General features: G+C 32.7%; 56 protein-coding genes and 1 other annotated feature (2 of these 57 cut by a window edge). Of the genes, 50 read left to right on the forward strand and 6 right to left on the reverse strand.

Features of this window, described 5'->3' with window-relative positions; genetic code table 11:
* The 21 genes from GKG00_RS04215 to GKG00_RS04315 form a co-directional block, all read left to right on the forward strand.
* On the forward strand, positions 1–403 hold the final stretch of the coding sequence (locus tag GKG00_RS04215; RefSeq protein ID WP_154254410.1) for a ribonuclease E/G. The gene continues 602 nt to the left of window position 1, outside the view; 403 of the gene's 1,005 nt are visible here — the last part of the coding sequence; its start codon lies beyond the left edge, outside the window; its stop codon occupies positions 401–403.
* Positions 404–423: 20 nt separating this feature from the next.
* Positions 424–496 (forward strand) — a sequence feature (ribosomal protein L21 leader region).
* Between the two features lie 12 nt (positions 497–508).
* On the forward strand, positions 509–817 hold the full coding sequence (rplU, locus tag GKG00_RS04220; RefSeq protein WP_094208313.1) for a 50S ribosomal protein L21: 309 nt from the start codon (positions 509–511) through the stop codon (positions 815–817).
* Complete coding sequence (locus tag GKG00_RS04225; protein ID WP_094205326.1) at positions 817–1,158, forward strand: ribosomal-processing cysteine protease Prp; 342 nt, start codon at positions 817–819, stop codon at positions 1,156–1,158. The genes rplU and GKG00_RS04225 overlap by 1 nt, the downstream gene beginning before the upstream one ends.
* A gap of 2 nt (positions 1,159–1,160) precedes the next feature.
* Positions 1,161–1,445, forward strand: a complete 285-nt coding sequence (rpmA, locus tag GKG00_RS04230) for a 50S ribosomal protein L27 (protein WP_035109683.1) — start codon at positions 1,161–1,163, stop codon at positions 1,443–1,445.
* A 126-nt stretch (positions 1,446–1,571) separates the two neighbouring features.
* The gene (gene obgE / locus GKG00_RS04235; protein WP_154254412.1) at positions 1,572–2,837 is read left to right on the forward strand and encodes a GTPase ObgE; all 1,266 of its coding nucleotides are present in this window, start codon (positions 1,572–1,574) and stop codon (positions 2,835–2,837) included.
* 8 nt (positions 2,838–2,845) lie between these two features.
* A complete protein-coding gene (locus GKG00_RS04240; RefSeq protein WP_154254414.1) occupies positions 2,846–3,136 on the forward strand; it encodes a YhbY family RNA-binding protein in 291 nt (96 codons plus the stop codon).
* On the forward strand, positions 3,129–3,728 hold the full coding sequence (gene nadD / locus GKG00_RS04245) for a nicotinate-nucleotide adenylyltransferase (protein ID WP_154254416.1): 600 nt from the start codon (positions 3,129–3,131) through the stop codon (positions 3,726–3,728). The genes GKG00_RS04240 and nadD overlap by 8 nt, the downstream gene beginning before the upstream one ends.
* Positions 3,718–4,293, forward strand: a complete 576-nt coding sequence (gene yqeK / locus GKG00_RS04250) for a bis(5'-nucleosyl)-tetraphosphatase (symmetrical) YqeK (RefSeq protein ID WP_154254417.1) — start codon at positions 3,718–3,720, stop codon at positions 4,291–4,293. The genes nadD and yqeK overlap by 11 nt, the downstream gene beginning before the upstream one ends.
* A complete protein-coding gene (gene rsfS, locus GKG00_RS04255; RefSeq protein ID WP_154254418.1) occupies positions 4,294–4,596 on the forward strand; it encodes a ribosome silencing factor in 303 nt (100 codons plus the stop codon).
* A gap of 9 nt (positions 4,597–4,605) precedes the next feature.
* The gene (locus GKG00_RS04260; protein ID WP_094223227.1) at positions 4,606–4,974 is read left to right on the forward strand and encodes a Rid family detoxifying hydrolase; all 369 of its coding nucleotides are present in this window, start codon (positions 4,606–4,608) and stop codon (positions 4,972–4,974) included.
* Between the two features lie 165 nt (positions 4,975–5,139).
* Positions 5,140–7,482: a cell wall-binding repeat-containing protein gene (locus GKG00_RS04265; protein WP_154254419.1), complete on the forward strand. Its 2,343-nt coding sequence runs from the start codon at positions 5,140–5,142 to the stop codon at positions 7,480–7,482.
* 96 nt (positions 7,483–7,578) lie between these two features.
* Complete coding sequence (gene ychF, locus GKG00_RS04270; RefSeq protein ID WP_154254420.1) at positions 7,579–8,676, forward strand: redox-regulated ATPase YchF; 1,098 nt, start codon at positions 7,579–7,581, stop codon at positions 8,674–8,676.
* A 355-nt stretch (positions 8,677–9,031) separates the two neighbouring features.
* Entirely contained in the window at positions 9,032–10,801 is a 1,770-nt protein-coding gene (locus GKG00_RS04275) for an aminopeptidase P family protein (protein ID WP_154254421.1), read from the forward strand.
* A gap of 2 nt (positions 10,802–10,803) precedes the next feature.
* Positions 10,804–12,630, forward strand: coding sequence for an excinuclease ABC subunit UvrC (gene uvrC / locus GKG00_RS04280; RefSeq protein ID WP_154254422.1), 1,827 nt, complete (start codon positions 10,804–10,806; stop codon positions 12,628–12,630).
* Positions 12,631–12,702: 72 nt separating this feature from the next.
* Positions 12,703–13,212 (forward strand): energy coupling factor transporter S component ThiW, encoded by a 510-nt coding sequence (gene thiW, locus GKG00_RS04285; protein WP_094203323.1) that lies wholly within the window; start codon positions 12,703–12,705, stop codon positions 13,210–13,212.
* Positions 13,205–14,011, forward strand: a complete 807-nt coding sequence (thiM, locus tag GKG00_RS04290; RefSeq protein ID WP_154254423.1) for a hydroxyethylthiazole kinase — start codon at positions 13,205–13,207, stop codon at positions 14,009–14,011. Before thiW ends, thiM begins: the two co-directional genes overlap by 8 nt.
* Positions 13,989–14,633 carry a thiamine phosphate synthase gene (gene thiE / locus GKG00_RS04295; RefSeq protein WP_154254425.1) on the forward strand — a complete coding sequence of 215 codons (645 nt, stop codon included), beginning with the start codon at positions 13,989–13,991 and terminating at the stop codon, positions 14,631–14,633. Before thiM ends, thiE begins: the two co-directional genes overlap by 23 nt.
* A gap of 2 nt (positions 14,634–14,635) precedes the next feature.
* A complete protein-coding gene (locus GKG00_RS04300) occupies positions 14,636–15,046 on the forward strand; it encodes a DUF5301 domain-containing protein (RefSeq protein WP_154254426.1) in 411 nt (136 codons plus the stop codon).
* A 307-nt stretch (positions 15,047–15,353) separates the two neighbouring features.
* Positions 15,354–15,704, forward strand: coding sequence for a GntR family transcriptional regulator (locus GKG00_RS04305; protein ID WP_012290369.1), 351 nt, complete (start codon positions 15,354–15,356; stop codon positions 15,702–15,704).
* Complete coding sequence (locus tag GKG00_RS04310) at positions 15,701–17,035, forward strand: PH domain-containing protein (protein WP_154254427.1); 1,335 nt, start codon at positions 15,701–15,703, stop codon at positions 17,033–17,035. The genes GKG00_RS04305 and GKG00_RS04310 overlap by 4 nt, the downstream gene beginning before the upstream one ends.
* A gap of 78 nt (positions 17,036–17,113) precedes the next feature.
* Complete coding sequence (locus GKG00_RS04315) at positions 17,114–18,070, forward strand: hypothetical protein (RefSeq protein ID WP_154254428.1); 957 nt, start codon at positions 17,114–17,116, stop codon at positions 18,068–18,070.
* 44 nt (positions 18,071–18,114) lie between these two features.
* On the opposite strand, the gene GKG00_RS04320 is transcribed toward GKG00_RS04315, so the two are convergent.
* Together GKG00_RS04320 and GKG00_RS04325 are read right to left on the reverse strand one after the other, a co-directional pair.
* On the reverse strand, positions 18,115–19,761 hold the full coding sequence (locus GKG00_RS04320; RefSeq protein WP_154254429.1) for a cell wall-binding repeat-containing protein: 1,647 nt from the start codon (positions 19,759–19,761) through the stop codon (positions 18,115–18,117).
* Positions 19,762–20,214: 453 nt separating this feature from the next.
* Entirely contained in the window at positions 20,215–21,942 is a 1,728-nt protein-coding gene (locus GKG00_RS04325) for a cell wall-binding repeat-containing protein (RefSeq protein ID WP_154254430.1), read from the reverse strand.
* Positions 21,943–22,164: 222 nt separating this feature from the next.
* Between GKG00_RS04325 and hprK the strand changes: the two genes are divergently transcribed.
* The 10 genes from hprK (at position 22,165) to udp (ending at position 33,935) form a co-directional block, all read left to right on the forward strand.
* Entirely contained in the window at positions 22,165–23,124 is a 960-nt protein-coding gene (gene hprK, locus GKG00_RS04330) for an HPr(Ser) kinase/phosphatase (RefSeq protein ID WP_154254431.1), read from the forward strand.
* Positions 23,125–23,259: 135 nt separating this feature from the next.
* Entirely contained in the window at positions 23,260–26,940 is a 3,681-nt protein-coding gene (gene nifJ / locus GKG00_RS04335; protein ID WP_154254432.1) for a pyruvate:ferredoxin (flavodoxin) oxidoreductase, read from the forward strand.
* A gap of 294 nt (positions 26,941–27,234) precedes the next feature.
* On the forward strand, positions 27,235–28,362 hold the full coding sequence (locus tag GKG00_RS04340) for an acyl-CoA dehydrogenase family protein (protein WP_154254433.1): 1,128 nt from the start codon (positions 27,235–27,237) through the stop codon (positions 28,360–28,362).
* Positions 28,363–28,370: 8 nt separating this feature from the next.
* On the forward strand, positions 28,371–29,492 hold the full coding sequence (locus GKG00_RS04345) for an acyl-CoA dehydrogenase family protein (RefSeq protein WP_002835498.1): 1,122 nt from the start codon (positions 28,371–28,373) through the stop codon (positions 29,490–29,492).
* A gap of 57 nt (positions 29,493–29,549) precedes the next feature.
* Positions 29,550–29,744 (forward strand): acyl-CoA dehydrogenase family protein, encoded by a 195-nt coding sequence (locus tag GKG00_RS04350; protein WP_257993231.1) that lies wholly within the window; start codon positions 29,550–29,552, stop codon positions 29,742–29,744.
* A 15-nt stretch (positions 29,745–29,759) separates the two neighbouring features.
* On the forward strand, positions 29,760–30,587 hold the full coding sequence (locus tag GKG00_RS04355) for a PhnD/SsuA/transferrin family substrate-binding protein (RefSeq protein ID WP_154254435.1): 828 nt from the start codon (positions 29,760–29,762) through the stop codon (positions 30,585–30,587).
* Complete coding sequence (locus GKG00_RS04360) at positions 30,577–31,752, forward strand: cobalamin-independent methionine synthase II family protein (RefSeq protein WP_094205350.1); 1,176 nt, start codon at positions 30,577–30,579, stop codon at positions 31,750–31,752. The genes GKG00_RS04355 and GKG00_RS04360 overlap by 11 nt, the downstream gene beginning before the upstream one ends.
* Positions 31,745–32,197, forward strand: coding sequence for an OsmC family protein (locus GKG00_RS04365; RefSeq protein ID WP_110057890.1), 453 nt, complete (start codon positions 31,745–31,747; stop codon positions 32,195–32,197). Before GKG00_RS04360 ends, GKG00_RS04365 begins: the two co-directional genes overlap by 8 nt.
* 391 nt (positions 32,198–32,588) lie before the next feature.
* Positions 32,589–33,104: a tryptophan transporter gene (locus GKG00_RS04370; RefSeq protein ID WP_154254437.1), complete on the forward strand. Its 516-nt coding sequence runs from the start codon at positions 32,589–32,591 to the stop codon at positions 33,102–33,104.
* A 57-nt stretch (positions 33,105–33,161) separates the two neighbouring features.
* Positions 33,162–33,935 carry a uridine phosphorylase gene (udp, locus tag GKG00_RS04375; protein ID WP_154254438.1) on the forward strand — a complete coding sequence of 258 codons (774 nt, stop codon included), beginning with the start codon at positions 33,162–33,164 and terminating at the stop codon, positions 33,933–33,935.
* A gap of 133 nt (positions 33,936–34,068) precedes the next feature.
* Here udp and GKG00_RS04380 read toward each other — a convergent pair whose 3' ends face one another.
* Both GKG00_RS04380 and rlmB read right to left on the reverse strand, forming a co-directional pair.
* Positions 34,069–34,602 (reverse strand): NYN domain-containing protein, encoded by a 534-nt coding sequence (locus GKG00_RS04380; protein WP_154254523.1) that lies wholly within the window; start codon positions 34,600–34,602, stop codon positions 34,069–34,071.
* Positions 34,592–35,326, reverse strand: a complete 735-nt coding sequence (gene rlmB, locus GKG00_RS04385; protein WP_094205355.1) for a 23S rRNA (guanosine(2251)-2'-O)-methyltransferase RlmB — start codon at positions 35,324–35,326, stop codon at positions 34,592–34,594. Before rlmB ends, GKG00_RS04380 begins: the two co-directional genes overlap by 11 nt.
* 89 nt (positions 35,327–35,415) lie before the next feature.
* Here rlmB and GKG00_RS04390 point away from each other — a divergent pair, with 89 nt between their 5' ends.
* On the forward strand, positions 35,416–36,861 hold the full coding sequence (locus GKG00_RS04390; protein ID WP_154254440.1) for an alpha-amylase: 1,446 nt from the start codon (positions 35,416–35,418) through the stop codon (positions 36,859–36,861).
* Complete coding sequence (locus GKG00_RS04395; RefSeq protein WP_154254441.1) at positions 36,854–37,462, forward strand: ribonuclease H family protein; 609 nt, start codon at positions 36,854–36,856, stop codon at positions 37,460–37,462. Before GKG00_RS04390 ends, GKG00_RS04395 begins: the two co-directional genes overlap by 8 nt.
* A gap of 270 nt (positions 37,463–37,732) precedes the next feature.
* Here GKG00_RS04395 and GKG00_RS04400 read toward each other — a convergent pair whose 3' ends face one another.
* Positions 37,733–38,977 carry a hemolysin family protein gene (locus GKG00_RS04400; protein ID WP_154254443.1) on the reverse strand — a complete coding sequence of 415 codons (1,245 nt, stop codon included), beginning with the start codon at positions 38,975–38,977 and terminating at the stop codon, positions 37,733–37,735.
* A gap of 184 nt (positions 38,978–39,161) precedes the next feature.
* Between GKG00_RS04400 and GKG00_RS04405 the strand changes: the two genes are divergently transcribed.
* Positions 39,162–39,680, forward strand: coding sequence for an adenine phosphoribosyltransferase (locus GKG00_RS04405; RefSeq protein WP_154254444.1), 519 nt, complete (start codon positions 39,162–39,164; stop codon positions 39,678–39,680).
* A gap of 79 nt (positions 39,681–39,759) precedes the next feature.
* Here GKG00_RS04405 and GKG00_RS04410 read toward each other — a convergent pair whose 3' ends face one another.
* Entirely contained in the window at positions 39,760–41,208 is a 1,449-nt protein-coding gene (locus GKG00_RS04410; RefSeq protein ID WP_154254446.1) for a nicotinate phosphoribosyltransferase, read from the reverse strand.
* 114 nt (positions 41,209–41,322) lie between these two features.
* Between GKG00_RS04410 and GKG00_RS04415 the strand changes: the two genes are divergently transcribed.
* From GKG00_RS04415 to thyX, 16 genes are all read left to right on the forward strand, one after another.
* The gene (locus GKG00_RS04415; RefSeq protein WP_154254447.1) at positions 41,323–43,665 is read left to right on the forward strand and encodes a heavy metal translocating P-type ATPase; all 2,343 of its coding nucleotides are present in this window, start codon (positions 41,323–41,325) and stop codon (positions 43,663–43,665) included.
* Positions 43,665–43,865, forward strand: a complete 201-nt coding sequence (locus tag GKG00_RS04420) for a heavy metal-associated domain-containing protein (RefSeq protein WP_154254448.1) — start codon at positions 43,665–43,667, stop codon at positions 43,863–43,865. The genes GKG00_RS04415 and GKG00_RS04420 overlap by 1 nt, the downstream gene beginning before the upstream one ends.
* Positions 43,865–44,128, forward strand: coding sequence for a metal-sensing transcriptional repressor (locus tag GKG00_RS04425; RefSeq protein WP_002841343.1), 264 nt, complete (start codon positions 43,865–43,867; stop codon positions 44,126–44,128). Before GKG00_RS04420 ends, GKG00_RS04425 begins: the two co-directional genes overlap by 1 nt.
* 155 nt (positions 44,129–44,283) lie before the next feature.
* On the forward strand, positions 44,284–44,823 hold the full coding sequence (gene raiA, locus GKG00_RS04430; RefSeq protein WP_094209488.1) for a ribosome-associated translation inhibitor RaiA: 540 nt from the start codon (positions 44,284–44,286) through the stop codon (positions 44,821–44,823).
* A gap of 155 nt (positions 44,824–44,978) precedes the next feature.
* Entirely contained in the window at positions 44,979–45,683 is a 705-nt protein-coding gene (gene deoD / locus GKG00_RS04435) for a purine-nucleoside phosphorylase (protein WP_002835475.1), read from the forward strand.
* Between the two features lies 1 nt (position 45,684).
* Complete coding sequence (gene deoC, locus GKG00_RS04440) at positions 45,685–46,326, forward strand: deoxyribose-phosphate aldolase (protein ID WP_094208345.1); 642 nt, start codon at positions 45,685–45,687, stop codon at positions 46,324–46,326.
* Positions 46,327–46,377: 51 nt separating this feature from the next.
* Positions 46,378–47,169, forward strand: coding sequence for a PHP domain-containing protein (locus tag GKG00_RS04445; protein WP_154254450.1), 792 nt, complete (start codon positions 46,378–46,380; stop codon positions 47,167–47,169).
* On the forward strand, positions 47,169–48,110 hold the full coding sequence (locus GKG00_RS04450; RefSeq protein ID WP_154254451.1) for a 2-hydroxyacid dehydrogenase family protein: 942 nt from the start codon (positions 47,169–47,171) through the stop codon (positions 48,108–48,110). The genes GKG00_RS04445 and GKG00_RS04450 overlap by 1 nt, the downstream gene beginning before the upstream one ends.
* 59 nt (positions 48,111–48,169) lie before the next feature.
* Complete coding sequence (locus tag GKG00_RS04455; protein WP_154254452.1) at positions 48,170–49,591, forward strand: O-antigen ligase family protein; 1,422 nt, start codon at positions 48,170–48,172, stop codon at positions 49,589–49,591.
* A gap of 83 nt (positions 49,592–49,674) precedes the next feature.
* Positions 49,675–50,328 (forward strand): Crp/Fnr family transcriptional regulator, encoded by a 654-nt coding sequence (locus GKG00_RS04460; protein ID WP_154254453.1) that lies wholly within the window; start codon positions 49,675–49,677, stop codon positions 50,326–50,328.
* An 88-nt stretch (positions 50,329–50,416) separates the two neighbouring features.
* Positions 50,417–52,078, forward strand: coding sequence for a hydroxylamine reductase (hcp, locus tag GKG00_RS04465; RefSeq protein WP_154254454.1), 1,662 nt, complete (start codon positions 50,417–50,419; stop codon positions 52,076–52,078).
* A gap of 132 nt (positions 52,079–52,210) precedes the next feature.
* On the forward strand, positions 52,211–52,756 hold the full coding sequence (locus tag GKG00_RS04470; protein WP_154254455.1) for a GNAT family N-acetyltransferase: 546 nt from the start codon (positions 52,211–52,213) through the stop codon (positions 52,754–52,756).
* Position 52,757: 1 nt separating this feature from the next.
* Positions 52,758–54,155, forward strand: a complete 1,398-nt coding sequence (locus GKG00_RS04475) for an MATE family efflux transporter (RefSeq protein ID WP_154254458.1) — start codon at positions 52,758–52,760, stop codon at positions 54,153–54,155.
* Between the two features lie 85 nt (positions 54,156–54,240).
* Complete coding sequence (gltX, locus tag GKG00_RS04480) at positions 54,241–55,710, forward strand: glutamate--tRNA ligase (protein ID WP_154254459.1); 1,470 nt, start codon at positions 54,241–54,243, stop codon at positions 55,708–55,710.
* A gap of 8 nt (positions 55,711–55,718) precedes the next feature.
* Positions 55,719–57,107: a cysteine--tRNA ligase gene (cysS, locus tag GKG00_RS04485; protein ID WP_154254461.1), complete on the forward strand. Its 1,389-nt coding sequence runs from the start codon at positions 55,719–55,721 to the stop codon at positions 57,105–57,107.
* Positions 57,107–57,671 carry the 5' portion of an FAD-dependent thymidylate synthase gene (gene thyX / locus GKG00_RS04490; protein WP_094205377.1) on the forward strand. The gene runs 197 nt beyond the window's last position, so 565 of the gene's 762 nt are visible here — the first part of the coding sequence; the start codon lies at positions 57,107–57,109; its stop codon lies off the right edge, out of view. Before cysS ends, thyX begins: the two co-directional genes overlap by 1 nt.

A 57,671-nucleotide genomic window follows, 5' to 3' on the forward strand; every position in this document is an offset into this window, starting at 1 on the left:
GGGGATTTTAAATGTAAAATTTGATGAAAATTACGATTATACCTATGATAATTTGATAAGTCGTGATATAATAGATAAAAATTCAGAAATAATAAAACTGGACAATAACGCAGAAATTGTCATCCAGAAAACTGAGGCGATGTGGGTTGTGGATGTGAATTCTTCTCAAATGATAATGAGTGAGGATTATTTTCACGAACTAAACACAAAAGCTTTGAAGAAATTCCATCAGATGATTTATTTGAAGAAAATGGTGGGAATGGTTATTGTGGATTGTGTCAGAGAAGGTGACAACAAAAAGTTATCAGATTTTATTGAAAATGAATTTTGTGAACCGAATATAAATTTTCATGGATTTAGCAATTTAAATCTATTAGAATTCACAGTAAAACTTGACAAATAAATGAAATTACTGTACAATTATTTGGTGTGTAACCGCTCGAATCGGGTTTTCAAACTTCAAAAGTACCTAGATTTGGCGAGTCTTAAAAATGAGGAGGTGCACTAAATGTTCGCAATTATTAAAACTGGTGGAAAACAATACAAAGTTTCTGAAGGAGATGTCATTAAAGTTGAAAAAATCGAAGCTGAAGCAGGCGATAAAATCGAATTTGATCAAGTATTAATGGTAGCTGGAGACGATGTTAAAGTTGGAAGCCCTGTAGTAGAAGGAGCTAAGGTTTCAGCTGAAGTTTTGGATCAAAAGAAAGACAAGAAAATTGTTATTTTCAAGTTCAAAGCTAAGAAAAACTACAGAAAGAAAAAAGGTCACAGACAACCATATACATTAGTTAAAATCGAAAAAATTGATGCTTAATGGTAACTGTCGATATTTTTAGAAAAGACGAAAAATTTGTAAAAGTCAAATCAACTGGTCATGCTGATCATGGATCCTATGGAAATGATGTGGTCTGTAGCGCTATCAGTGTTTATCTGATTAATACTGTTAACACATTTACTGAAATACTTAAGCTTGACTCTGATAAGTTGAAATTTCATTTTGAAAGCGGAGATGCTTTCTTCGAAATAAACTATGACTTACTAAATGAGACTGAAATGATTCAGGTGGATATTTTGATGAAATCATTGGTATTCGCTCTGGAATCAATACGAAACGAAAATATAAAACACTTGAAAATTAACTATCGGGAGGTGTAATGATGATAAAATTAGATTTACAATTATTCTCTAGTAAAAAGGGAGTAAGTTCTACTAAGAACGGTCGTGATTCCGAATCCAAAAGATTAGGAACTAAAAAAGGTGACGGCCAATACGTTCTAGCTGGTAACATATTAGTTAGACAAAGAGGAACAAAAATACATCCAGGCAACAACGTTGGAAAGGGTGGAGACGATACACTTTTCACTAAAATTGACGGAGTAGTTAAGTTCGAAAGAATTGGTAAAAACAGAAAGCAAGTTTCTGTATATCCAAAAGAAGCTTAATTTTTTAGCAACACCTTTGTTATGATTATAAATTGGATTTCCTTTTTATAATCGTAAGGTGTTGCTTTTTTAGTGGGAAATAATGTAAACTTACAAGTATAGTGAGCATTAGTAAAGAGGTGAAAAATGTTTATAGATGTAGCGAAGATAGAACTAAAAGCTGGAAAAGGTGGAGACGGTTCTGTTGCATTTAGAAGAGAAAAATACGAACCATCAGGAGGCCCTGCAGGTGGCGACGGCGGAGATGGCGGTAGTATTATAATTGTCGGTGACAAAGACATTAAAACTTTGATGGATTACAGTTACAAATCCATTTATAAAGCTGAAAATGGTGGCGACGGCAGAAACAAAAAACAATTTGGGAAAAAAGGTGAAGATTTAATTCTTAAAGTTCCAGTTGGAACTTTGATAAAAGATTACGATACAGATACGGTTATCTACGATGTAAAACACGACAAGGAAGAATTTGTAATTTGCAAAGGCGGCAAAGGCGGAAAGGGAAATGTTCATTTTAAATCATCTATAAGACAAGCGCCAAGATTTGCAGAGCCTGGAACAAAAGGTGAAGAAAAAACAATTAAGTTAGAATTAAAACTCTTAGCAGATGTTGGATTGATTGGTCTTCCTAATGTTGGAAAATCTACACTGTTGTCTATAATGTCAAACGCAAGACCTAAAATTGCGAATTATCATTTCACAACACTTGAGCCAAATCTTGGAGTGTGCAAAGTTGGAGAGAAAAGTTTTGTACTTGCAGATATTCCTGGATTAATTGAAGGAGCAAGTGAAGGATTGGGACTTGGTCATGATTTCTTAAAACACATTGAAAGAACCAAAATTTTAGTTCACGTGTTGGATATTTCTGGAAGTGAAGGTAGAAATCCAATCGAAGATTTTGAACTTATCAATAGCGAATTGGCTTCATACAATATCAAATTGAATGATAAAAAAATGCTTGTGGTTTTGAATAAAACTGACCTAGGGGCAGAAGATAATATAAAAGAATTCAGAGAAAAATATTCTGACAAAGTTGATGAAATCGTAGAAATAAGTGCTGCTACAACTGAAAATGTGGACAAACTTATGTATTTGATTGCAGATACTTTGGATAGCATAGAAGATGATTATTCTACATTGGACGAACAATACGTTTACTTTGAAGAGGAAAAAGAACCTGATTTCAAAGTTAGAAGAGAAAACGAAAACTACATTGTCGAAGGCCCGTTGATTGAAAACTTAATTTACAGAACAAACTTTGAAGTGTACGAATCAGTAAATCACTTGCAAAAAGTTTTGGAAGACAAGGGAATTATAGAACAATTAAAAGATCTTGGAATTCAAGATGGAGATAATGTAATTATCGGTGATGTGGAATTTGATTTTTATGAATAGGAGATAAAATGATAACACCAAAACAAAGAGCAAAATTAAAAAAGATTTCTCATGGTTACAAACCACTTGTAAATATCGGCAAAGGTGGAATTTCAGAAAATACTTTGAAACAAATCGATGATACTTTGAACAAGAGAGAAGTCATGAAGATTAAAATTCTCAACAATAATTTGGACGATAGAGATATGTTGATAGATGAAATATTGACAAAACTTGACTGTGAATTTATCAGATATATGGGAAATATTCTAACAGTTTACAGAGAATCTGAAAACAAGGTAATAGATTTAGATGATTAAAGTCGGGATAATGGGTGGGACTTTTGATCCCATTCATATAGGACATTTGATATTAGCTATGGAAGCTATTAATTACAAAAATTTGGATGAAGTGTGGTTTATGCCTACTGGTAATCCGAATTTTAAGCAAGATAAAAATGTCACAGACAAACAAAAAAGATTTGAAATGGTGAAGATTGCCACACAGGATAACAAGAAGTTTAATGTATGTGATTATGAAATCAACAAAAATGGCGTGACATATTCATGGGAAACTATGAAATATTTGAGAGAAAATTACGACTATGATTTTTATTTCATAATGGGCGAAGATTCGCTGATGAGTGTGGAAACTTGGGAGAATGCAGAAGATTTTTTGGAAAACACTAAGATTTTGGCTTGTATTAGAAGACAAGAAGAGATGTCCAAACTAGATGTAAAAATCGATGATTTAAAATTAAAGGGATATTTTGTGGAGAAAATTCCCGCAAGTTTTATAGATATTTCTTCTACAAAAATCAGAGAGAAAGTTCAAACAAATCAAGATTTTAGGTATTTCGTGCCAAATCAAGTTTTTGAATATATTGTGAGAAACAAATTATATGAATGTTAAAGAAATAGAAAATAATTTGAGTAAAATGCTCAAAAAAACAAGATACGAACACGTTTTGAGAGTGAGGGACAAAGCTATTGAATTAGCAAAGCTCTACAATCAAGACTCTGCAAAAATAGAATTAGCGGCACTTCTTCACGACTGTGCAAAAAACAACGAAGAAATGTATTTGGATAAGTACAAGAAAGAATTTGAAGAGCTTAGAGATTTGAGAGGGAAAAATCCTGATATGGAAAATCCTAAGTTATTGCACTGCTATTTGGGTAGAATTGTCGCTAACAATGAATACGGAGTGAATGACGAAGAGATTTTGGATGCGATAGAATTTCACACAACTGGAAGAACTAATATGACTGATTTCGAGAAAATAATTTACTTGGCTGATAAGACCGAAGATAAGAGAGATTATGATGACGTTGATGAAATCAGAAGATTATCCAAAATAAATTTGAATAAAGCAATTGTCAAATCACTAGATGATACGATAAAATATCTTATAGAAGGTGAGAGGGAAATATCTATCACTAGTGTTAATGTCAGAAATTATTTATTGAAGGGAGTATAGATGACTGAATTAGAGTTAGTTCAAAAAGCAATAGACGATAAGATTGGAAAAGACATTGTAACTTTGAAATTAGATTCAGCTGTTGCAGATTATTTTGTGATTGCAACTGCCAACGCACCTAACCACGCTCAATCTATTATTGATGAAGTGGAAAAAGTGTGCGACGAAAATGATTTTGAGATTTTAGGAAAAGAAGGTTACAGCGAAGGTAACTGGATTTTGCTTGATCTTAATGATATTATAGTACATGTATTTACAGAAGAAGCACGTTCTTTCTACGATATAGAAAGATTGTGGAATTAGGAGGACAGTATGAAATTTTTACATTCAGACAAAGCACCTGCTGCAATTGGACCATATTCACAAGCAACATCTGCTAACAAAACAATTTATGTATCAGGACAACTTCCAATCGTTGATGGAGAGTTACAAACTGATATAAAAAAAGCTACAAAAGCATCATTAGATAATATTTTACATATTATCGAAACTGAAGGCGGAAAAGTAGAAAACATCGCAAGAGTTGGCGTGTTCATGCAAGATTTATCACAATTTTCTGATATGAACGAAGTTTATGCAGAATTTTTTGGAGATCACAAACCAGCAAGAAGTGCAGTTCAAGTTGCAGCTCTTCCAAAAGGGGCAATAATCGAAATAGAAGCAATTGCTGAATTAGACTAAGAATTTTTCCTCTGGGTAAATTTTACTCAGGGGATTTTTTTGTTTAAATCCTATTAAATTGTTAAGAAATTTTATTAATTCGTTTTGAATGTCAACAATTATCAAAATTGATACCATTTTGTAACTTTTTATGTTATTATGTATGTATATTAGGAGGTTGTATCTATGAAGAACTTAAAAGATATTGCTAAGGTATCGTTTGTAGCATTGTCTGTGTCATTAATGATTTCAACAGGATCTATGGCTCAAACAGAAAACGATAAGAAAGATGTAGAAAACGAGCTTAGTGCCAAATATACATCAATTAGCACACATAATCAAAGTAAGTTGACTAAGAAAGCTAAATTGGGATACGCTAACGTAGACAACTTACAAAATGAAAAAAAGGAAAATGGTGATTTGAATCATGAAGATTTAAAATCTACAGATTTAAATAAAGATATTAAGGAAAAATCAGAAAAAAAAGAAGCTTCAGAGTCTACAAAAGATGAAGAAGAAACTGAAAAAGAAGTTGTATCTGAAAAATCAGATATAAAAGATACAGAAGAAGTCTTAGAAGATTCGCCTATTAAAACTGAGAAATCTGTATCAAAGGAAAATTCAGAAGAACAAGTTTCTGAAGAAATTGATGACAAAAAAGCGCAAGATGAAGAAGTAAAAGCATTAAATTCTTCTGGACAAATCATTCCTTCTAGAATTGCAGGTCAAAACAGATACGAATCTGCTGCACAAATTTCAAGAGAACAATTCACTAATGCTAAGAAGGTTATTGTTGTTAATGCACAAAAATACGCCGATGCATTGAGTGCAACGACTTTGTCTGATGGAAAATATTCTATTTTGTACACAGAAAAAGATTCTCTTCCAACAGCTACAAGAAATGAAATTCAAAGGCTTAATCCTGTAGAAGTGTATCTTCTTGGTGGTCAGCAATCAATTAGTTCTGGAATTGAAAACATATTAAAGAAATACTCAAATAAAGTTACTAGAATTGCCGGAAGAGACAGATACGAAACTAGCGCAAAGGTTGCAGCTATGAGCAAGAAAAAGAACGTAGTTATTGCAAGTGGAGAAAACTTCAGTGACCCACTTTACGCATCTTCTTACGCTTATTCAAATAACGCTAAGATTTTGTTGAGTTCTGGAAAAACTTTGTCCAGACAAACAAGAGATTATTTACTTAGAAATAAATCTAGTATAGGAAAAGTGACAGTTGTTGGTGGAGGACAATCCATCTCATCAGCTACAGTTAGATATATTCAATCAGTCACTGGCAAAAATGTTAGTAGAATTAGTGGCAGAAACAGATACGATGGATCTGTAAAAGTGGCTAATTCTATGAACAAGGACAAAGTGTTCATCGCAAGTGGTGAAGATTTTGCAGATGCACTTGCTATAAGTCCATTGGCTCAAAAATTAAATGCACCGATTTTATTGAGTTCAAGAAGTAAACTAGACACAAGTGTCATAGCATTCTTGAATAACTTCAAAAAGTCGATCAAGGATGTATATATTGTTGGTGGATATAGAACTATAGACAATAATGTTTATGGCACAGTAAAAAATGTATTAGCAAAGCCAGTTAAAAAACCACAAGCAAAACCACAACCAAAGCCACCAGTTGTAAAAGATCAATCAGATATTATCGAAGAAGATAAAGCGATAGGTTTGCACGATTTCGTGGTTGCAAAACACTCAACAAAACTTTACAATGCTGCAAATAGTTCTGCAAAATCTGTAAGAGATATCAACACTTCAACAGTTATGCAAGTTATAAATATTTTAAATAATGGATGGATGCAATTGGATATAAATGGATTTAAAGGATATGCAAAAATTGATGATTTTGGAATGTTTAATCCTAACAAATACAGATTAGTATTTCAACAAGGAGCAGACCTTTCAAAATTCAACCGCAATGTAAATATGAAATTAGCTAAGCAAAACGGAATGGATTTTGTAATACTAAAAGCAGGTTCCGGATACAGTGGTGAAGATCCAAAATTCCAACAAAACTACAGAAATGCAAAAGCAGCTGGATTAAACGTTGGAGCATATTGGTATTCATACGCTGTAAATGTTGAAGAAGCTAAGGAAGAAGCTGTAAGATACTTGAAAATATTGGGCAAAAAACAATTTGAATACCCAGTATATTTGGACTTCGAAGATCCTTCACAACGTAGAATTCCAACAAAAACAAAAACAGATATGGCGATTGCCTTTATGAGTATTCTTGAAAAGAATGGATACTACACAGGATTGTACAGCTCGGGATCTTGGATTAACAATCAATTTGAAAGAGAAAGATTGAAAGATTACGATATTTGGATTGCACATTGGCACGTTACAAGTCCTAACTGTTTCACACCTGATTATGGAATGTGGCAATTTACAAATAAATCAAAAATAAAAGGCGTTCCAGATACTGGAGAAGGCGGAGTAGACATGAACTATTCCTACAAAAACTATCCAAAGATTATCAAAAATGCCAAACTAAATAATTTTTAAATTAGAGCTCTGAAAAGAGCTCTTTTTTGAATGCGTATAATTTACAAAAAATATGGTATATGGTAAAATTTGAGTTAGTTAAAAGGAGTGAATGATATGAAATTAGGTATTGTGGGGCTTCCAAATGTAGGAAAGTCCACACTTTTTAATGCGATAACAAAAGCAGGTGCAGAAATGGCGAATTATCCATTCTGTACGATAGATCCTAACATCGGACTTGTAAATGTTCCTGATGAAAGAGTGTATAAATTAGCAGAACTTTTTAATTCCAAGAAAGTTATTCCAGCGACTATCGAATTTTACGACATTGCAGGTCTTGTAAAAGGCGCAAGTAAGGGAGAAGGTTTAGGAAATAAATTTTTGGAAAACATTAGAGAATCCGATGCTATTGTTGAAGTTCTAAGATGTTTTGAAGACGAAAATATAGTTCACGTTGATGGATCAGTGGATCCTCTTAGAGATATCGACACTATCAACTACGAACTTATTTTGTCTGATTTGGAAATGGTTGAAAGAAGATTAGAAAAATCTAGAAAAGCTTTGAAAGGTAATAAGGATTTGAAAGAAGAAGTAGATCTTCTTGAAAAAATCTACGACGTTTTATCAGAAGGAAAATCTATCAGAATCTTGGATTTGGACGAAGATGAAATGAAACTTATGAGAAGCTTCAATCTTTTGAGTGTAAAGCCAATAATTTACGTGTGCAATGTTAGTGAAGACGAAGTAGCAGATGCTTACGAAAACAACGAAATGGTTCAAAAAGTTAAAGATTTTGCCAAATCAGAAGATGCAAAAGTAGTTGTAATCTCTGCGCAAATCGAATCGGAAATTTCTGCGTTGGATAGCGAAGAAGACAAGAAGGAATTTTTGGAAGCAATTGGACTTGAAAAATCAGGAATTGATGATTTGATTACACAAAGTTACGATTTGCTTGGACTTATGAGCTTCTTGACAACTGGTGAAGATGAAACTCGTGCATGGACTATCAAGAAAAATACTCCTGCAGTACAAGCAGCTGGTAAAATCCACACAGACATTCAAAGAGGATTCATCAGAGCAGAAATCGTAAATTACGATGATTTGATCGAATTAAAATCTATGCCTGCAGTCAGAGAAAAAGGACTTATGAGATTGGAAGGCAAGGAATATTTGATGCAAGATGGAGATGTAGTTCATTTTAGATTTAACGTTTAAAATAAAAACACATATAAGTATCAAAAACCAGTTAAAGGGATTGGTAATATATTAGAATATAAATCAAAACCGTATTAGCTAAGAATATCATTCGTAAAAAATAATTACAAATTCTAGCGAAATGAAGCGTTAAAAAATCTCATTGTTTGAGTGCGTAGCACGAGTTTGAGATTTTAGCTTCATAAGCTTTGAATTTGTTTATTTTGGGAGACAGATATTTGTGCTAATTGGTTTTGGTTTTTTTATTAGCATAATTTACAAACTAGGTATTAATTTACCTAGTTTTTTTGTTAGCGTGAAAATAAACATCGTTATATTTTATGATATAATTGTTATAACTACGAGGAGGTAATTTATGATTACAGAAAGATTAGAAAAGCTAAGAAAAAAAATGAGTGAAAGAAATATCGATGCTTATGTTGTATTATCGAGCGATCCTCATACATCTGAATATTTAGCAGATTATTATAAGACTAGAAAATATATTACTGGATTTAGTGGTAGTGCAGGAACTGCTGTAATTTTGAAGAAAAAAGCGGCTTTGTTTACTGATGGAAGATATTTTATTCAAGCTGCTAAGGAACTTGAAGGGTCTACTGTAGAATTGATGAAGATGGGTGAACCTGGGGTTCCAACTTTAATTGAATATTTGAATGAAAATGTCGGCGAATGTGGAAAAATAGGAGTCGATGGTCTTACTTTGGACTACAATGATTATTATCAATGGTTGGAAAATCTTGGCGATAGAATGATAATCACTGATGTGGATTTTGTTGGTGATATCTGGGAAGATCGTCCAGAAAAACCAAATTCAAAGGCTTATGCATTTGATGAAAAATATTGTGGCAAAGATACTAAGACAAAATTAAAAGAGCTAAGATACTTTATGGATTCTAACGATTGTGATTACAATTTTATAGGCTCTTTGGATGATATTTGCTACCTTTACAATATTAGAGGTAACGATGTATTGTACAATCCTGTTATCATAAGTTATGCGTTGGTTGGAAAAGATTTTGCTAATTTGTACATTGAAGATGAAAAAATCGAAGATGATTTGATTGAATTGTTGAAAGAACAAGGTGTTACTGTAAAATCTTACGAAAAAGTCTTCGAAGATTTGAGTGAGCTTCCAGGAAAAAGCGTTTTGTTCTTGGATCCTTCTAAGACAAATGTAAGAATTTACAATTCAATTAATTCAAATATTAGAATTTCAAAAGGAATTCAACCTACAACTTTGATGAAGGCTCACAAGAATGAAACAGAAATCGAAAATCAAAAAAATGCTTACATCAAAGACGGTGTTGCGTTGGTTAAGTTTTTCAATTGGGTAGAAACAGGAACTCCAACTGGAAATGTTACTGAAATGAGTGCAGCGGATAAGTTGAGATATTTCAGAGAACAAGGCGATTTGTTCATGGATTTAAGTTTCGGTACTATATCTGCATATGGAGAAAATGCGGCACTTCCTCATTACGAACCATCAGTTGATCATCCAGTCACTTTACAACCGAAGGGATTGTACTTGGTTGATAGTGGTGCGCAATATTTGGATGGAACTACTGATATTACTCGTACGGTTGCTCTTGGTGAATTGACTGATGATGAAAAACTACACTATACTTTAACATTAAAATCACACATCAATTTGATGACTACAATCTTCCCTAAAGGAACAAAATCATCGAGCTTAGATCCAATTGCAAGAAGACCTATTTGGCAAGAAATGTTGGATTTCAGACACGGCACAGGTCACGGTGTGGGATTCTACCTTGGTGTTCACGAAGGACCACAAAGAATTTCGTCCGTAAATAATGATATCGACATGGATGAAGGAATGGTTACTAGTGACGAACCAGGAATTTATATCGAAGGTTCACACGGAATCAGAATCGAAAATATTATGCATTGTATCAAAGTTGGAGAATCTGAATTTGGAGAATTCTTGGGATTTGAATCATTGTCTATTTGTCCAATTGACACAAGACCTATTATCAAAGAAAAATTACTTCCTTTCGAATTAGAATGGTTGAACAATTACAATAAGGAATGCTACGAAAAATTATCACCATACTTGGAAGGATCTGACTTAGAATATCTAGAACAACAAACAAAAGCAATATAGAAATGTTTGATATAAAAAAAGAACTGCAAAAAGTACCTCACAAACCAGGCGTGTACATTATGCACGATAAGAATGACGAGATAATCTACGTTGGCAAGGCGATTGATTTGAGAAGACGTGTGGGTCAATATTTTGATTCATCAAAAAAACTCGCAAAGGTCGCTGCAATGGTAAGTCACGTAGAATATTTTGAATATATTATCGTGAATAATGAATGTGAAGCTTTGGTTCTGGAATCAAACTTAATCAAGAAAAACAGCCCGAAATACAACATCGTTTTAAGAGACGATAAGCAATATCCATACATCAAAATCACGAACGAAAAGTTTCCAAGAGTCTTGAAAACTAGACGTGTTTTGAAGGATAAGGCGAAGTATTTTGGGCCTTTTCCTAATGCTTATGCAGTTAATGATATTATAGATTTGATTCATGAAACGTACAAAATCAGAACGTGTAATTTGAATTTTGATAAGGGTCAAAAGCTTAAGAGACCTTGTTTGAATTATTATATCAATCGTTGTGACGGAATGTGCGTTTATGATGTTAACGAAGAAGATTACAACAAAGAATTGTTAGAAGTGGAAAATTTCTTGAATGGTCGTGAAGATGACTTGACTAAGAAATTGACCGATAAAATGATGGCTGCCTCCAAGAATTTGAACTTTGAATTGGCAGCGAAACTCAGAGATTCTATCGCAAATATTCAAGTGATTTTGGAAAAACAAAACATCACCAACACCAAAGGATTGGACTTGGATATGATATCCATGGCTAGAGAAGCGGAGACTGTATGCGTTCAAGTATTTTTCATGAGAAATGGTAAAATTATTGAAAGACAACATTTTATTATCGACAATAAATACGAAGAATCAAACGAACACATTGTAGGAGAATTTTTCAAACAATTCTACATTGATTTGACTTACGTTCCGAAACAAATCCTAACCGATATTGAAATCGAAGACAGAGAGCTTATCGAAGAAATGCTAACTGAGAAAAAAGGTTCCAAGGTCGAAATCAAAATTCCTAAACGTGGTAACAAGACTGACCTCTTGGAAATGGTCAGAGTAAACGCAAAAGAAGGACTGGACAAATACATCTCCAGACATTTGAAAAGAGAACGTAATCGTGAGAATGCAATCTTAGATTTACAAGATATCACAGGGGTTAAACCAATTGATAGAATTGAATGCTACGATATTTCCAACACAAGTGGTGTAGATTCTGTGGGAAGTATGATTGTGTTCAAAAACGGGGCTAAATCTTCCAAAGATTATCGTAAATTTAAAATAAAAACTGTAGAAGGTGCCGATGATTATGCATCGCACAGGGAAGTGTTGACGAGAAGATTCAGAAGACTTTTGGATTCTGATAAAAAAGACAACAGCTTTGATGAAATGCCTTCTATAATTTTGATGGATGGTGGCAAAGGTCAAGTCAACATCGCAAAAGAAGTGTTGAACGAATTCAACTTGGATATCCCGATTTTGGGTCTTGTAAAAGACGATAAGCATAGGACGCGTGGAATAATTTACGAAAACGACGAAATCAGGTTGAAAGTGAACACTCCTTTGTACAGGTTGTTGTTTGCGATTCAAGAAGAAACACACAGATTTGCCATCAATTATCACAGAAAACTGCACGAGAAAAACTTCAAGAAATCTGAATTGGACAATATAGCCTTAATCGGAGAGAAAAGAAAAAAAGCTTTAATGAAACATTTTAAAACTCTTGACAGAATAAAAAAAGCCAGTGTAGAAGAGCTTTGCGAAGTTGATGGAATGAATGAAAAAGCAGCAGAAAATATAGTGAATTATTTTAAGCAATAATTTGCTATATTTTTTATTGTAAAGAAATATTGATTGATGGTAATATATAAGGTAGTGAAGGATGGATGGTTTATGACAAGAAAAAATTCTACTTTAATTAAAATGATAATGCTTTCAATATTTGTCGCAATAGGAGTTGTGATATCTCCAATTTTGAGAGTTGTTGGATTTTGTCCAACACAACATTTTGTTAATATAGTGTGTGCGGTATTTTTGGGACCATGGTATGCACTTTTGTGTGCGACATTGATTGGAATAATCAGAATGTCACTAATGGCAATTCCACCGTTAGCATTGACTGGAGCTGTGTTTGGAGCGTTTTTGTCGGGAGTTTTGTATAAGAGAACGAACAAATTGATTATGGCTTGTATTGGAGAAGTTATTGGAACAGGAATAATAGGATCGATTGTAAGCGTTCCTGTTATGAAGTTTTTCTTCGGAAAAAGCAATTTGACTTTATTTTTCTACACACCATCATTTGTACTTGCGACATTAATGGGAGCGACTGTAGCATTCGCATTTTTAAAGGCTATGCAAAAAAATAAAATGCTAGATAAATTAAAGGAAAGTATCAATGGATAATTTAATACAAAAAATGTCAGAGATTTACTCTGATTTGTACAACAGTAATAATCTGATTCATTGCCTTACGAACGCGATTTCAATCAATGATATGGCAAACGCAGTTCTGAGTGTTAACCAAAGTCCGTTTATGGCAGATAATCCACGAGAAGTCGAAGATGTTACGAAAAATTCTGATTCTCTGTTGGTAAATTTAGGAAACATCACGGACTATAGAATAGAATCAATCAAAAAATCCCTACGAATTGCAAATGAAAACAACATTCCAATTACATTGGATTTGGTTGGAGTGAGTGCGTCAAGATTAAGGTTGGATTTGACGTTAGAAATCTTGCAAAAATACACAATAACTTGTATAAAAGGAAATTACAGCGAGATAAAATCACTGGTTATTAAAGATTTAAGTACAAAAGGTGTGGATTCAAGAAAGCTTGAAGTAGACGATGTGATTAATTATTGTAATAATTTGCACGAAAAGTACCATTCAATGGTTGTGGCAACAGGGCATACGGATATTGTGTGTTCAGATGAGATTTATCTGCTAAATAATGGCGATGAAAGGCTTTCAAAAATCACTGCGACAGGTTGTGTTGTGGGAAGTTTGATAGCGTGTACACTTAGCGTATCCCAATCGATAGAATCATGTGTTCTAGCAATTAGTATGATGAATATTAGCTGTGAAATGGTGGATAAAAGTGTTGGACTTAGTTCTTTCAAAATCGGTTTGTACGATAATTTATCCAAAATAAAATGGGAACAAATAAAGGAGAATATAAATGCGAGAAAAGTTGAATCTTAGCTTGTACTTGGTTACTGATAGGACAAATGTTAAAGATGAGGAAGATTTTTTAACAAAAATTGAAGAATCTCTCAAAGGTGGAGTAACATTGGTACAACTAAGGGAGAAAAACATCTCTACAAGAGAATACATAGACTTGGCGAAAAAAGTGAAGGTAATTTGTGACAAGTTTGATGTGCCGCTTTTAATTGACGACAGAATTGACGTTTGCTTGGCAAGCGAGTGTGCAGGAGTTCATCTTGGAGATGAAGACATGGAAATAAAAGATGCGCGCAGAATTTTGGGAAATAATTACATTATTGGCGCAACTGCTAAAAGTGTTGAAAGAGCTATACAATGTGAAAAAGAAGGCGCAGATTATCTTGGAGTTGGAGCAATTTATCCGACAAAAACCCACGTTAAAACGAAAATAACATCGGTTGAAACTTTAAGAGATATCAACAATAGCATAAGCATAAAAACTGTCGCTATTGGCGGTTTAAATGAGGATAACATGGATGTATTAAAGAACAGTGGTGCAAGTGGGATAGCAGTCGTAAGAGCGTTGATGAATGACGACACCCCGCAAGAAAAAGCGCACAGATTATTAGAAAAATCAAAACAAGTTTTAGAATTGAGGTAATTATGAAAAACAAATTTAAATTAGTATTGTTAGTTATGGTGTTGATGTTGGTGATGGTATCTTGCAAAAAAGCAAATCCAATCACACTTCCAAATATAGATGATTCACAAGTAATCACAGTTACAAAAATCGAAGAAAACAAGGAAGGACCAACGGCATCTATCACTTCGAAAAAAGATATTGTAGACACAATTAAATTGATAAAAGAAAAAGCAAAACCAACCAGAAAAAAATCAAACAACGACACACCTGCGAATACAAAAGATTTTAGAAAAATGGAAATCTACTACGGAAAAGACGAGAAAATGACGTTGTATTTGTATCAAAACAAAAAATACTACATTGAAAAACCATACGAAGGAGTGTGGGAAATCGACAATGATACGTTTAATAAATTAATCGGTGCGATGTAGTTTTATAGTAGAAATTTATTGGTAGATAAACCATCATACACGAATATCTAGACTTCAAAAATTGTTGATTTATAAATCTCAAAATCCTAAAATTGCAAACTCGTTTCACTCACACAGTGCAATTTTTAACGGATTTCTCGAATTGAAATCAAATCAATTTTTTCCGTATGATATTCTTAGTATGATTGGTTTACTACTAAATACGAGTAATGATTTAGAGTGCATTTCGATGCGCTCTTTTTTTCTGTGAAAAAATATTGCTTCTGTGTCTAATCTGTATTATAATAACTAATACAAGGAGGACAGAATGATTAACATAAATACGACGAGTGATGTTCCGATTTACACTCAAATTCGAAACGAGATTATTAGAGAAATTGCCAATGGCAATTTACAAAATGGCGACGAACTTCCTTCTGTTAGACAATTTGCAAATGATTTGGGAATTAATCCTATGACGATTAGCAAGGCTTACAATATTTTGAAGGATGAAAAAATAATTGTAATAGATAGAAGAGTTGGGGCGAAGATTTGCGTGGACGAAGATTATTCACGAAATTCATTTGAAGATGAATTGAAACTACTGTTGATGGAAGCGAAAATTCGTGGCAAATCACAAAAGGATATTAAAAATATAGTGGAGGAAATTATAAAATGATGTTGCAATTTATTTTATTTTTTAGTTTGGTGTTTATTTTGTTCATCATAAGAAGAGTGAACATATATACATTGAAAATAAACGATACTTTTATGTTGTATACAAATTTTCCAAAAGGTTATGAAGATGATGAATTCATCGTCGATTTGCTGGGAAAAACTAAGAAAAAATTGAATATTTTATTTGCGGTGAGCATTGTTTTATCTTTTCTTGTGTTGCTTGATTATGATTGGATAATGCTTGTGTATTACAATTTAATAGTTGTTTATCTTGTGAGTGCAAATATTATCGAATACAACGCAATGAAAGTAATACGACAATACAAAAAGGACAATAATATATCGACTGAGAATAGTATTTTGACGTATGATTTGAAGACTTCAAGAGATATTGAAAAAAAGAAAATCAAACTAAAAGCCTGGATAATTCCGCTGGTAGTTCAAATCGTATTGTTGGTAGCTTTTTTCAAAAACAGTGAGATGTTCTTCGTCTACATTTTGTTGCAAGTCGCAATGAGTGTAAGTACGATATTAACGGGATGGTTTTTGGGAAGGAAAAACACCAAAGTTTATTCGACTAATTCTGATGAAAACTTAAAGTTGAATGAAGAAAGCATCATAAAAGTACAACAAACGATGTATGCGATATATATAATGTTTATAGTTTTGGGATTTGTTGTAGCTTACTACTCATCAAAAGATATTTACAGAATTTTCCCGATTTTTTCATACATTGTTTTGTACACGTTAGCGATAATATTGGCTCTTTTTAAATATCAAACCATAGCAAAAAACTTAACTGCGATTAATAGCGACTTGTACAATGGAGATTTCTTCGATCCGTGGGGTTATTACAATCCAAAAGATGACAGGCTTATGGTTGAAGATGTTAGCGTAAGAAATGGCAATATGACTTTTAACAGGGCAAAATTATCAGGCAAAATACTCTACGCATTGACGGCTGTATTATTGATTGCAATCGAATTTTTGATGATAAATATGAGTTTACCAAAAACGTATACTGTAGATAATACGCCAAGCACTCTCACAATCACTGAATCTATTTATACTACTGTAATCGACAAAAAATCAATCGAAAAAGTTGAGCTAATCGAAGATATCAACAAAACAGATGGAGTTAGGTTAAATGGAACATCATTGAAACACTATTCCTATGGAAAGTTTTCAATAAAAGGAATTGGAAACTGTGATGTGTACATTCATAACGACAATCCAAGAGCAATTTGGATTAAGACTAAGGATAATAAAAACCTTGTGTTTAATTTCCCAACTGTAAAAGAAACCGAAAAGTTTTATAAAAATTTACGCTAATTGTTTTTTTGTAAATTCTGGGTATATATTAATTAATAAATATTAGTAGAAATATTTTATTAATATGGGAGGGAATTTATGAAGAAGTTTTTGATGGTTGCATTATGTATGATGATTTTTGTGTCGTGTGGGAAAAAAGAAGTGTACAAGGGCGTAGAATCCAGCGTAAAAGTAGACAGAATCAAAAAAATGGATTCTCACAACAAATACACAGAAAAGTTAAAGAACTCTGAGTTTATTCAGAAATTGTATGGAGATAAAATTGTCGTGTTAAAAGACGGCAAGAACTTTATTTACGACGATTCCAAGGACGAATTAGTACAACTAGATGATGGATACGGAATATACGATGTCGATAAGAAAGATTATCTCCTTTATAAATCAGATGAATCTTTTGCTTCTAAGTTGATGATTAAAAGTGATGATGGAATGAAAAATCTCACATCAACAGAGCATATTAGTGATGCTAAGTTATCGGATAAAAATGTGTATGCTATGGTTTTGCGTTCTGATTCTCCAATTAAATTCTTTGAATGTGAGATTTTCAGGAATAATAATGGCGCATTTGAATCTACTGGCAAGATTGGGAAATTAATCAAAAACGATAAGTCTGTAATGTATATGCATTATGAAAAGGACAAATTAACTGTCAAAGATATGGACGATAAGGAAATCTTCAGTAGGGATTTGACAGAAGATGAGTTTCCGATTGATGTTGTGATGAATAATAAGGATGTCTTCTATTCTTTGTATGATTTTAAAACTGGAAATTCAAGGTTGTACAAGAATGATAAGTTGATAATGGAATCTACTATTAAAGGTTATGAAAATGTATTGAAAAGATTTAAAGTGTCTAAAAAATATATGACTTGGTTGGATAATAAGATTGCTTATAATCTAGAAAAAGATAAACTCGTATTTTTTGAAGATGCAAAAGATGATACAATGATAGTTCCAATAGGTGATAGCGTGTACAGTTTGAAAATCAAAAACTCAATTGGGATGTTCAATGATGACACTATAAAATTCAAATAGACAATCAAAAAAGCAATGATTCATTAGAATCATTGCTTTTAAATTTAACCTAATAATCTTCTTGCTGTAACGAATGTTCTTTGGTAATAACTTGAGTTGATATCTGATAAGATAACCCCTGTTGATGGTGTAGAAGCGTGGATTAATTTGTTGTTACCAACGTAAATTCCAACGTGACTTATTCCACCACCACCTGTTGCAAAGAACATCAAATCGCCTTTTTTCAAATTTGATTTGGAAACTTTGTGTCCATAAGAAGCTTGTGCTCTTGAGCTTGTGCTAATTCCTATACCATAAGCTTGTTTATAAAGGTAAGATGTAAGTCCTGAACAGTCGAATGATTTAGGGCCGTGAGTTCCCCAAACGTAAGGCTTACCTAATTGTTTGTAAGCAAGATTTACGATTTTGTCTAATTTACTAGTTTCTTTTTGAGGTTGTTTTTTAGGCACATTTACTAATGCATCTACTTTTGGTTTTGCTTGTAGTGATTTACCAGCTAATAAATCTTTAATTCCATTTACTACGAAATTATCGATAGTGTTTTTGCCACCAAATACCATTGTGTACATGATGTTTGATTTGTTTTGTCTGAAGAAAGATTCCACAGAGTTTGATTTTTGTTCTTGTGTTTTGTAATCTTCGTTTCTTGGAACGTCCATCTTCTTAACCAAAACAATTGGGGCGTTGTATTTTTGAGCTACAGGAGATGCAGCAAGTACATCTACAAATTTTTCTCCACTAGCTACAATTGTTCTTTCAGAATTTACGCCGACTTGTTTTGCAACTTTTACAGATGTTTGGTATCTGTCATGTCCTGCAATTCTAGTAACTTTTGAAAGTTTTGAAAGTTCATTTTCAACAGCTTTTGAAACTGAATTTTCTCCACCTACTATAGTGATGTCTCCCAAAAGACCTTTTTTGCTGAAAGAATTTAAGTATTCTTTGATTGATTTTGGCACTTCATTCTTTTTAACTAAAAGAACTGGAGCGTTCTTTTTCTTAGCTAAAGAAGTTGAAGAAATAGAATCTGCAAAGTTTTCACCAGATGCGATAACTACGTTTTGTTTCTTGTTAGAAACTGGGTGAGATGTAGTAGCTGATTTTGCATTAACTTCGTATCTGTCTTTGCCTTTAACTCTGATGACTTCAATTCCCATACCATTTAATTCGTCAACTACTTTTGAACTAATAGTTTTTTCGCCACCAGTTATGTAGACTTTTTTGACACCTTTCAAAGCTTCTTTTGTCAAGTTGTCTAGTTTGTTGGAATCAGTGTAAAGAATAGGTGATTTACCATTTGAAATGTTTGTTGCACTGATTGAGTCCGAAAATTCGTTTGAATTCACAACTACAGCAGTGTCTGCATTTTTGAATTCTTTTTCTTTGATTTTCTTAGCTGTTTCAAATCTGTTTTTTGCGTCTATTCTTTCTGTTTTTGCACTTTTTTGTGATTTGACTTCAGCTTCTTTTTTTTCTGTATTATTTTGATTTTTATTAGATATTACTTTGTTATTTTCATCTAGCTTTACTTGTATCTTAGTTGTTGTTTCAGTTTTACTTGAATTATCTAATATAGCTTTAACATTTGTTTCTGACTTGTTATTTTCATTATCTGCAAATGAAACATTTGCTCCCAAAGATAATGATACAGCCAAAGTCATTACAAGAAGTGGCTTCTTAAAATTATTCATGTATCCTCCTAATATACTTCAATGAGCTAATTTTAATTGCTCATTATTTCTGTAACCAATTTGTAACTTATTCAAATTACTCTAATAGTTTACAAGAATTTTTCATAACTTTCAAATAAATTTGACATTTATTGGTTTAATTTGCACAATTTGCTAGATTTTATGTAAAATTTGCTCAAAACTATTTACAAATTGAAAAATTTGTGAATTACTTGAAAATCACACTTCCCATAAAATAGGGAATAGTTTGTAACTAATTTGTAACTTTTAGGAAAAAACATAAAATGCGCCACTGAAAAACTTAATTATTAAAAAAATGTAACAATTGCTGGTTTTTATGAAAAATCGCTTAAAATATGTTTGGTAACGACTGAAAACTGACATTGTGTATCAAAATCATTGTAAAAAATTACATTAAAAAAGCACTGATACATCAGTGCTTAGTAGTTTACATTATAAGATGTAGATTTTGACGTTTCTAACTCCCCAGTTACGAGATTGAGCTTTAGTATCCATAACTACATCAATTTTATTTCCTTTAATAGCTCCACCAGTGTCTTCTGCTGTAGCAAATCCGTATCCTTCTACATATACTCTTGTTCTCAAAGGAATAACTCTTGGGTCTACTGCGATAACACCGCGTCTAATTTTAGTTCCGATTGCTGTTACATTCCATCCACCGTTTTCTCTAGGATCAGAAGTGTAAGCCGTGGCTCTTACTGTGAATACTCTTTTTGCTTTTGCAAGTTGAGCTTGTAATGAATCTACAGGTTTTTTAACCTTTTTAGATTTCTCAATTGTACTTTTTCTTAGTTCAGCTTTTTCTTTTTTGTATAATGCATCTGCTTTTGGTGCAGTCTTAAGATTTTTACCTGCTAACAAATCAGATATTGATGATGATACGAAATCGGAAATTGAATGATTTCCTTCACAAACTATAACTTGGTCTATGGATTTGTTGTTCTTGAAGAATGCTTCCATAGTAGAGTTTTTGTCGTTTGAAGAATAATCTTTTGTTCTTGTTACATCGTTAGGTTTTGTCAATATTAAAGAAGCATTTAATTTTGTAGCAACAGGTGACATTAATAATGCGTCGTTGTAACCATTACCTTCAGCTACGATTACTCTTTTTGCGTTAAGGTTAACTTGTTTTGCAACTTTTACGTTAGTAGTGTATCTGTCACGACCAGCAATCCTACTTACATTATTGCTAAAAGTTCTTAAGTAAGATTCTACTTGTTGAGATACTGATAAGTTACCACCAACTATTGTTATACTTCCTATAGCATTGTTTCTCTTTAAAGATAACAAATAACCTTTTATAGATGTAGGAACTTCATTTTTTCTAACGAAAAGTATAGGAGCTTTTTTGTTTTGAGCTAAAATAGCAGATGATATAGCATCACTATGATTTTCGCCTGAAGTTATAAGTATATTTGTTTTTTGTTTTGTATTTGGATTATGTGTTTTTGCTGCAACTTTAGAATTAACTTCGTATCTATCATGTCCAGCAATTCTTTCAACAATTATTCCCAAACTTTTAAGTTGATTTACTACAGAATTGCTAACGGATTTTTCTCCACCTAAAATGTAAACTTTTTTAGGTTTGTTAGCTTTTAGGTTTGCCAATGTTTTACTATCTAAAGAAGATTGGTTAGTAAATAATATTGGAGTGTTACCTCTTGATAGTGAAACAGCAGATAGTGAATCTACAAATGTTGAGCTATTTGTCAAAATAACTGTATTTGATTTTGAAAAATATTCATTTCTTATATTAGTAGCTGTTTCAGACTTACTTGATGAAGTGATTTTCTTCACATCGGCTCTTTTGACTGCTTTTACTTCAGCAGGCTTTTTCAAAAGTTCTTTTGAATCTTCAAAGCCTTCAGTCAAATCTTCTTTTGTAGAATCTTTTTTATCTTCTTTTTCAGTATTTTCAGTATTTTCAGTATTAACTTTTTCAGTTTGTTGTGTACCATTGGATTTGATGGAATCCTCTGTATTCACATTTTCTTGATCTTTAATTGTATTTTGCAAATTTGTAGTGTAATTTAAAGCGTCTTGTTTTACTTCTTCTACAAGCTTTGTATTGTCAACATCAGCAAATGAAGAAGTTGCATTTAAAGCAGAAAAGGTAAACATTAATCCCATCACTAACAATGGTTTTTTTATATTGTTCATTTTTCCTCCTAATTTTACGATTAAAAGTTTTTAATCTGCAAATTTAATATAATATATTGTAACACATTTGTAACTTGTTGTAACTTTTTTGTAATAAATTAGGTTAAAAAAACGTTAAATATTACAAAAACGTAACAATTAAGCTGTGTTTTCGTCATATATTATCGAAGATTGTTTGCTTATATACAGATTAGATAATAAAATATAATAAGGAGGGAACTTATGAAAACAGTAAAATTAAGTGCGGTTGTTAAAAAATTAGACTTGCACGTTGTAAGGACAAGTTCTGATTACGAAACAATTGAGATTACAAATTCTGAAATAAATAGACCGGGATTACAATTATCTGGTTTCTTGGAAGAATTTCCATATAGAAGAATTCAGTTGTTCGGTAAGGCTGAACTTGCGTATTATATGGCGATGGATATGGAGCTTAGAAAAGAAAGAGTAAGAGCAATGATGGAATATGATATTCCTTGTATTGTTTTTTCACATTATGCTCAAATTCCTGATGAAGTTAGGCAATTAGCTGAAGAATACGATAAAACTCTATTAATTTCTGACAGAACAACTACCAGACTTATCTCAGCATTGGATGAAGTATTGGAATATTTTCTTAGTGAGGAAGATACAATCCACGCTTCTCTGTTGGATGTTTTTGGTATGGGTGTTTTGTTGATGGGAGACAGTTCTGTAGGAAAAAGCGAGACGGCTTTGGATTTGGTAACTAGAGGTCACAGACTTGTTGCAGACGATGTGGTTGAAATTAGAAAAATCGAAAAAGGATTGTTGGCACAAGCTCCTCTTAACATCAGACACTATTTGGAAGTTAGGGGTCTTGGAATTTTAGATATTCAAAGGTTATACGGTACAGGTTCTGTAAGATTAACTACATTTATAGATTTGGTTATAAAGCTAGAAAAATGGCAAGACGATAAAGAATACGACAGAATTGGACTTGACGATCACACTACAGAAATTTTAGGAGTTGAACTTCCATATCTTGAAGTTCCTGTAAAACCAGGTAGAAATATTGCAATGATTGTTGAGGTTGCAGTTAGAAATCAAAGACAAAAACTTTTGGGTTATAATGCGGCACAAGAGTTAAATAATAAGTTAATTGCAAATATGAAAAAAGATACTGAAGAACACAGAAAGCAGTTAAAAAATAACAAAAATTAATTTCACAATAAAATTTTTTGATGAAGTTTGTTATTCTTGCAATGAGGATTTTATTGAGTTATAATAACTCATAGAGCGGAGTTCGTCCGTTTTAAATTAAACAATTTATTTATTTATATATAGGGGGTTAAATAAATGGCAAAACACATGAAAACCATGGATGGAAATACAGCCGCTGCTCACGTAGCTTATGCATTTTCAGATGTGGCAACTATTTATCCAATTACTCCATCATCACCAATGCCTGAAGCAATTGATGTATGGGCAGCAGATGGACGTAAGAACTTATTCGGTGAAACTGTACAAGTAACTGAATTACAATCAGAAGGTGGAGCAGCTGGTTCAGTACACGGGGCTTTAGTTGCAGGGGCTTTGGCATCTACATTTACAGCATCACAAGGTTTATTGTTGATGGTTCCAAATATGTACAAGATTGCCGGAGAAAACTTACCTGGCGTATTCCACGTATCAGCAAGAGCTTTAGCATCACATGCGCTTAGCATTTTTGGTGACCACCAAGACGTTATGGCAGCAAGACAAACTGGTTTTGCATTGTTATGTTCAGGTTCAGTACAAGAAGTTATGGATTTAGCAGCAGTAGCTCACCTTTCTTCTATTAAAGGTAAAGTTCCATTCTTACATTTCTTCGATGGTTTCAGAACTAGTCACGAAATTCAAAAAATCGAAGTTATGGATTATGAAGACTTAGCTAAGATTGTTGATTGGGAAGCTATTGATGAATTCAGAAGAAATGCTTTAAATCCAGAAAACCCTAAGACTATGGGTACAGCTGAAAATCCAGACGTTTATTTCCAAGGTATGGAAGCATCTAATACATACTATGAAGATATCGTTGGTATTACTGAAAGCTATATCAATGAAATTAACAAGATTACAGGCAGAAACTACGGATTATTCAACTACTATGGTGCTGAAGATGCTGAAAATATTATAGTAGCTATGGGTTCAGTAACTGAAACTATTGAAGAAACTGTTGATTATTTAGTGTCTAAAGGAGAAAAAGTCGGAGTATTAAAAGTTCACTTATACAGACCATTCTCTAAAGAACATTTCTTAAATGCTATTCCAAAAACAGTTAAGAAGATCGCAGTTTTAGATAGAACTAAAGAAAAAGGTTCATTAGGAGAACCTCTATATCTTGACGTTAGAGATTGTTTCTACGATCATGAAAATAAACCAGTTATCGTTGGTGGTATCTACGGTTTAGGTTCAAAAGACACAACTCCAACTCACATTAACACAGTTTACGAAAACTTAAAACAAGATCAACCAAGAACACAATTTACTATCGGTATAGTAGATGATGTTACTCACAGATCATTAGAAGTAAAAGATACTATAAACACGTCACCTGAAGGAACTATCAGATGTAAGTTCTGGGGATTCGGTTCTGACGGTACAGTAGGTGCCAATAAATCAGCTATCAAGATTATAGGTGATGGTACTGACATGTACGCTCAAGGTTACTTCGATTATGACTCTAAAAAATCTGGTGGGGTTACAATGTCTCACTTAAGATTTGGTAACAACCCAATTCACTCAACTTACCTTTTAGATGAATCAGATTTCATTTCTTGTTCAAAACAAGCTTATGTATATCAATACGATTTATTAAGAGGTTTAAGAAAAGGTGGTACATTCTTACTAAACTGTATCTGGAATGAAGAAGAATTAGACACTCACCTTCCAGGCAAATTAAAGAAATATATCGCTGAAAACGACATTAAATTCTACACAATCAACGCTTCTAAGATTGCAGCAGAAGTTGGATTAGGTGGAAGAACTAACATGATTATGCAAGCTGCATTCTTCAAATTATCTAAAGTATTACCTATAGATGAAGCTATTAAAAAATTAAAAGAATCTATAGTTGCTAACTACGGAAGAAAAGGTGAAGACATTGTAAATATGAACTACGCTGCAGTAGATCAAGGTATCGATCAACTTGTAGAAATCAATGTTCCAGCTGAATGGAAAAATGCTGAAGAAGACGTTGAAAAAGACGCTAACCTTCCAGAATTCGTAAAAGAAGTTGCAAGTGTAATGAACGCACAACAAGGTAATGATTTACCAGTATCTGCATTCAAAGACAGAGCAAATGGTGAATTCCCAATGGGAACTTCAGCTTACGAAAAGAGATGTATCGCTCTTAATGTTCCAGAATGGCAAATGGATAAATGTATACAATGTAACCAATGTGCTTATGTATGTCCACACGCAGTTATCAGACCATTCTTATTAAACGAAGAAGACAGAAAGAACGCTCCTGAAACATTCGAAAGCAAAAAAGCAGTTGGTAAAGGATTTGAAGATTTAACATTCAGAATCCAAGTTTCACCAGCAGACTGTACAGGTTGCGGTAACTGTGCTGATGTATGTCCAGCAAAAGAAAAAGCATTAATAATGAAACCTTTCGAAGAACAACATCTTGCACAAAAAGATAATTGGACTTACGCTGTAGAAAAAGTTGGATACAAAGAAGATTTAATGCCAGCGGAAAAAACTGTTAAAGGCTCACAATTCAAACAACCATTATTTGAATTCTCTGGAGCATGTGCTGGTTGTGGAGAAACTCCATACGCTAAATTAATCACTCAATTATACGGTGATAGAATGCTTATAGCTAACGCTACAGGTTGTTCATCAATCTGGGGTGCAAGTGCTCCTTCAACTCCTTACTGCACAAACGCTGAAGGTAAAGGACCAGCTTGGGCTAACTCATTATTCGAAGACAATGCTGAATACGGATATGGTATGCACTTAGCTATCAAGAAGATTAGATTACAATTAAAAGAAAAAATGCAAGCATTCTTAGACTTGAACATTGAAAGTCCATTGAATGCACCATTCAAAAAATTCGTTGAAAACATGGACGATGTAGCTACATCAAAAGCGTGTGCAGCAGAAATCTTACAACACTTAGATGACAACACTAACAACGAAGAAGCTGAAGAATTATTGAAATATATAAGAACAGACAGAGACTTCTTAATTAAGAAATCTGTATGGATCTTCGGTGGAGACGGTTGGGCTTATGATATCGGATACGGCGGATTGGATCACGTATTAGCATCTGGTGAAAACATCAATGTTATGGTATTCGATACAGAAGTTTACTCAAACACTGGTGGACAAGCTTCTAAGTCAACTCCAACAGCTGCTGTAGCACAATTTGCTGCAAGTGGTAAGAAAGTTAGAAAGAAAGATTTAGGTTTGATGGCATCAACTTACGGATACGTATACGTAGCACAAATCGCTATGGGTGCTAACCAAAATCAAACATTAAAAGCTATTAGAGAAGCAGAAGAATATGATGGACCATCATTAATCATCGCTTACTCACCATGTATCAACCACGGTATTAAAGCTGGTATGGGTAAGAGCCAACGTCAAGAAAAATTAGCTGTAGAAGCTGGTTACTGGCACTTATACAGATTCGATCCAACTCTTGCAGAAGAAGGAAAGAATCCATTCCAATTAGACTCTAAAGAACCAACTGGATCATTCCAAGACTTCATCAGAGGAGAAGTAAGATACTTGTCATTACAAAAATCATTCCCTGAACAAGCTGAAGAATTATTCCAAGAAGCTGAAAGAGATGCTAAGGAAAGATACAACACTTACAAGAGAATGGCAGAAATGGATTATTCTAACTCAGTAGAAGATACAGATGCAGCAGAAAAAGAAGAAAACCTTGATAAAGAAGGTAAAAAAGTTGAATCTGTAGAAAAAGCTAAGGAAGAAGAAGGCGCAAAGAAAGAAGACGTCGTAAATCCAAATTCTACAAATAGATAATATAACAAAAACACTGTGAGAATTATCTCACGGTGTTTTTTATTACAAAAATTTAACAATTTGAATAATCATTTATAGATTTTTTCTATAAATGATTAAAAAATTTATAACGTTGATTTTTCAATGATAAGACGAATAAAAAAATCAAGAAATTTTCTAATTTGTTAAAATTCGAATGAAATTGGTAGGATTTATAGAAAGTTTCAATAAATGAGTAATTTTTAACAATATTTCTGGTTTTATTAGAGAATTAGTGATATCATATAAATGAAATATAAACTTTAGGAGGGTTTTATGAATTTTTACGAAGAGTCAAGAAAATTTGCATTGGAACACATCGAACCATATGCAAAAAGCTCAGATGAAGAAGGTAGATTTCCTGTAGAATCATTTGAAGAAATGGGAAAAGCTGGTTACTTCAAATTACTTATTCCAGAAGAAATGGGTGGTTTAGGAAAGACTGCTGTTGAACACCAACAAGCTGTTTTAGCATTTGCTGAAAGCAACCCAACTGCTGGTCTTTGCTACATGATGCACAACGTAGCTTTAATGACTGTTCTTACTAATGGTAATGAAGAATTAAAGAAAAAAGTTGTTAAAGACATAGTTGAAAACAACAAATTCATGGCATTAGCATATTCTGAATTTGGAACTGGTACTCACTTCTATATTCCAGAAATCAAAGTTACTAAAGACGGTGGAAAATTCATTTTCAACGGAACAAAATCAATGGTAACAAGTGCAACTCATGCAAGCTATTACTTAATTTTAACTCCATCAACTGAAAAAGAAGGAGACATCAACAACTGGTTAGTTCCATTGGAATCTGAAGGTTTAGAATTCAAGATGAGCCACTGGAAAGGTATTGGTATGAAAGGTAATGTTTCATGTCCAATGACTATGACAGATGTTAAATTAGACGAAGTTAACAGAATCGGCGAAGAAGGTTCAGGTGTTGACCAAGTATTTAACGTTGTAGCTCCATACTTCATACTAGGTTTAGCAAGTGTTTACACTGGATTGAACTTGAGATTATCAAAAGTTACTAATGATTACGCATTGAAGAGAAAATATCCATCAGGACAATCATTAGCTAACATTGAAACAGTACAAGTTCACTTAGGTAAGATTTATTCAAATGGTATGAGTGCAAAAGCTCTTACAGAATTAGCAGCTAGATCTTTAGTTGCTGGAGAAGAAGACGCAGTATGCAAGATTATCGCAGCAAGAGTGGCAGCCATCGAAAATGCAATTGAATCTTCAACACTTGCAATGAGAGTAGGTGGAGGTAAGACTTACAACTGTGCATCTGAAATCCAAAGATTGATGAGAGATGCTTACGCTGGACAAATCATGGCTCCATCACTAGACGTTCTTAACGTTTGGTTAGGAAAAGCTATCACAGGTCAACCACTTTTATAGGAGGCTTAATGGGGATTTACGAACAAGCAAAAGAATTTGCAAAAAAATATTTAGAAGAAGAAGGAAAAAAATCTGACAAGGATTGCACTTTCCCAAAAGAAGCATTTGAAAAAATGGGAGAAGAAGGATTTTTAAAACTTTTGATTCCTGAAGAAATGGGTGGACTTGGCAAAGGAGCAAAAGAACACCAAGAAGTTACAATGGCATTTGCTGAATACAATCCATCTGCAGCATTATGCTATATGATGCATAATGTTGGAATCAGTGGAGTGTTGGATTATGGTCAAAAAACTTTAATTGATAAAATAGTAAAAGATGTCGTTGAAAATAATAAATTTATGGCGTTGGCTGATTCAGAATTTGGTAGTGGAACACATTTTGGTAATCCAGAAATGACTTGTACTAAAAATGGAGATGACTATGTGTTCAAGGGAACTAAATCAATGGTAACAAGTGCAACTTATGCAAGTTATTATCAATATAACAGTAAATCAGCTGAATTTGAAGGTAAAACGACATATTGGGTTGTTCCATTGGAATCTGAAGGTTTGAGTTTCAATATGGAATATTGGGATGGAGTTGGAATGAGAGGAAATGTTTCTTGTCCAATGAAATTTGACAATGTTAAGTTGACATCCGATTACAGATTAGGCGAAGAAGGCGGAGCAGATGAAGTCGCAAGTGTTGTAACAAAGATGTTTTTACTTGGACTTGCTAGTGTATATGCTGGTTTAAATATTAGAATATCAAACATTACTAATAAATACGCTACAAGTAGAAAATATCCAAATGGAAAATGCTTAGCAGATATTGAAATTGTTCAAATGTATTTGTCTAAGATATATTCAATGGCACAAAGTGCAAGAACACTATCAGAAGATGCAGCAGAATCTATAGTTAATAATAGCGAAGATATGCTTAAAAAAATTATTGCAGCAAGAGTGACTTCAATTGAAAATTCAATGAATTCAGCTACACTTGCAATGAGAATTGGCGGCGGAATCACTTATAATAAGAAGACTGAAATAGAAAAGTTGATGAGAGATGCTTACGCTGGACAAATTATGGCACCATCATTGGATGTTCTCCATGTAATGTTAGGTGGTATTTTAGCGACAGAAAACAAGTAAATAGGACACAAATATCAATAAAAAGGTAGAAATGATGAAGATGCTTTACAAAAAATCATAGCTTCCAGAGTTATTGCAATTGAACATGCGATGGAATCCTCAACTCTTGCAATGAGAGTGGGTGGAGGAATTAGTTACAATAGAAAGACTGAAATTGAAAAGTTGATGAGAGATGCTTACGCTGGACAAATTATGGCACCATCTTTAGATGTGTTGCATGTTATGTTAGGACAGTCTTTATCAAGTAAATAAAATAGGAGGAATTAAATGAAAAAATTAAAAATAGGTGCAGTTATTTACGCTCCAAGAGTTTCAGTAATATGGGAAATGATTGAAGAATTTTTCAAGGAAAATGGAGCAGAAATCGAAGGAGTATTCTTCAAAGACTACAAACTACAAGTAGATGCTTTAATGAATGGAGAAATTGATGGAGCATGGAATTCCCCATTAGCACATTTAGACGCTCACTTGAGATCTGACGGAAAAGATAAGATCGGATGTATGAGAGATACTGATAGAGATAAGAAAACTTATCTAGTAGTTAAAAAGGGAAATTTTGAAAAAGTTTCTGATTTAAAGGGCAAAACAATAGGATTTGGGGCTATAGACTCTCCACAAGCAAGACTTATTCCTATAAACTATTTACACCAAAATGGTTTAGAATATGGTAAAGATTACACTGAAAAAAGATTTGATATCGGTGTTGGCTTACATGGAGATCACGTTGGTGGAGAAAAAGACAGCATGATCGCTATGGTTAATGGAGAAGTTGATGCATCATTCTGCTTAAGTACAAATTATGATGCTTGGATTAGTGATGGTACACTAGACAAAAACGAAGTTGAAGTTTTAGATAAAACTGATAACTTTGACCATTGTATATTTACATTCAATCCTGAAGTTTCTGATGAAGATATCAAAGCATTTGATGACATTATGTTCAAGATGGATTACAACAACGAAAAAGAAAAAGAAATCATGGATCTTGAAGGACTTAAAGAATGGATTCCTGGCAGAAGAGATGGTTTCAAACAAATTATTGAAGCTAATGAATATTTAGGAAATTTCTTAAAGGAATTCAATAGTGAACAATAAATTATTCAATACCTCTTTGATAGGATCTATGCCAAGAGGAAATGAAATTTTGAAAGCTCGTAGGATGTTAAAGGCTAATATGATTAGCCTTTCTGACTACGAACAAATGGTATACGATAAGACCAAGGAAGTTGTACAATTACAAGAAGATTTGGACATTGATGTAATCACAAGTGGAGAAATTGAAAGAGATAATTACGTTTCTTTTATTTCTGAAAAGCTTGGTGGAGTAACTCAAATGAGCATGGCAGAAATGCTAGATTATGTCGATGATAAAAGAGAATTTGAAAATATTTTGACAACATTGGATGTTCCAGCTACATCCATTAAGAATGCTATTTGTACGGGAAAATTGGAATACAAAGGAGATATTGTTTCAGAAGAATTAAAGCTTTTGAAATCTTTGACTGATAAACCTGTTAAGATAACTATGCCTGGACCATACTTGGTTACAAGAAGTATGTGGCTTGCAAATGTAAGCTCAAAATACTACGACAGCAAAGAAGATTTGGGTGAAGATGTAATTGAAATTTACAAAAAAGAAATCGAAAATCTTCAAGAAATCGGCGTAGATGTTATTCAATTCGATGAACCTGTTCTTACAGAAATAGTGTTCACTGAAGGAAGGCCAAGAACTTTCATGTGTGCATCTTTGTCAACTAGAAAAGATCCAACTGAAGAATTGAAGTTTGCCACACATTTGATTAAAAGCGTAATGGATAGTGTCGATAGGGATAAATCTATCTGTTCACTACACGTATGCCGTGGTAACTGGAGCAAGAACGAAAGTATTTTATTGACAGGACCATACACTCCACTTTTGGATTTATTTGCTGATATCAATGCTGATTTGTTAGCGTTAGAATTTTCTACTCCAAGAGCAGGAGAATTAAAAGCACTATTGGCAGATGAAAGAATTAACAACAAAGTGATTTTGGGTCTAGGAGTGCTCAATCCAAGATTGGATGACAAGGAAGACACAGATGGAATTTATAAAAGAGCCAAGGAAGCCCTTACGTTTATCGACAAGGATAAATTGTGGTTAAATCCGGACTGTGGATTTGCGACATTCTCCAACAGACCAGTAAATGAGTATGACCACATTAGAGAAAAACTACAATCAATGATTGATGCTAGAGATAAATTGAGGAAAGAATATGAATGATGATATAAATTCATTCCAAAAAAGTTTCAGAGCTATTGTATCCGATGATTTGGTCAAAGTTTACAATGAAAAATCGTGTATTCCTGTAGACTCATCTATTTCTTTCGATTCAGAAAAAGAAGAATTCACATCTATTGATTTTTTCGTGAGTTCTATTGTTTCGGAATTGATTTTGACGATGACGAAGGTTGCTAAGAAAAGAAATGCTATATTGCAAGATATCGAAGCTAAGGTTAACTTGGATATAGATAATCCAATGTATTTGTTGAATGTTATTGGTTTTGAAAATAAGAGTATTATTAATAAAATCAATATTGACATTTATTTCTTCTCATTTTATGAAGGAGAAGAATTACAAGAGTTTTTGGATGAAGTTTTGGATAGAACTTTGATTTACAATTCTATAAAAGATTTGGTAAATGTTAATTTTAAAACTGTTTTATAACTTGTAAATTATTTTATTTGTGATATAATATTAGAAAATATTTAAAAATATTAAATTCAATAGATAAGATAGTAGTATAAATGAAACTTCAAGAGAGGAAATGGTTGGTGTGAATTTCTAAGGGAAGTTTATATGAATGGGGTTATCTGAATTTTGAATGAAAAATAGTAGTTCAAAAAGTGATTCTCACTTTACAGGGATAGGATATGGAAGTATCTGAAAGAGATGTGTGCATTTTTGCACATAAATTAGGATGGTAACGCGAGTTTTGACACTTGTTCCTTTTGGGGAACAGGTGTTTTTTTATTATAAAGGCAGGTGAGTGTAATGAAATGAACTTATGAAATGATTTTAGAAGAGAAAAATTTTATGAAAAAGAAAGGAAGATATTATGGATTCAAAAAAATTAACAGTAAGTTCGATATTTTTAAGTGTAGGATTATTGCTTCATTACGTTACGCCTGCGTTGGTTATGGGAGTAAAGCCAGATTTTTTATTAGTAATGATGTTTTTGGCAATATTATTTATGGATAATGTAAAAGAAGCTTTTGTGTTGAGTTTGTTTGCAGGGGCAATTGCAGCTTTTACAACAAGTTTCCCAATGGGACAGCTTCCAAACATAATTGATAAATTAGTTTCAGGAATTATTGTGTTTTATTTGTTCAAATTGATGGGAAAAACCAGCAGAAAATCCAATCTCATATTTGCGATAGGAACTTTGACAAGTGGATTTGTATTTTTATTTCTTGCAATTCCAATGGGAATGGGTACTGAAAACTTTACAAACCTACTGCCGTCGATGTTTTTAGCAGTATGTTTGCCGACTTCAATTTTGAATACAATTGTAGGAATTTTCTTCAAAAGAATAATTTATAGCACAAATTACGTCAAAATCAACGCTCAATAATGCTATTTATTTAAAATTAGTATATACTAGTAATATAGATAAAAAAGAGGTGATTTTATGAAATACGCAGAAGAAGGCGTACAATATCATTTAAATATTAAAAATGGAGATGTAGGGAAGTATGTAATCCTTCCAGGAGATCCAAAAAGATGCGAAAAAATTGCAAAGTATTTTGACGATGCAAAATTAGTAGCAGATCATAGAGAATATGTAACATACACTGGAACTATAAATGGAGAAAAAGTTTCCGTAACTAGCACTGGAATCGGAGGTGCTTCTGCAGCAATTGCGATGGAAGAACTTGTCAAAGCAGGTGCAGATACTTTTATAAGAGTTGGAACTTGTGGAGGAATTCAAGAAGATGTCAAAAGTTCTGATGTGGTTATAGCAAATTCTGCAATAAGAGCTGAAGGAACGAGTAAAGAATACGCTCCGATAGAATTTCCTGCAGTTGCAAACTTAGATGTGACAAATTCATTGGTAAAAGCTTCAAAAGATTTAGGACACAATTTTCACGTTGGAGTTGTTCAATGCAAAGACAGCTTCTATGGACAACACGAGCCAGAAAAAATGCCTGTGTCATACGATTTATTAAACAAATGGGAAGCTTGGAAAAGGCTTGGCACATTGGCAAGTGAGATGGAATCGGCAGCTCTTTTTGTAGTTGCAAATTACCTTCGAGTAAAATGTGGATCTTGTTTTTTGGTTGTAGCGAACCAAGAACGTGAGAAAAAACACTTAGACAATCCTGTGTGTCATGATACTGATGTAGCCATTAAAGTTGCAATTGAAGCAATAAAAAACTTGATAGAGAAAGATAAACAAGAATAAATGGTGGAAATTTAATTTTAAATTTTGACAAATTATATGTAGGATGATATAATAAAAGCAGTTAATAACGTTTTCATTTTATCCATTAAATGGGTATCTCCTTATGTTAAAAAACAAAACTAGGTCACATAACCTAGTTTTGTTTTTTTATTTCATCTTGAAGTTTTTCTAATTGTTGATAAATTTCATCATCTATAGTAACAATATTTTCAGTAGATTGTTTTCTTTTCCTTAGCTTAGATCTTCTGAGGTTTTCTTTTAAAGTTAGATAATTTTTCCAAAGTTCATTGGCACTAATTCTAATTCCTCCACGCGATAAAATAATTCGTTGAATCATTCCATCGTTGCTTGCCACATACATTTTGTCGTGCTTTTTCATATCGTTGACTTTTCTCTCAATATATCTGTCCGCAGATTCGTGTTCTTTTGTGTAAACCACCGTCAAATTATCACGCTTTTCTTCAATGCTCATTCCACCTTTTACAAGATAAGCATCAAAAACTACATAAACTTGTTCTCCGCTTAGATTTTGATACTCTTTCATTATATCAATGAGCTCTTCACGGGCACTATCCAAATCCACATCGTTTGATAATTTGTACAAATTAGGCCATGCATTTATTATATTATAACCATCGACATAAAGATAAATGTGTTTATTTTTCATACCTTTGGCGTATGACTTCATAAATTAGAATGCTCGCAGCATTTGATGCGTTGAGTGATTCTGTTTTTCCATACATAGGGATTTTAATTAACTGATCACAATTTTCTCTGACTAATCTCGAAATTCCTTTGCCTTCGTTTCCAATTACAAGGCCGATAGGTCCTTTCAAGTTAGCTTGTGTGTGTGTTTGTGAAGCTTCGCCACAAGCCCCGTAAATCCAAATGTTATGTTCTTTTAAATAATTAATTGTCGTGGTTATGTTGGTTACACGTGCGATTTTGATATTGAAAACAGCTCCTGCACTTGTTTTGATTGCAGTTGCATTTACCTCACATGCTCGGTGTTTTGGAATTATAACTCCGTGGCATCCTGCAACTTCTGCGGTTCTAATTATGGATCCCAAATTGTGAGGATCCGTTATTTCGTCCAAAATTATCAAAAAAGGATCTTCATTTCTTTTTTTGGCGTAAATTATCATTTCATCAACGCTTGAATATCCGAAACTTGGCATTTTTGCCATAACACCTTGATGAGCAGTGTTTTCTGCGAATTTTTCGATGTATTTTTTATCAACGTATTCGATTTTAATTCCCATATCGTAAGCTTTTTTTTCTATTTTTTTAATAAATCCTTTTAATTCGCCTTTTTGTATGTATAGATTGGTTACTCCCATATCCATTTCCAAAGCTTCCATAACAGGATTTCTACCGACTAAATATTGCATTTATTCTCCTTATTCTTATCATTTTAATGTTATAATCTTATTAGATTATACAATATAAAGCAATTTCTTACAATTAATAGGAGGAACAAATGGGAAACGAAATAATGATGCAGGCTTTTGAGTGGTACTTACCAGATGATGGAAATTATTACAAAAATTTAACGAGAGAAGCGAAAAATTTAAAAGAAAAAGGTATTGATGCGTTGTGGCTTGCTCCAATGTTTAAAGCAACAGGAACTAATGATGTTGGTTATGGTGTGTATGATTTGTACGATTTGGGAGAATTTGATCAGAAAGGATCTGTGCGCACAAAATATGGAACTGTAGAAGAATTGAAAAAATTAATCGAGGTTTTGCACGAAAATGATATAAAAGTGTATGCAGATGTAGTTTTAAATCACAAAGCTGGAGCTGATTTCTCAGAAACTTTTAAGGCTTACGAAGTCGATCCTAACGACAGGACGAAAAGAATTACTGATGCTTATGATATTGAAGCATGGACTGGATTTGATTTTAAAGGTAGGAATGGAAAATATTCTGAGTTTGTGTGGCATTTCCAACATTTTAATGGAGTTGATTTTGATAATAAACAACAAAAGAAAGCAATTTTTGAAGTCGCTGGAGAAAACAAAGGGTTTAGCAAGAATGTTTCCAACGAAAAAGGAAATTTCGATTATTTGATGTTTGCAGATATTGACCATAAAAATCCTGATGTTAAAGATGAACTTTTTAGATGGGGAGAATGGTTTGTGAATTATGTTAGTGTGGACGGCTTCAGATACGACGCACTTAAACACATTGACGATGAATTCATAATTGATCTCACCAAACATATACAAAATGTTGTTAATCGCGATTTTTATTTTTTCGGTGAATATTGGTTACAAGATAAGGACAATACCAATCATTATTTGTACGATACGAAATACGATGTGGATTTGTTCGATGTGGCACTTCATTTTAATATGTATTCTGCATCGAAAATGGGCGATAAATTTGATATGAGAAAAATTTTCGACAATACTTTGGTAAAAGAACATCCGGCAATTGCGGTTACATTCGTGGATAATCACGACAGCGAACCTGGTCAATCGTTGGAATCATTTGTAGAACCTTGGTTCAAAAAGATTGCGTACGGTTTGATTTTACTAAGAAAAGATGGATATCCTTGCGTGTTTTACGGTGATTATTGTAAAATAGGTGGAGAATTTAATATCGAAGGGCAAAAGGATATTATAGACAATTTGATGTACATCAGAAAACACTACGCATTTGGAGAACAGACAGATTATATGGAAAGTGAAAATTTGATAGGTTGGATTAGACACGGTGATGATTTTCACAATCCAATGGCTGTTGTAATCAGCACGGGTGACATCAACACTTTGAGAATGAATGTAGGAAAGGAAAATGCAGGTAAAAAGTATACGGAAATCACTGGAACAAATTCTAATGAAATTGTAATCGATGATGAAGGATTCGGAGATTTTGAAGTGGGAGCTGGAACTTTGAGCGTGTGGGTATGTAATGAGTAAATTTTATGCAGTAAAAATTGGGAAAAATCCGGGGATATACAATAGTTGGTCAGAGTGCCAACAACAAGTAAATGGTTTTAAGGGAGCGATTTTCAAATCTTTTAAGACAAAAGAAGAGGCAGATAATTTTATAAATGGCGAAGATAATAAAAAAGTAGCGTCAATTGATAGCTTAAATGAAAATGAGTGTGTGGCTTATGTAGATGGATCATTTAAAAAAGATACGGGAGAATATAGTTTTGGTTGTGTGTTGTTTCACAATGGTAAAATCGACAAATTCAATCAAAAATTTCCCAAATCAGAATTCTCAACGCATAGAAATGTATCGGGAGAAGTAAGTGGGTCGGTATTTGCAATTAAAAAAGCAGTCGAACTTAAAATGAACAAAATCACGATTTTTTATGATTATCAAGGGATTGAAAGCTGGGCTAATGGCGACTGGAAAACAAACAATTATTTAACCAAAAGCTACAAGAAATTTATTGACGAAATAAAGCCTCAAATCGATATTAATTTCGTCAAAGTTAAAGGTCACTCCAACGATACTTATAACGATATGGCTGATGAATTGGCAAAAGAGGCGTTGGGAATAGGGAAATAATAAAATATTAAAAAAATTAAAGTAGATTACATTTTTGCTAAGAATATCATACGGAATAAATTGTTGTGATTTCTCATCGAAGAACTACGTTAAAAAATCCAACTGTTTGAGAGCCTTGCTTGAGTTTTGGATTTTAGTAGTTCGAGATTTTGAAATCGCCAATTTATGTAGTCAGATGTTCGTGCAAAAATGATTTTCTACTTTTTGTTTATGTTATTATATTTGGAACTTTTCCCACAAAAAAACTCTCACGAATCTCGTGAGAGTAAATTATTTGAATATTATCATTAGTTGTGTAATTTTTCTTTTATCAACATTAACTACGACGAATTTCAAGTTTTCAAATTCAACCTCATCTTTTGATTTGGGCATTCTGTCCAATAATTCTATTACAAATCCTCCGATTGAATCGAATTTGTCGCTTTGAATGTCAAGGTCAAATCTTTCGTTTACTTCATCAATTCTCATTTCAGGATCGACTAAGTATTCATTGTCGCTAAGTTTAGTTACTTCTTTTTCGTTGTCGTATTCATCGTCGATTTCTCCGACAAGTTCTTCTAAGATATCTTCCATCGTTACAATTCCACTAGTTCCACCGTACTCATCGATAATTATACTGATGGAAATATTTTTAGTTCTCATTTGTTTGAACAAATCCACTACTGGAATGTATTCATAAGCATAAAATGCTGGTTTTAGGATATCTCTGACTTTAAAATCTCGGTCATCTTCGATGATTTTGTGCGCTAATTCTTTTATGTGAAGAACGCCTATAATATCGTCGATGCTGCCTTCATAGACTGGAATTCTAGAATAAGTAATATTTTTGATGATTTCCTTCAAATCACTCTCTGCATCTTCAATATCAACTGATGCCATGCTAGTTCTTGGAGTCATAATATCAACTGCTAGAGTTTCCTTTAATTCCAACGCATTTATCATGATTTCAGTTTCTTGATTTTTCAGTACGCCTTCTTCTTCACTAACTTCCACCAAAGTTTTTAGTTCTTCTTCGGTAAGTGTCGAACTATCCTCATCTTCGCCAACAAAAAGTTTGATTATCAAACGAGTTAAGAGGTTTAATACTTTTACAATTGGTTTGAAAACTAAAGTCAGAAAATAAATAAACCTTGAAAACTTTAATGCTACGGATTTGTTTTTGTATTGTGCAATTGTTTTTGGTAAAACCTCTCCAAAAATCAACACAAAAACAGTCATTACAACTGTAGATATCAAAGCTCCGTTTTGATGAAAAATATTTGTGAATAAAATTGTAGCTATAGAACTCGCTGCGATATTTACAATGTTGTTACCAATCAAAATAGTAGATATGGTAGTTTGCATATTATCGTGCAGTTTCTTCAGTAAATGTGCATTTTTGTTATCTTTTTGGTCTAATTGTCGAACTTTTATTTTGCTTACAGATGTTATCGCCGTTTCACTTGATGAAAATACGGCGGACATTGCAACCAAGAACACTAACGCAATTATTTGCGAGACACTCGAACTGTCCATTACATCACTCTCCAAACATATCGTAACATATATAAATATAGTTGTAAATAAAATATTTTGACAAAATTTTTAAATAAAAAACATAACGATTTAGAAAACTAAAAATAATTTAACAACAAACAAATCTCACAATATGGTATACTATAGATGTAGATAATACAGTAAAAAAGAAACGGTGATGAAAATGGATTTAAAAGAAAAAATTAGAGTTATAGACGGATTTCCAAAAGAAGGAATTTCATTCAAAGATATTACTACATTGTTAAACGACAAAGAAGCCTACAAATACGCAGTAGACCTTATGGTAGAAGATTTAAAAGACAAAGACATAACTGTGATAGCAGCTCCAGAAGCTAGAGGATTCTTGTTCGGCTCAGCTGTAGCATATGCGCTTGGAGTTAGATTTGTTCCTGTTAGAAAACCTGGAAAACTTCCTGGAGAAGTGTCAGAGTATTCTTATGATTTGGAATATGGTACCGACAAATTAGAAGTACACAGAGACGCGATTTATGAAGGCGACAAAGTTGCTATAGTTGACGACTTATTGGCAACAGGTGGAACTGTGAATGCAGTAGCTAAGTTAGTTGAAAAAAACGGTGGCGAAATCACTGCTATGGAATTTTTGATTGAACTTACTGAACTTGGCGGAAGAGATGTTAACAAAAATTATTACATCAATACTTTAGTACAATACGATATCTAAATCTTATCCACATGTCATGCATGTGGATTTTTAATTGCAAAAAAAGCACAACCAAAATTTTATGGTTATGCTAAATTTACTATTTGCTTTGCATCAATAAATTGTATTTTATATCCCACAATTTTTGTGACAAATCGACGTGGAACAAATGAGGATGTTCAAATCTTTTTACTTCTTCCCATTGCTCAGCAATTTGTTCATTTTTTCTTTCGATTATTTTATCTAATGTTGGAAGCTCGTACACCAATTCTCCCTTATCAAATACTCTAACCAATAATTCTTTTGTTGTGAAGTTGGTTAATGTTTTTCTCTTCCAAGTGTGAATAGGGTGGAAGATTTCCAAATCTTTTGATTCGTCGATTTTTTCATCGTGAAGAGTTATCAAATCGGCTTCTGCTTTGCCGCTACTCTTGTCGTAAATTCTGTAAACTGTTTTGAATGCAGGAGTTGTGATTTTTTCGATATTTTCACTGATTTTAATTTTAGGAATGATTTCTCCGTTAGGTTTTTCAACTGCACATAATTTGTACACGCAACCTAAAACTGGATCTGATTTTGCAGTTATTAATCTTTCACCAACGCCAAATCCATCTAGTTTTGCTCCTTGTTCAATCAAATCAGAAATTGTGTATTCATCAAGTGAATTACTTGCCATGATTTGACAGTTTTCATATCCTGCATCATCCAACATTTTACGCGCTTGTTTTGACAAATACGCAAGGTCACCACTGTCAATTCTAATAGACATATTTTTAATTCCACGAGGTTTCAAAACTTCGTCAAAAACTTTTATCGCATTTGGAACACCGGATTTTAAAACGTTGTAAGTGTCCACTAAAAGTGAACAAGAATTTGGGAAAATTTCGGCATATTTTTTGAAAGCTTCGTATTCTGAATCGAACATCATAATCCATGAATGGGCCATTGTACCAAAAGCAGGAACATCGTAAGTTATATCTGTCAAAGTGTTGCTTGTAGCAGTAGCACCGCCTATGAATGCTGCTCTTGCACCAAGAACTGTAGCATCCACACCTTGCGCACGCCTTGCGCCAAATTCCATAACAACTCTTCCTTCAGCTGCATGAACAATTCTATTCGTTTTAGTTGCAATCAATGATTGATGATTGATTGATAAAAGTGCAAAAGTTTCTATCAATTGTGCTTGTGGAGCAGGTCCACGAACTATCATCAAAGGTTCATTAGGAAATGCAACTGAACCTTCAGGCATTGCCCACACATCGCATTCAAATTTGAAATTTCTAAGATAATCTAAGAATTTTTCGCTGAACATATTCTTGCTCTTGAAATATTCGATGTCTTTTTCGTCAAACTTCAAATTTTGAATATATTTAACCACTTCTTCTAATCCCGCAACGATAACAAATCCTCCGTTGTCTGGAATTCTTCTAAAATACAAATCAAAATAAGCATACTCATCTTCCATATTATTTTCCAAATATCCATTCATCATTGTAAATTCGTAGAAATCAGATAACATGCTTAAATTTTCATAATTTTTCCAATCCATAATCTGCCTCCATATTTTATTATGAATATTATAATCCAAATCCAAATGTTTGACAAAGTATTTTAAATATTATATAATAACCATACCACCAGTAGGGGGGTAGAAAGGAGAAAAATGGAAGAAATAAAATTAAAAATACAAGGCATGAGCTGTGAATCATGTGCGGCTAGAATAGAAAAAGTTTTAAGTAAATACGAATACATCGACACAGTTAACGTGAACTTGCTTCAAGAATACGCATATTTGAAATTAAAAGAAGGATACGATATAGAAACTATCGTAGGGAAAATAAAAAAGGCGGGATATGATGTTCCTGTGAAGACATCGAAGTTTGATATCGAAGGAATGAGTTGTCAGTCATGTGCATCTAGAATAGAGAAGGTTTTGAACAAAAATAATTTTAAAGATGTTAACGTAAATTTGTTGCAAAACTCACTTACGGTTAGTTTTTATGAGGGATACAAAACCAATTCTGATGTAAAAAGATTAGTTGACAAAGCAGGATATTCTGCAGAAATAAAAACAGACAATAAAATAGCTAACGAAAAAAATATAACTGAATACGAAAAATTGAAAAGAGATTTTATAATTTCTGCGATTTTTTCAATTCCTTTATTTTCAGCGATGTTTTTTCATATGGCAGGAGTTCACACGATTTTAAATAACGGATATTTTCAATGGGCGTTGGCAACTGTGGTTCAATTCTACATCGGAAGAAGATATTATGTGAATGCATACAAATCATTAAGAGGTGGAGGAGCAAACATGGATGTTCTAATAGCATTGGGAACAAGTGCTGCCTACTTCTACTCGATTTATCATGTATTAATAGGATCTGACCAATTGTATTTTGAATCGTCTGCTGTTGTTATCACTTTGATTTTACTCGGAAAAGTTTTCGAAAAAAGAGCGAAGACTAGAACTACTGATGCTATAAGTAAATTAATGGGACTCCAAGCGAAAAAAGCGAACGTAATTAAAAATGGTGAGACGATTGAAACGGATATTGAGGATGTTATGGTTGGAGATAAAATCCTCGTAAAACCAGGAGAGAAAATCGCCGTTGATGGAATTATAATTGAAGGAAGTTCATCAGTTGATGAATCTATGATTACTGGGGAATCAATGCCAGTGAAAAAACAAGTTGGAGATGAATGTATTGGATCTACGATTAATAAAAATGGATCATTTGTGTTTGAAGCGAAAAAAATTGGCGAAGATACAGTTCTAAGTCAAATCGTGAAATTAGTGGAAGATGCACAATCGAACAAAGCGCCAATTCAAAGACTAGCAGACAAGATTTCATCTGTTTTTGTACCCATTGTTATTGTAATTGCTGTAATTACATTTGTCATCACTTATTTTGTGACAAAACAATTCGATAGAGCGTTGTTAAACTCCGTTTCAGTTCTTGTAATAGCGTGCCCTTGTTCATTGGGACTTGCAACTCCGACGGCCATTATGGTAGGAAGTGGCAAAGGCGCAGAGCTTGGAATTTTAATAAAAAGTGCTGAAGTTTTAGAAACTGCTAACAAAATCGATGCAGTTATTTTGGATAAAACAGGAACAATAACAAATGGTAAACCAGAAGTTGTAGATTACCAATCAAAAGATACAGACTTCTTAAAAATTGTATCATCAATTGAAAAAAATTCTGAGCATCCACTTGCAGATGCTGTGGTTAAAGAATATGAAAAAAATAGTTCGGAGTTCTATAAAGTTGAAAATTTCGATTCGATTACTGGTAAAGGACTTTCAGCTACAATAAATAATGACAATTACTATATTGGCAATGAAAAATTGATGAGAGACAATAATATTAATGTCAATGTAGATATTCAAAAATATCAATCTCAAGGAAATACAGTTGTGCTTGTTGGAAAGAACGATGAATTTTACGGATATATTTTGATAGCAGATAAAATAAAAGAATCCTCACAAGAAGCTGTTTCAAAATTAAAAGACGATAATATCGATGTATATATGATAACTGGTGATAGCGAAAATACTGCAAAACATATCGCAGAAAAAGCTAACATCGACCATGTGATAGCAGAATGTTTGCCAAAAGACAAATCAGATAAAGTGTTGGATTTGAAAAATCAAGGCAAAAAAGTAGGAATGGTTGGAGATGGAATAAACGATGCTCCAGCACTTGCAACAAGTGATGTTGGATTTTCTATTGGAACTGGTACAGATGTTGCGATTGAGGCGAGTGACATCACAATTATAAATGGCGATTTAAATAAAGTTAATACTGCGATTAGATTAAGTCACAGAGTAATAAAAACAATAAAACAGAATTTGTTCTGGGCGTTTTTCTACAATGTTGTTGGTATTCCGATTGCTGCATTTGGATTTTTGAATCCAATGATAGCGGGTGCTGCAATGGCGTTCAGTTCGGTAACTGTAGTTACAAATTCGTTGAGAATTAAAAATTTCAAGGAGGAAAAATAATGAAAAAAGAATTTGAAGTATTGGATATGGTGTGCAATCATTGCGTAGAATCAGTGACAAAGGCTTGTAAATCAGTCGATGGAGTTACAAATGTAAATGTTTCATTAGAAGACAAAAAAGCTGTGGTTGAAGGCGATTTTAATGAAGATGACATCATCAAAGCTATTGATGAGATAGGATTTGAGGCTACTGTGAAATAATGACAGAACACAAACAAAAGGCCCTCAAAAAAATCAAAACTGTTCGTGGACAACTCGATGCGATTGTAAATATGATTGAAGAGGACAGATATTGTGTGGATATTTCCACTCAGATTTTAAGTTGTATTGGTCAATTGAAAAAAGCAAACATCGACATTTTAAACGGACACATGAGAACATGCGTTAAACATGCAATAGAAAATGATAATGCAGATGAAAAAATTGAAGAAGTAATCAACATTATTGACAAATATATCAAATAACGAAGACTTCCCCAGAGCAAATGAAAAATTTGTAAGGGGAAGTTTTTTTGATTTTTGGATTTAGTGATTAGTATCGTTTGCAAAAATGTAAATTGGGTATATATAGAATAAGAAAATAAGAAATTATTTCTTAATTCATAAACAGGAGGAATTTTATGAAACTTAATTATGTAACAAAAGATATCAAATTGACTGATGATTTGAAACAAATGGCAGAATCTAAATTACACAAGTTAGATAAATATTTCCATGACGAACAACAAGCTCGTGTAGTATTCAAAAAAGAAAAAGACAAAGCGAGAGTTGAAGTCACTATGATTTTAGATAAAGGAGTTGTTTTAAGAGCGGAAGAATCCAACGAAGATATTAAAACAGCTATCGACAAAGTTGAAGACGCGTTAGCAAGACAAATAAGAAAACACAAAACAAAATTACAAAAGAGATTTACAGAAAGTAATTCAATAAGATTTGAAGCTGTTGAAGAAAACAACGACAAAGAAATCCCAACAGGTGCAATCGTTAAGACAAAAGAATTTGGAATCAAACCAATGGACAAGGAAGAAGCTATCATGCAAATGGAATTAATCGATCATGATTTCTTCGTGTTCTTGGATTCAAAAACTAATAATGTAAATGTTGTTTACAAGAGAAAAGATGGCAACTACGGATTATTAGTTCCAGGATTTGAAAAATAGCAAAAATGTTCAAATTGATGATATAATAAGAGAGAAACAGGATTTCTCTCTTATTTAAGTGGAAATAATGTTAAAATCAGTTTAAGAAAAAATGCAATCAAAAATATATCAGAAAAATTTTTGAGGTTGTCATTGTAAATTATTAGGAGGTAATTATGTCAACACCACATATCGAAGCGAAAAAAGGAGATATCGCAAAAACAGTTTTATTGCCAGGAGATCCATTGAGAGCGAAATTTATCGCAGATAATTTCTTGGAAGATGTAAAACAATTCAACGCAGTTAGAAATATGTTCGGATACACTGGAAAATACAAAGGCAAAGAAATTTCTGTTATGGGAACTGGAATGGGAATTCCATCTATAGGAATTTATTCTTACGAACTTATCAACGAATACGGAGTAGAAAATCTTATTAGAATTGGTTCAGCAGGAGCTTACAGCAAAGACCTTGATTTGTATGATGTCGTAATAGCAATGGGAAGTTGTTCAGATTCCAATTTTGCTCACCAATTCGATTTGGAAGGAACTTTTTCAGCGATTTGTGATTATGATTTGTTGAGAAAAGCAGTAAATGTTGCAGAAGAAAAAAACATCGACGTTCATGTTGGAAATGTATTCTCTGCAGATATTTTCTACAACCAAAAATCTGAAGAATGGAAAAAATGGGAAAAAATGGGCGTGCTAGCAGTTGAAATGGAAAGCTACGGATTGTATTTGACAGCAAAAGCCAACAACGCAAGAGCTTTGACTATTTTGACAATTTCTGACTCATTCCATTCAGATAAGCAAACTACTCCTGAAGAAAGACAAACATCATTTACAAAAATGATGGAAATTGCATTAGAATTAGGTGAATAATATGGAATTAAATAAATATATCGACCATACTTTATTAAAAGCAGATGCAACATCAGCTGACATCAAAAAAATCTGCGATGAGGCAGTTAAATACGATTTTAAAAGCGTGTGCGTAAATTCTTGTTACACATCTTTGGTTAAAAAGTCTTTGGAAAATTCAAGTGTTTTGGTGTGCACCGTTGTGGGATTTCCACTTGGAGCTATGAGTATCAAATCAAAAGCTTTTGAAGCAAAGACAGCAATCGAAGATGGTGCAGATGAAATCGACATGGTTATCAATATCGGCAAATTAAAAGAACAAGATTATGATTATGTCGAAAAAGATATCCAAGCTGTAAGAGATGCTACAAAAGGAAAAGTTTTGAAAGTAATCATCGAAACTTGTTTATTAACTGATGAAGAAAAGAAAAAAGCTTGTGAAATCTCCGTGAAGTGCGGCGCTGATTTCGTGAAGACTTCTACAGGTTTTTCAACAGGCGGAGCAAAAGTAGAAGATGTCAAATTGATGAAAGATACTGTTGGAGACAAAGCTATGGTAAAAGCAAGTGGTGGAATTCATTCTAGAGAAGAAGCTTTATCTATGATAGAAAATGGAGCAGATAGAATCGGAGCATCAAGCGGTATTAAAATAGTAGAAGGATAATTGTAAAAGATGCTAGTTATTTAGCATCTTTTCGTTCATTTAAGGAGTAATATGTATTATAGAGATCAACATTGTCATACGGAATTTTCATTCGATAGTAAAGAAAAATTTCAGAATTATTTAAAGCTTGTCAAAGGTGACATTATCACAACCGAACACTTGGATTATGGATTTACCTATAATGATGGTAGAGTTGAGAATGTGGACATTGATTATGACAAATACGTAAAAGTGATTGAAGAACACAACCAAAAAAGTTCACAAAAAATCTTAAAAGGAATAGAAATTGGATACACAACCGAAAACTTAGAGAAAATCAAAAACACTGTGAACAGCAGAGATTATGACATTCAACTTCTATCAGTTCATCAATATGGAGGCAAAGATTTTATGAATCCAAAGCCAGAAGATTATTCTCAAAGAGAGTTTCTTACAAATTATTTTGAAAAAATGCTGGAAGCTGTGAATAATTTCAAAGATTTTGATGTGTTAACACACATTGATTACGCATTAAGACTTAATAAATTGGAATCTAAAAATATGGACATTGTAGATGAATATTTGACAAAAGTTTTTGCAGAACTCATTAATGATGAAAAAGCATTGGAGCTTAACACTAGGAGCGTGTATCAATACGACAACTTAGAATATTACACATTTGCGCTCAAAAAATATGTGAAAATGAAGGGCAAATTATTCTCAGTTGGTAGCGATGCGCATTATGAAAATTATTACAGATATCACTTTGATGATGCTTTCAAATTATTAAAAAGCGTGGATGCAAAATATTTGGCGATGTTTGAAAATAGAAAAATGACTACAATAAAAATGGAGGATATGTAATGAAAGTTTTGATTACTAATAGAATCCCTGAAGAAATTATTAAAAAATACGAAGAGAATTTTGAAGTAGATTATCACGATAGTTTGGACTTTTTGTCAAAAGAAGAATTGAAAACCAGAATAAAAGATGTCGAAGGATTAGTATGTCCTTTGAGTGAAAAGATCGATTCAGAAATTATCGATGCAGCAAAAAATTTGAAAATAATTGCAAATTACGGCGCTGGTTTTGATAATGTGGACATTAATTACGCAAAAGAAAAAGGAATAATTGTCACAAACGCACCTGCATCTGCATCTACAAAATCGACTGCAGAATTGACTTTTGGTTTGATGATAGATCTACTCAGAAATATTACAAAAATGAATTCTGATTGCTACGACGATTCATTCGAAGGATGGAAGCCTGTGTATGGTCTGGGAGAAACATTGAAAGGGAAAACTTTGGGAATAATCGGACTTGGTAGAATTGGAACTGAAGTTTTGAGAAAAGCCAAAGCGTTTGACATGGATGTGATATTCTACAATCGTAGCAAAAAGGAAGTTGATGGGGCAAAGCAAGTAGATTTAGATTATTTACTTGAAAACAGTGACGTAATAACTTTACACACAGCTTATAGCGAAAAACTACATCACTTAATAGATGCAAAAGCATTCTCAAAAATGAAAAAATCAGCATATCTTATCAACGCATCGCGTGGCAAAGTTATAAGCGAACAAGATTTGATAAATGCATTAAATGATGGAGAAATTGCTGGTTGTGCATTAGATGTGTACGAATTTGAGCCCAAAATTTCAGAAGATTTGAGAAATGCTAAGAATATTTTATTGGCGCCTCATTTGGGAAATGCTACTAAACTTGCACGTGTTCAAATGGGAGAATATACTTTTGACAATATTATGCAATTTAAAAACGGAGAAATCCCTAAAAATAAAGTAAATTAGTTTATTATCGCGTTTAATTATGGTATACTAATTTAGTAAAAAAATGAAAAGGGGAATTTATGACTGACACAGAAAGAACAATTAATTTAAAAAAACTATGGTTTTTACCTCTTCCATTTATTTTAGATGGATTAATTAATATGACATTATATCCACTAGGATTAGGTGGAGCTGATAGCAAAATCAGGAAAATAATTTTTATCTTAGTAAATGTTTGTTATTTTCTTTGGGTTTTATTTTATATGTATAAGGAAGAATTTTTTGTAAAAGAAAAGCTTAAAAATTACACACCTATATTTATTTGGTTATTAATATATGTCTATGCTTTTGCATTATGGGGGATAAATACAAAAATTATCCAATATTTGCAGAGATTTATAATTTTCAGTATACCCGCATTTTTAATAGGTCATTACATTAATAAGCGTTCTTTGGAAAAAAACTTCTTTTATTGGATGGAAAAATTATCTATTATAACAATTCCAGCAATGATATGCTATTTTAAGATTTCATTAGATATGAAAGATGTTTATTGGACTAGAAATTTAGGAGCAATGAGCTATATGTCGTTGTCTTATGCTTGGATGCCTATGATGTTTGCAATATTATTAAATATTTACAGAGATGGTTTTGTAAGTATAGAATATAGTATTTTTAATAAAAAAATCAATGTTCATCCAGGTTTTAGAATTATTATGGCGTTTTTCTTATGGTATATGATACAAATTGCTACAACTAGAGGGGCGATTTTAGGTTCATTAATTTTTTATATAATATTAATTATTTTGCTTATAAAAGATAAAAAATGGGCTAAGAAACCTAAAATTTTATTTGCTATATATTTAGTAATGTGTGTGTTTGTATTTGGAAATATTAAAATTCCTAGTATAGAACTGCCAAAAATAAATTATGGAATTCCAAAAGTTAGTGAAGGCAGATTTGATGTCATAACTGAAAGTATTGAAGAAGGAAAGATAAAAACTTCAGAAACGGGTATACTAACAACTGAAGATATAAATGAATTAGTTAGTGATCCGAAACCAATAAATAATCATAAATGGGTAGAAAAAGAGCTTGTTTCTAAAGATGGAAAAAAATTAGATATAAGAGATAGAGTAAGTTTGTATAAATTAGCTTTTGCCGAAGCAAAAAACCGACCTTTTAGAGGATTGGGGGCTTTCGGATTTAATATGAAGTATGGAATTTATCCGCATAATTTTGCTTTAGAAATGTTTGCTGATTTGGGATTTTTATTAGCTACTCCAATTATTTTATGTATTATGTTGTTATTTATTAGAGTTATTAAGCAAATTAAAACTAAAAAAATAACTGGAGAATTATTAATATTTATAATTGGGAATGCATTTATGATATTAGTCAGTGGCTCAGCTTATGACCTGGCATCATTATTTTTCTGTATAGGATATGGCATGGCTACATTCTACAATTCAAACGACAAAAAATATTTACCATATGCTTAAAACCAAACGCATTAGAATGAAAATTCTGGTGCGTTTTTTAGTGTACATATAAAATTATTGGGTATAAAAATAATGGTGATTAAATGATAAATTCAAAACTTTTTAAAAATTTTACAGAAGAAGAATTTAACCAATTCCTTATTGAATCAAATTCAATAATAAACAAATACAACAAAAATTCGTACGTATTTTCACCAGGAGATATATGCAATAAAATCTACGTTTTGAAAAGTGGAAAGCTCAGTCTTGAAAAGACAGATATCAATGGGAAAAACACTGTGGTGAATATTTTCAAAAATCATGGAGAAGTAATGGCTGAGGTGTATTCGTATTTGAATAAAATCAGCGATTTTACGTTAGTGTGCAATACTGATTGCGAAATTCTTGAAATTCCTGTGAGTTTTTTCGATATATCTGAAAGCTCCACTCCGATTAAAAATAAAATTATGACTAATCTTATAACGATTCTTGCAGAAAAAGCATTTTTCTTAAATAGCAAGGTAAGATTGTTGTCTAGTTTTTCTTTGAGGCAAAAAATCGCAACTTTTTTAATTCAAACAGAAAAAAAAGACGTATCAAATACTGGAATGACAAGACAACAGATGGCAGATTTTATGGCTACGACCAGACCTTCATTATCAAGGGAATTGTTGAGCATGGAAGATAGTGGTCTTATTGAATTAAACGGATCTGAAATTAAAATTAAAAATAGAGAAGAATTGGAAAACTTATTGTAATGAACAAATGTAACTTATGTTACAGAAACCCAAACTTTAAATTAATTATAATTAAACCATAAGTTATAAAAAATCAGGAGGAAAGAAAATGGAAAAAACTATTGAAAAAAATGAAGAAATGTTTTGTTATCAATGTCAAGAAACTGCAAAAAACATTGCATGTACAAAACGAGGCGTATGTGGTAAAACATCAGATGTTGCAAACATCGAAGATTTGCTTGTTTGGGTTACAAAAGGATTAGGCGAAATCCTAACTAGAATGAGAAAAGAAAACAAAGATATCTCTAATTTACATTCTTATGTCAACAATAATTTGTTTACTACAATTACAAACGCAAACTTCCACTATGAAGATTTGTTAGAAAAAGTAAAAGAAACTATCGATTTGAACCAAAAATTAATCGAGAGCTTAGATGACAAAGAAAACTTGTCAAAGGCAGCTTTGTATAACGAAAAAGACGATGATGAATTAAAATTGAAATCACAAATTATCGGCGTGTTGAATACTTTGGATGACGATAAGAGAAGTCTTAGAGAACTTATTACTTACGGATTGAAGGGAATGGCAGCCTACAATAGACACGCTAATGTTTTGGGAAAATTCGATGAAAATGTAGACGAATTTATGGAAAATACTTTAGCAAAATTAATGGACGATAGTTTATCCGTAGAAGATTTGATAGCTCTCACATTAGAAACTGGATCAAATGGTGCAGCAGCAATGGCTCTTTTGGATAGTGCAAATACATCTGCTTACGGAAATCCAGAAATTTCAGAAGTAAACATCGGTGTTAGAAACAATCCTGCGATTTTGATTTCAGGTCATGATTTGAAAGATATGGAAATGCTTTTGGAACAAACTCAAAACACAGGAGTAGACGTGTACACTCACAGTGAAATGTTACCTGCAAATTATTATCCAGCTTTCAAAAAACACGACAATTTCGTGGGAAATTACGGAAATTCTTGGTGGTTACAAGACAAAGAATTTGCATCATTTAATGGCCCAATCTTGATGACTACTAACTGCATCATTCCACCAAAAGATTCTTACAAAGATAGAGTATTCACAACTGGCGTTGCAGCATATCCTGGAATGAAACACATTGTAGCAGATGAAAATGGTCACAAAGATTTCTCAGAAATCATAGAACTTGCAAAAAAATGTGAATCTCCAACAGAAATCGAAAACGGTAAAATAGTTGGTGGTTTTGCACATAATCAAGTTTTAGCCTTGGCAGACAAAGTTGTTGAAGCAGTTAAAAATGGAGATATTCAACAATTTGTAGTAATGGCTGGTTGTGACGGAAGACAAAAAGGTAGAAATTACTACGAAGACTTTGCGAAAGCATTGCCTGATGACACAATTATTTTAACTGCTGGTTGTGCAAAATACAGATACAATAAATTAAACTTAGGAGATATCAATGGAATTCCAAGAGTTTTAGACGCAGGTCAATGTAACGATTCTTATTCATTAGTTGTAATAGCACAAGCTTTACAAAAAGCTTTTGGTCTTGATGATATCAACGATTTGCCAATTAGCTACAACATTGCATGGTATGAACAAAAAGCAGTAATCGTGTTACTTGCACTTTTGAGCTTAGGCGTTAAAAATATTCATCTTGGACCAACTCTTCCTGCATTCCTATCACCAAATGTAGCCAATGTTTTGGTAGAAAATTTTGGAATTGCTCCAATAGGAGAAGTTGATGAAGATATGGAAAAATTTGGAATAAAAATAAAATAATTCGTGAAAATTCATTTAATTAAGAGTCCGCAAGGGCTCTTTTTTGTTTGAAAAAATCTTGTTTTAAAATCGATTGACTTCCAATTTTTAAAGATATATTATTATATAGATTGAAAAATTTTGGAGATACAAATGAAATACGAAGATTTTATTTTAAAATGTGAAGATGTAGAAATAAAAGCGTTAGAAATGAAATATTTGAGAGATTTTTATGAATACGCTATGCAAAATGAGGTGGGACCATCTGCGGGCTGGAAACCACATAAAACAATCGAACAATCCAAGAAAATTCTCAAGGATTTCATCGATTCAAAATTAGAATATGGTATTTTTCAGGAAGACAAATTGATAGGAATGATTGGAGTATACGAAGACGATTATTTGTACGAAAAACCAGAATTTGAAGATAAGATAGGCGTTGAAATTGGCTACAGTCTGAACAAAAATTATTGGAATCGTGGGATTATGACAAAGGTTGTGAAGTGTTTTGTAAATCATTTGCTAAAGGATTTGGATTACGATTATGTTTCTTGCAGTGGTTTTGTTGAGAATAAAAAGAGTGCAAGAGTTATTGAAAAATGTGGGTTCCAATTTTATGGTGAACATATGTATGAAAACTTTGATGGAACAAATAAGCTTTGTAATTATTATTACATAAAAAATTTGAAGGAGGGATAGATTGAATTTAGCATTAAAGAAGAGTAAGTTTTTTGGGGATAAAAATTTCTACAAAGGTGTGTTGGTACTAGCAATTCCAATTATTATTCAGCAACTTATTACATCGTTTGTAAATATGTTGGACAATATTATGGTTGGACAGACTGGAACTTTTGCGATGAGTGGAGTTTCTGTTGCTAACCAATTGATTACTGTATTTAACTTGGCAATTTTCGGACTTGTGTCAGCGGCTAGTATTTTTGCGGCACAATTTGCAGGTAAGAAAGATTACAAGAATGTACAAAACTGTTTGTATTTTGATGTGGTGTTATCTTTTATCGTTTCTGTGATTAGCGTTTTAATTTTCTGGGTTTTTGGCGAGAAATTATTGTATTTATTTATGAATCCAGATACTGATACTGTAAAAAATATTAATACGACTATGAAGTTTGCACTAGATTATACCAAGATAATGACTATAGGATTTATTCCTTTTGCTTTTTCACAATCCATCTCATCCTCAATGAGAGTGAATGGCGAAACTAGACTTCCGATGATAACGTCGATTATTACTGTTTTAGTAAATTTTGTGTTCAATTTGGTTTTGATTTTCGGACTTTTAGGTTTTCCTGCATTAGGACCAAAGGGCGCTGCGATTGCGACTGTTATTTCAAGATTTGTTGAACTTTCATTGTTTATTTATTTTGCAAACAAAAACAAACTTAGATTTACATTTTATTCTAATTTTTTCAAAAATTTCCATGTCGATACAGGGCTTTTCAAGAATATAACTGTTGCGGGAATCCCTTTGATAATCAATGAAGTTTTGTATTCTGTAGGGATTGCTGCAATTACACAATCTTATTCAACAAGAGGAATTGAAGCTTTGGCTGCGTACAATATTTCTCAGACAATTATAGGACTTTTCATCGTTTTTAATTTGGCGATGGGAGATTGTATTTCAATTATGGTAGGAAGGCTTTTAGGTAGTGGAAATGTCGATGAAGCTGTGGACACAGACAGGAAATTAATCGTGTTCTCACTTATGTTATCACTTGTAGTTGGAATTGTGTTGATTATTTTGGCGCCACTTTTTCCAGAATTTTACAACACAACTTATGATGTAAAATCGATGGCGACAAATATGCTTAGAGTTGGTGGAGCATTTTTGTGGATATCTGCTTTATACAATGCGTCATATTTTACACTCAGAAGCGGAGGCAAAACTATTCTGACTTTGCTTTTTGATTCTGTAGGAATTGTTTTAATTTCGTATCCAATTTCGTTTTTGTTGGCAAAATTTACAGATTTAAATGTGGTGTTGATGTATTTGATAATTTCTGTGATTGATTTGTACAAGGTTATTTTGGGATTGTATTTAGTTGGAAAGAAAATTTGGGTAAAAAACTTGGCGAAATAATTGCTTTGGGTTTATTAATAAATGTTGAATTTGGCTATTTGTGATATAATAAAATAAGTTAAATTTATTTTTTATGGAGGATATTATGAGTGAAGTAAGAGTAAGATTTGCTCCAAGTCCAACAGGATTTTTGCACATTGGTGGACTTAGAACAGCTTTATATAATTATTTGTATGCTAAAAGAAATAACGGAAAATTTCTTTTGAGAATTGAAGATACTGATAGAACTAGATATGTTGATGGTGCTATCGAAAATTTATTGGAACAATTAAAATGGGCAGGGCTTGATCCGGACGAAGGAGTTGTCCTTGATGATGAAGGAAACGTAACTGAAGTTGGAGAATGTGGTCCTTATGTTCAATCTGACAGAGTAAAACAAGGTTTGTACCAAAAATATATCGATGAATTAATCGAAAAAGGTTACGCATATTATTGCTTCTGTTCAAAAGAAAGATTGGATCAAGTAAAAGCACAACAAAAAGCAGATGGTTTGATGCCAAAATATGACGGCCTTTGCAGAGGAATTAGCGTTGAAGATGCTAAGAAGAGAATTGCAAATGGCGAAGAATATGTTATTAGATTGAAACTTCCTGAAAACAAAGAAATCACTTTTAACGATGCGATTAAAGGTAAGATTACTTTCAACACTAATGATATGGACGATCAAGTTTTGATAAAATCAGACGGATTTCCAACTTATCACTTCGCAGTTGTAGTTGACGATCATTTGATGGGAATTACTCACATTGTTCGTGGTGATGAATGGATTTCTTCAACAGCAAAGCATGTGTATATGTATCAATGTTTCGGATGGGATGTTCCAGAATTCGTTCACTTACCAGTTGTTTTGAACAAATCAGGCAAGAAATTATCTAAGAGAAATGACGACGTTGCAGTCAAAGATTTCCGTCAAAAAGGATATTTGCCAGAAGCTATCGACAATTACCTTGCACTAGTAGGTTGGTCAAGTGAAGATAACCAAGAAATTATGTCGATGGAAGAATTGGAACATAAATTTGATTTCAGTAGAGTTTCAAAATCTGGAGGAGTTTTCGATACAGAAAAATTAAACTGGATTAACAGACATTATATAAAAGAAATAGAAAACGAAAAATTAGCATCAATGTTAAAACCATACTTGGTTGAAGATGGTGTGATTTCTGAAGATTATCCAGATTACAAATTATTAGAAATTGCTTCATTATTCAAAGAAGAGTTGGATTATTTACAAGAAATTACTGAAAAAGTTGAATTCTTGTTCAAGGATTACGAAATGGATGATGATGCTAAGGAATTCCTAAACTACGAAAAATTAGACGAATTGATGAATGCACTAAAAGAAGAAGTCGAATCAGTTGATGAAATCGAAAAAGAATTTGCATCAGGAGTTATGAAGAGAGTTCAAAAGAAAACTGGAATCAAGGGTAAGGATTTGTGGATGACTACAAGAGCTGTAATTACTGGAAATGTTCACGGACCAGACTTGGATTCTATCATGGTAGTTTTAGGAAAACAAGAAGTTTTAGATAGGATAAACAAAGCTTTAAATAGATAGGAGAAGATATGAAGTTATACAATACACTGACACGAAAAAAGGAAGAATTCAAACCAATAAAAGAAAAAAATGTCGGTATATACGTATGTGGTCCTACAGTTTATAATTATATTCACGTTGGAAATGCAAGACCGATTGTGGTATTTGATACTTTGAGAAGATATTTTATTTACAAAGGATATAGTGTTAAATTTGTAAGTAACTTCACTGATATCGACGACAAAATCATAAATAAAGCAAAAGACGAAAATATAGATTTCCGAGAAATAACTAAGAAATACATTCAAGCTTATTTGGACAATGTATCTGGACTTAATTTCGACGAAGAAGACACAATTCATCCAAAAGCTACTGAATATATCGATGAAATGATTAAATTTGTGAAAACTTTGGAAGACAAGGGTGCAGCATATAATGTCGATGGCAATGTGTACTTTGATATCACAAAAGCAAAAGATTATGGTAAATTATCCAAGAAAAATATCGATGATTTACGTGCTGGTGCGAGAATTGATGTAAATAGCGAAAAGAAAAATCCAATGGATTTTGCTTTATGGAAAAAGAGAAAAGAAGAAAGTGAACCGGCTTGGGAAAGTCCATGGGGAATGGGAAGACCTGGTTGGCACTTGGAATGCTCTGTAATGAGTAAATCAATTTTGGGTGACACTATTGACATTCACGCTGGTGGAGAAGATTTGCAATTTCCACACCACGAAAATGAAATCGCACAATCGGAAACATGCACTGGAGCTCATTTTGCAAATTATTGGTTACACAACTCAATGATAACTGTAGACAAGGAAAAAATGAGCAAATCAAAGAATAATTTCTTCTTATTAAAAGATATTGAAAAAGAATTTGATTTGGAAGTTATTAGATTGTGGTTGTTATCAGTCCACTACAGAAATCCGATTGATTTCAGTCACGACACATTAGTTGCTACAAAAAACTCTCTGGAAAGATTGTACACTGCTAAGAGATTCTTAAATAGAATTTTGGATAACTCTTCTGAAAAAGAAGAAAAATATGATAATATAAAAATATTCAGAGAAAAATTCGAACAAGCTATGGATGATGACATCAATACGGCCGATGCAATTAGCGTATTGTTTGATTTCATTAAATATATCAACAAAAATTACAATGAAAATACATCTAAAAATATCTTGCTTGACGCTAAGAAATTGATGGATGATATTTCTTATGTTTTGGGAATTTTATTCAAAGAAGAAGATGACAATTTGGATTCTGAAATCGAAGATTTGATCGAACAAAGAAATGCTGCTAGAAAAGAAAAAGACTTCAAAAAAGCAGATGAAATAAGAGATAAACTTTTATCTATGGGAATTGTGTTAAAAGACACAAGAGATGGAGTTATATGGGAGAGAAGTAATTAATGAAGGTTAATCTAATTAGATACACTCCTGATGCACAAAAACTTGTCGCATCAAGTGCAAAACTTTGTTATTCAGATAGTTCTGTTATGGAGATTGAAGAGGGACTAACTGATGAAAATGTAGAAAATTTCATAGACAAATTAATGGATTTGGGGCACATGTCGCCAGTCGAACACATTAGTTTTACTTTTGCAATTGAGGGTGTATCTAGAACTTTGACCCACCAATTGGTCAGACACAGATTAGCAAGTTACTCACAAAAATCTCAACGATATGTGAGAGCGAATAATTACGAGTATATTATCCCTCCAAAAATAAAAAATAATCCCAAGGCTTTAGAAATCTACGAGAAACACATGAAGCATACGATTGATGCATACAACGAACTCACAGAAATTTTGATACAAGAAGAATACGACAGATTAATCGAATCTGGTGTTGACGAGAAAAAAGCAAAATCAATGTCAGAAAAAAGTTCCATTGAAGATGCAAGATATGTGTTTTCAAATGCTACTGAGACAAAAATTGTCATGACAATGAATGCACGTGAGCTGTTGCATTTCT

Origin of the sequence: Finegoldia sp. BIOML-A1 (assembly GCF_009678325.1) — a bacterium.
In the GTDB taxonomy this organism is placed as follows: Bacteria; Bacillota; Clostridia; order Tissierellales; family Peptoniphilaceae; genus Finegoldia; species Finegoldia magna.

Coding starts and splice junctions, on each gene's coding strand:
- rplU (WP_094208313.1), top strand. CDS start 509: ATGTTCGCAATTATTAAAACTGGTGGAAAACAATACAAAGTTTCTGAA.
- GKG00_RS04225 (WP_094205326.1), top strand. CDS start 817: ATGGTAACTGTCGATATTTTTAGAAAAGACGAAAAATTTGTAAAAGTC.
- rpmA (WP_035109683.1), top strand. CDS start 1,161: ATGATAAAATTAGATTTACAATTATTCTCTAGTAAAAAGGGAGTAAGT.
- obgE (WP_154254412.1), top strand. CDS start 1,572: ATGTTTATAGATGTAGCGAAGATAGAACTAAAAGCTGGAAAAGGTGGA.
- GKG00_RS04240 (WP_154254414.1), top strand. CDS start 2,846: ATGATAACACCAAAACAAAGAGCAAAATTAAAAAAGATTTCTCATGGT.
- nadD (WP_154254416.1), top strand. CDS start 3,129: ATGATTAAAGTCGGGATAATGGGTGGGACTTTTGATCCCATTCATATA.
- yqeK (WP_154254417.1), top strand. CDS start 3,718: ATGAATGTTAAAGAAATAGAAAATAATTTGAGTAAAATGCTCAAAAAA.
- rsfS (WP_154254418.1), top strand. CDS start 4,294: ATGACTGAATTAGAGTTAGTTCAAAAAGCAATAGACGATAAGATTGGA.
- GKG00_RS04260 (WP_094223227.1), top strand. CDS start 4,606: ATGAAATTTTTACATTCAGACAAAGCACCTGCTGCAATTGGACCATAT.
- GKG00_RS04265 (WP_154254419.1), top strand. CDS start 5,140: ATGAAGAACTTAAAAGATATTGCTAAGGTATCGTTTGTAGCATTGTCT.
- ychF (WP_154254420.1), top strand. CDS start 7,579: ATGAAATTAGGTATTGTGGGGCTTCCAAATGTAGGAAAGTCCACACTT.
- GKG00_RS04275 (WP_154254421.1), top strand. CDS start 9,032: ATGATTACAGAAAGATTAGAAAAGCTAAGAAAAAAAATGAGTGAAAGA.
- uvrC (WP_154254422.1), top strand. CDS start 10,804: ATGTTTGATATAAAAAAAGAACTGCAAAAAGTACCTCACAAACCAGGC.
- thiW (WP_094203323.1), top strand. CDS start 12,703: ATGACAAGAAAAAATTCTACTTTAATTAAAATGATAATGCTTTCAATA.
- thiM (WP_154254423.1), top strand. CDS start 13,205: ATGGATAATTTAATACAAAAAATGTCAGAGATTTACTCTGATTTGTAC.
- thiE (WP_154254425.1), top strand. CDS start 13,989: ATGCGAGAAAAGTTGAATCTTAGCTTGTACTTGGTTACTGATAGGACA.
- GKG00_RS04300 (WP_154254426.1), top strand. CDS start 14,636: ATGAAAAACAAATTTAAATTAGTATTGTTAGTTATGGTGTTGATGTTG.
- GKG00_RS04305 (WP_012290369.1), top strand. CDS start 15,354: ATGATTAACATAAATACGACGAGTGATGTTCCGATTTACACTCAAATT.
- GKG00_RS04310 (WP_154254427.1), top strand. CDS start 15,701: ATGATGTTGCAATTTATTTTATTTTTTAGTTTGGTGTTTATTTTGTTC.
- GKG00_RS04315 (WP_154254428.1), top strand. CDS start 17,114: ATGAAGAAGTTTTTGATGGTTGCATTATGTATGATGATTTTTGTGTCG.
- GKG00_RS04320 (WP_154254429.1), bottom strand. CDS start 19,761: ATGAATAATTTTAAGAAGCCACTTCTTGTAATGACTTTGGCTGTATCA.
- GKG00_RS04325 (WP_154254430.1), bottom strand. CDS start 21,942: ATGAACAATATAAAAAAACCATTGTTAGTGATGGGATTAATGTTTACC.
- hprK (WP_154254431.1), top strand. CDS start 22,165: ATGAAAACAGTAAAATTAAGTGCGGTTGTTAAAAAATTAGACTTGCAC.
- nifJ (WP_154254432.1), top strand. CDS start 23,260: ATGGCAAAACACATGAAAACCATGGATGGAAATACAGCCGCTGCTCAC.
- GKG00_RS04340 (WP_154254433.1), top strand. CDS start 27,235: ATGAATTTTTACGAAGAGTCAAGAAAATTTGCATTGGAACACATCGAA.
- GKG00_RS04345 (WP_002835498.1), top strand. CDS start 28,371: ATGGGGATTTACGAACAAGCAAAAGAATTTGCAAAAAAATATTTAGAA.
- GKG00_RS04355 (WP_154254435.1), top strand. CDS start 29,760: ATGAAAAAATTAAAAATAGGTGCAGTTATTTACGCTCCAAGAGTTTCA.
- GKG00_RS04365 (WP_110057890.1), top strand. CDS start 31,745: ATGAATGATGATATAAATTCATTCCAAAAAAGTTTCAGAGCTATTGTA.
- GKG00_RS04370 (WP_154254437.1), top strand. CDS start 32,589: ATGGATTCAAAAAAATTAACAGTAAGTTCGATATTTTTAAGTGTAGGA.
- udp (WP_154254438.1), top strand. CDS start 33,162: ATGAAATACGCAGAAGAAGGCGTACAATATCATTTAAATATTAAAAAT.
- GKG00_RS04380 (WP_154254523.1), bottom strand. CDS start 34,602: ATGAAAAATAAACACATTTATCTTTATGTCGATGGTTATAATATAATA.
- rlmB (WP_094205355.1), bottom strand. CDS start 35,326: ATGCAATATTTAGTCGGTAGAAATCCTGTTATGGAAGCTTTGGAAATG.
- GKG00_RS04390 (WP_154254440.1), top strand. CDS start 35,416: ATGGGAAACGAAATAATGATGCAGGCTTTTGAGTGGTACTTACCAGAT.
- GKG00_RS04395 (WP_154254441.1), top strand. CDS start 36,854: ATGAGTAAATTTTATGCAGTAAAAATTGGGAAAAATCCGGGGATATAC.
- GKG00_RS04400 (WP_154254443.1), bottom strand. CDS start 38,977: ATGGACAGTTCGAGTGTCTCGCAAATAATTGCGTTAGTGTTCTTGGTT.
- GKG00_RS04405 (WP_154254444.1), top strand. CDS start 39,162: ATGGATTTAAAAGAAAAAATTAGAGTTATAGACGGATTTCCAAAAGAA.
- GKG00_RS04410 (WP_154254446.1), bottom strand. CDS start 41,208: ATGGATTGGAAAAATTATGAAAATTTAAGCATGTTATCTGATTTCTAC.
- GKG00_RS04415 (WP_154254447.1), top strand. CDS start 41,323: ATGGAAGAAATAAAATTAAAAATACAAGGCATGAGCTGTGAATCATGT.
- GKG00_RS04420 (WP_154254448.1), top strand. CDS start 43,665: ATGAAAAAAGAATTTGAAGTATTGGATATGGTGTGCAATCATTGCGTA.
- GKG00_RS04425 (WP_002841343.1), top strand. CDS start 43,865: ATGACAGAACACAAACAAAAGGCCCTCAAAAAAATCAAAACTGTTCGT.
- raiA (WP_094209488.1), top strand. CDS start 44,284: ATGAAACTTAATTATGTAACAAAAGATATCAAATTGACTGATGATTTG.
- deoD (WP_002835475.1), top strand. CDS start 44,979: ATGTCAACACCACATATCGAAGCGAAAAAAGGAGATATCGCAAAAACA.
- deoC (WP_094208345.1), top strand. CDS start 45,685: ATGGAATTAAATAAATATATCGACCATACTTTATTAAAAGCAGATGCA.
- GKG00_RS04445 (WP_154254450.1), top strand. CDS start 46,378: ATGTATTATAGAGATCAACATTGTCATACGGAATTTTCATTCGATAGT.
- GKG00_RS04450 (WP_154254451.1), top strand. CDS start 47,169: ATGAAAGTTTTGATTACTAATAGAATCCCTGAAGAAATTATTAAAAAA.
- GKG00_RS04455 (WP_154254452.1), top strand. CDS start 48,170: ATGACTGACACAGAAAGAACAATTAATTTAAAAAAACTATGGTTTTTA.
- GKG00_RS04460 (WP_154254453.1), top strand. CDS start 49,675: ATGATAAATTCAAAACTTTTTAAAAATTTTACAGAAGAAGAATTTAAC.
- hcp (WP_154254454.1), top strand. CDS start 50,417: ATGGAAAAAACTATTGAAAAAAATGAAGAAATGTTTTGTTATCAATGT.
- GKG00_RS04470 (WP_154254455.1), top strand. CDS start 52,211: ATGAAATACGAAGATTTTATTTTAAAATGTGAAGATGTAGAAATAAAA.
- gltX (WP_154254459.1), top strand. CDS start 54,241: ATGAGTGAAGTAAGAGTAAGATTTGCTCCAAGTCCAACAGGATTTTTG.
- cysS (WP_154254461.1), top strand. CDS start 55,719: ATGAAGTTATACAATACACTGACACGAAAAAAGGAAGAATTCAAACCA.